The 52,088-nt window shown below is 72.7% G+C and carries 49 protein-coding genes, 1 tRNA gene and 1 pseudogene (1 of these 51 cut by a window edge); 19 read left to right on the plus strand and 32 right to left on the minus strand.

What is annotated here, in order from left to right; translation table 11 throughout:
• On the minus strand, window positions 1–916 hold the 5' portion of the coding sequence (locus tag ABD330_RS14160; protein WP_344464692.1) for a globin domain-containing protein. Its footprint begins 284 nt before the window's first position; the window shows 916 of its 1,200 coding nt (coding positions 1–916); the start codon lies at window positions 914–916; its stop codon lies beyond the left edge, outside the window.
• Between the two features lie 10 nt (window positions 917–926).
• Window positions 927–1,367 (minus strand): globin family protein, encoded by a 441-nt coding sequence (locus ABD330_RS14165; protein ID WP_344464694.1) that lies wholly within the window; start codon window positions 1,365–1,367, stop codon window positions 927–929.
• Between the two features lie 294 nt (window positions 1,368–1,661).
• Here ABD330_RS14165 and ABD330_RS14170 point away from each other — a divergent pair, with 294 nt between their 5' ends.
• Both ABD330_RS14170 and ABD330_RS14175 read left to right on the plus strand, forming a co-directional pair.
• Complete coding sequence (locus ABD330_RS14170; RefSeq protein WP_344464696.1) at window positions 1,662–4,691, plus strand: Ig-like domain-containing protein; 3,030 nt, start codon at window positions 1,662–1,664, stop codon at window positions 4,689–4,691.
• 284 nt (window positions 4,692–4,975) lie between these two features.
• Entirely contained in the window at window positions 4,976–6,148 is a 1,173-nt protein-coding gene (locus tag ABD330_RS14175; protein WP_344464698.1) for an SPFH domain-containing protein, read from the plus strand.
• Window positions 6,149–6,182: 34 nt separating this feature from the next.
• Here ABD330_RS14175 and ABD330_RS14180 read toward each other — a convergent pair whose 3' ends face one another.
• Window positions 6,183–7,151, minus strand: coding sequence for an aldo/keto reductase (locus ABD330_RS14180; protein ID WP_344464700.1), 969 nt, complete (start codon window positions 7,149–7,151; stop codon window positions 6,183–6,185).
• Between the two features lie 179 nt (window positions 7,152–7,330).
• On the opposite strand from ABD330_RS14180, the gene ABD330_RS14185 reads away from it, so the two are divergent.
• Both ABD330_RS14185 and ABD330_RS14190 read left to right on the plus strand, forming a co-directional pair.
• Window positions 7,331–7,528: a hypothetical protein gene (locus tag ABD330_RS14185; RefSeq protein WP_344464702.1), complete on the plus strand. Its 198-nt coding sequence runs from the start codon at window positions 7,331–7,333 to the stop codon at window positions 7,526–7,528.
• 180 nt (window positions 7,529–7,708) lie between these two features.
• Window positions 7,709–8,605 (plus strand): tyrosine-protein phosphatase, encoded by an 897-nt coding sequence (locus tag ABD330_RS14190; protein WP_344464704.1) that lies wholly within the window; start codon window positions 7,709–7,711, stop codon window positions 8,603–8,605.
• 98 nt (window positions 8,606–8,703) lie between these two features.
• Here ABD330_RS14190 and ABD330_RS14195 read toward each other — a convergent pair whose 3' ends face one another.
• From ABD330_RS14195 to ABD330_RS14235, 9 genes are all read right to left on the minus strand, one after another.
• The gene (locus ABD330_RS14195; protein WP_425555529.1) at window positions 8,704–9,546 is read right to left on the minus strand and encodes an RNA polymerase sigma factor SigF; all 843 of its coding nucleotides are present in this window, start codon (window positions 9,544–9,546) and stop codon (window positions 8,704–8,706) included.
• 298 nt (window positions 9,547–9,844) lie between these two features.
• A complete protein-coding gene (locus tag ABD330_RS14200; RefSeq protein ID WP_425555530.1) occupies window positions 9,845–10,687 on the minus strand; it encodes an RNA polymerase sigma factor SigF in 843 nt (280 codons plus the stop codon).
• A 305-nt stretch (window positions 10,688–10,992) separates the two neighbouring features.
• A complete protein-coding gene (locus tag ABD330_RS14205; RefSeq protein WP_344464710.1) occupies window positions 10,993–11,286 on the minus strand; it encodes a Dabb family protein in 294 nt (97 codons plus the stop codon).
• A 147-nt stretch (window positions 11,287–11,433) separates the two neighbouring features.
• Window positions 11,434–11,574 carry a hypothetical protein gene (locus tag ABD330_RS14210; RefSeq protein WP_344464800.1) on the minus strand — a complete coding sequence of 47 codons (141 nt, stop codon included), beginning with the start codon at window positions 11,572–11,574 and terminating at the stop codon, window positions 11,434–11,436.
• 458 nt (window positions 11,575–12,032) lie between these two features.
• On the minus strand, window positions 12,033–12,206 hold the full coding sequence (locus ABD330_RS14215; RefSeq protein ID WP_280715856.1) for a hypothetical protein: 174 nt from the start codon (window positions 12,204–12,206) through the stop codon (window positions 12,033–12,035).
• A 213-nt stretch (window positions 12,207–12,419) separates the two neighbouring features.
• A tRNA-Ser gene (locus ABD330_RS14220) sits at window positions 12,420–12,509 on the minus strand.
• A gap of 55 nt (window positions 12,510–12,564) precedes the next feature.
• Entirely contained in the window at window positions 12,565–13,062 is a 498-nt protein-coding gene (gene tadA / locus ABD330_RS14225) for a tRNA adenosine(34) deaminase TadA (protein WP_344464714.1), read from the minus strand.
• Window positions 13,063–13,091: 29 nt separating this feature from the next.
• The gene (locus ABD330_RS14230) at window positions 13,092–13,610 is read right to left on the minus strand and encodes a tRNA adenosine deaminase-associated protein (protein ID WP_425555527.1); all 519 of its coding nucleotides are present in this window, start codon (window positions 13,608–13,610) and stop codon (window positions 13,092–13,094) included.
• A 370-nt stretch (window positions 13,611–13,980) separates the two neighbouring features.
• The gene (locus ABD330_RS14235) at window positions 13,981–14,226 is read right to left on the minus strand and encodes a hypothetical protein (protein WP_344464718.1); all 246 of its coding nucleotides are present in this window, start codon (window positions 14,224–14,226) and stop codon (window positions 13,981–13,983) included.
• A gap of 148 nt (window positions 14,227–14,374) precedes the next feature.
• On the opposite strand from ABD330_RS14235, the gene upp reads away from it, so the two are divergent.
• Window positions 14,375–15,010 (plus strand): uracil phosphoribosyltransferase, encoded by a 636-nt coding sequence (gene upp / locus ABD330_RS14240; RefSeq protein WP_344464720.1) that lies wholly within the window; start codon window positions 14,375–14,377, stop codon window positions 15,008–15,010.
• 85 nt (window positions 15,011–15,095) lie between these two features.
• Here upp and ABD330_RS14245 read toward each other — a convergent pair whose 3' ends face one another.
• From ABD330_RS14245 to ABD330_RS14265, 5 genes are all read right to left on the minus strand, one after another.
• Window positions 15,096–15,809 (minus strand): LytR C-terminal domain-containing protein, encoded by a 714-nt coding sequence (locus ABD330_RS14245; protein ID WP_344464722.1) that lies wholly within the window; start codon window positions 15,807–15,809, stop codon window positions 15,096–15,098.
• 295 nt (window positions 15,810–16,104) lie between these two features.
• A complete protein-coding gene (locus ABD330_RS14250) occupies window positions 16,105–16,401 on the minus strand; it encodes a type II toxin-antitoxin system VapB family antitoxin (protein ID WP_344464724.1) in 297 nt (98 codons plus the stop codon).
• 152 nt (window positions 16,402–16,553) lie between these two features.
• Window positions 16,554–17,072 carry a hypothetical protein gene (locus ABD330_RS14255; protein WP_344464726.1) on the minus strand — a complete coding sequence of 173 codons (519 nt, stop codon included), beginning with the start codon at window positions 17,070–17,072 and terminating at the stop codon, window positions 16,554–16,556.
• A 133-nt stretch (window positions 17,073–17,205) separates the two neighbouring features.
• Entirely contained in the window at window positions 17,206–18,372 is a 1,167-nt protein-coding gene (locus ABD330_RS14260) for a glycoside hydrolase family protein (RefSeq protein ID WP_344464728.1), read from the minus strand.
• Between the two features lie 108 nt (window positions 18,373–18,480).
• Window positions 18,481–19,218 carry a rhomboid family intramembrane serine protease gene (locus ABD330_RS14265; protein ID WP_344464730.1) on the minus strand — a complete coding sequence of 246 codons (738 nt, stop codon included), beginning with the start codon at window positions 19,216–19,218 and terminating at the stop codon, window positions 18,481–18,483.
• 182 nt (window positions 19,219–19,400) lie between these two features.
• On the opposite strand from ABD330_RS14265, the gene pyrB reads away from it, so the two are divergent.
• The 3 genes from pyrB to ABD330_RS14280 all read left to right on the plus strand — a co-directional run bounded on the left by pyrB (window position 19,401) and on the right by ABD330_RS14280 (window position 21,942).
• Complete coding sequence (gene pyrB, locus ABD330_RS14270; protein ID WP_344464732.1) at window positions 19,401–20,447, plus strand: aspartate carbamoyltransferase; 1,047 nt, start codon at window positions 19,401–19,403, stop codon at window positions 20,445–20,447.
• A 25-nt stretch (window positions 20,448–20,472) separates the two neighbouring features.
• The gene (locus tag ABD330_RS14275; protein WP_344464734.1) at window positions 20,473–21,249 is read left to right on the plus strand and encodes an SDR family NAD(P)-dependent oxidoreductase; all 777 of its coding nucleotides are present in this window, start codon (window positions 20,473–20,475) and stop codon (window positions 21,247–21,249) included.
• A 111-nt stretch (window positions 21,250–21,360) separates the two neighbouring features.
• Window positions 21,361–21,942: a hypothetical protein gene (locus ABD330_RS14280; RefSeq protein ID WP_344464736.1), complete on the plus strand. Its 582-nt coding sequence runs from the start codon at window positions 21,361–21,363 to the stop codon at window positions 21,940–21,942.
• Here ABD330_RS14280 and ABD330_RS14285 read toward each other — a convergent pair.
• From ABD330_RS14285 to ABD330_RS14310, 6 genes are all read right to left on the minus strand, one after another.
• Complete coding sequence (locus ABD330_RS14285) at window positions 21,930–23,027, minus strand: hypothetical protein (RefSeq protein WP_344464738.1); 1,098 nt, start codon at window positions 23,025–23,027, stop codon at window positions 21,930–21,932. The two genes, ABD330_RS14280 and ABD330_RS14285, sit on opposite strands and share 13 nt — an antisense overlap.
• A gap of 252 nt (window positions 23,028–23,279) precedes the next feature.
• Complete coding sequence (locus ABD330_RS14290; protein ID WP_344464740.1) at window positions 23,280–24,041, minus strand: class I SAM-dependent methyltransferase; 762 nt, start codon at window positions 24,039–24,041, stop codon at window positions 23,280–23,282.
• Window positions 24,042–24,206: 165 nt separating this feature from the next.
• The gene (locus ABD330_RS14295; protein WP_344464742.1) at window positions 24,207–24,881 is read right to left on the minus strand and encodes a hypothetical protein; all 675 of its coding nucleotides are present in this window, start codon (window positions 24,879–24,881) and stop codon (window positions 24,207–24,209) included.
• Entirely contained in the window at window positions 24,878–25,360 is a 483-nt protein-coding gene (locus ABD330_RS14300; protein ID WP_425555531.1) for a SigE family RNA polymerase sigma factor, read from the minus strand. The genes ABD330_RS14295 and ABD330_RS14300 overlap by 4 nt, the downstream gene beginning before the upstream one ends.
• Before the next feature lie 157 nt (window positions 25,361–25,517).
• Complete coding sequence (locus ABD330_RS14305; RefSeq protein WP_344464747.1) at window positions 25,518–26,186, minus strand: hypothetical protein; 669 nt, start codon at window positions 26,184–26,186, stop codon at window positions 25,518–25,520.
• A gap of 120 nt (window positions 26,187–26,306) precedes the next feature.
• Window positions 26,307–27,236: a class I SAM-dependent methyltransferase gene (locus tag ABD330_RS14310; protein ID WP_344464750.1), complete on the minus strand. Its 930-nt coding sequence runs from the start codon at window positions 27,234–27,236 to the stop codon at window positions 26,307–26,309.
• A gap of 78 nt (window positions 27,237–27,314) precedes the next feature.
• Here ABD330_RS14310 and ABD330_RS14315 point away from each other — a divergent pair, with 78 nt between their 5' ends.
• The 3 genes from ABD330_RS14315 (at window position 27,315) to ABD330_RS14325 (ending at window position 29,776) form a co-directional block, all read left to right on the plus strand.
• On the plus strand, window positions 27,315–28,019 hold the full coding sequence (locus ABD330_RS14315) for a helix-turn-helix domain-containing protein (protein ID WP_344464752.1): 705 nt from the start codon (window positions 27,315–27,317) through the stop codon (window positions 28,017–28,019).
• 174 nt (window positions 28,020–28,193) lie between these two features.
• Window positions 28,194–28,802, plus strand: a complete 609-nt coding sequence (locus ABD330_RS14320; RefSeq protein ID WP_344464754.1) for an RNA polymerase sigma factor — start codon at window positions 28,194–28,196, stop codon at window positions 28,800–28,802.
• On the plus strand, window positions 28,799–29,776 hold the full coding sequence (locus ABD330_RS14325) for a CU044_5270 family protein (protein ID WP_344464756.1): 978 nt from the start codon (window positions 28,799–28,801) through the stop codon (window positions 29,774–29,776). Before ABD330_RS14320 ends, ABD330_RS14325 begins: the two co-directional genes overlap by 4 nt.
• A gap of 112 nt (window positions 29,777–29,888) precedes the next feature.
• Here the strand turns inward: ABD330_RS14325 and ABD330_RS14330 are convergent, their stop codons facing one another.
• Window positions 29,889–31,073 carry a metallophosphoesterase gene (locus ABD330_RS14330; protein ID WP_344464788.1) on the minus strand — a complete coding sequence of 395 codons (1,185 nt, stop codon included), beginning with the start codon at window positions 31,071–31,073 and terminating at the stop codon, window positions 29,889–29,891.
• 274 nt (window positions 31,074–31,347) lie between these two features.
• Window positions 31,348–31,974 carry a TetR/AcrR family transcriptional regulator gene (locus ABD330_RS14335; protein ID WP_344464758.1) on the minus strand — a complete coding sequence of 209 codons (627 nt, stop codon included), beginning with the start codon at window positions 31,972–31,974 and terminating at the stop codon, window positions 31,348–31,350.
• Window positions 31,975–32,079: 105 nt separating this feature from the next.
• Here ABD330_RS14335 and ABD330_RS14340 point away from each other — a divergent pair, with 105 nt between their 5' ends.
• A complete protein-coding gene (locus ABD330_RS14340) occupies window positions 32,080–32,817 on the plus strand; it encodes an SDR family oxidoreductase (protein ID WP_344464760.1) in 738 nt (245 codons plus the stop codon).
• 83 nt (window positions 32,818–32,900) lie between these two features.
• On the opposite strand, the gene ABD330_RS14345 is transcribed toward ABD330_RS14340, so the two are convergent.
• Window positions 32,901–33,710 (minus strand): carbonic anhydrase, encoded by an 810-nt coding sequence (locus tag ABD330_RS14345; RefSeq protein ID WP_344464762.1) that lies wholly within the window; start codon window positions 33,708–33,710, stop codon window positions 32,901–32,903.
• Between the two features lie 843 nt (window positions 33,711–34,553).
• On the opposite strand from ABD330_RS14345, the gene ABD330_RS14350 reads away from it, so the two are divergent.
• The 3 genes from ABD330_RS14350 (at window position 34,554) to ABD330_RS14360 (ending at window position 36,203) form a co-directional block, all read left to right on the plus strand.
• Complete coding sequence (locus ABD330_RS14350) at window positions 34,554–34,895, plus strand: hypothetical protein (RefSeq protein ID WP_344464790.1); 342 nt, start codon at window positions 34,554–34,556, stop codon at window positions 34,893–34,895.
• 277 nt (window positions 34,896–35,172) lie between these two features.
• The gene (locus ABD330_RS14355; protein ID WP_344464764.1) at window positions 35,173–35,640 is read left to right on the plus strand and encodes a ricin-type beta-trefoil lectin domain protein; all 468 of its coding nucleotides are present in this window, start codon (window positions 35,173–35,175) and stop codon (window positions 35,638–35,640) included.
• Window positions 35,641–35,951: 311 nt separating this feature from the next.
• Entirely contained in the window at window positions 35,952–36,203 is a 252-nt protein-coding gene (locus tag ABD330_RS14360) for a hypothetical protein (RefSeq protein WP_344464766.1), read from the plus strand.
• 237 nt (window positions 36,204–36,440) lie between these two features.
• Here ABD330_RS14360 and ABD330_RS14365 read toward each other — a convergent pair whose 3' ends face one another.
• From ABD330_RS14365 to ABD330_RS14375, 3 genes are all read right to left on the minus strand, one after another.
• Window positions 36,441–37,709: an ATP-binding protein gene (locus tag ABD330_RS14365; RefSeq protein WP_344464792.1), complete on the minus strand. Its 1,269-nt coding sequence runs from the start codon at window positions 37,707–37,709 to the stop codon at window positions 36,441–36,443.
• Window positions 37,710–38,146: 437 nt separating this feature from the next.
• Window positions 38,147–39,685: an FAD-dependent monooxygenase gene (locus ABD330_RS14370; RefSeq protein ID WP_344464768.1), complete on the minus strand. Its 1,539-nt coding sequence runs from the start codon at window positions 39,683–39,685 to the stop codon at window positions 38,147–38,149.
• 630 nt (window positions 39,686–40,315) lie between these two features.
• The gene (locus ABD330_RS14375) at window positions 40,316–42,664 is read right to left on the minus strand and encodes a non-reducing end alpha-L-arabinofuranosidase family hydrolase (protein ID WP_344464794.1); all 2,349 of its coding nucleotides are present in this window, start codon (window positions 42,662–42,664) and stop codon (window positions 40,316–40,318) included.
• 661 nt (window positions 42,665–43,325) lie between these two features.
• Here ABD330_RS14375 and ABD330_RS14380 point away from each other — a divergent pair.
• Window positions 43,326–45,101 carry an RICIN domain-containing protein gene (locus ABD330_RS14380; protein WP_425555528.1) on the plus strand — a complete coding sequence of 592 codons (1,776 nt, stop codon included), beginning with the start codon at window positions 43,326–43,328 and terminating at the stop codon, window positions 45,099–45,101.
• A 472-nt stretch (window positions 45,102–45,573) separates the two neighbouring features.
• Here ABD330_RS14380 and ABD330_RS14385 read toward each other — a convergent pair whose 3' ends face one another.
• Complete coding sequence (locus ABD330_RS14385; RefSeq protein WP_344464798.1) at window positions 45,574–46,254, minus strand: response regulator transcription factor; 681 nt, start codon at window positions 46,252–46,254, stop codon at window positions 45,574–45,576.
• Between the two features lie 23 nt (window positions 46,255–46,277).
• Complete coding sequence (locus ABD330_RS14390; protein ID WP_344464770.1) at window positions 46,278–47,519, minus strand: sensor histidine kinase; 1,242 nt, start codon at window positions 47,517–47,519, stop codon at window positions 46,278–46,280.
• 139 nt (window positions 47,520–47,658) lie between these two features.
• Here ABD330_RS14390 and ABD330_RS14395 point away from each other — a divergent pair.
• Together ABD330_RS14395 and ABD330_RS14400 are read left to right on the plus strand one after the other, a co-directional pair.
• Window positions 47,659–48,861, plus strand: a pseudogene (locus ABD330_RS14395) (serine hydrolase domain-containing protein).
• 81 nt (window positions 48,862–48,942) lie between these two features.
• Window positions 48,943–50,085, plus strand: a complete 1,143-nt coding sequence (locus ABD330_RS14400) for a serine hydrolase domain-containing protein (protein ID WP_344464772.1) — start codon at window positions 48,943–48,945, stop codon at window positions 50,083–50,085.
• A gap of 111 nt (window positions 50,086–50,196) precedes the next feature.
• Here ABD330_RS14400 and ABD330_RS14405 read toward each other — a convergent pair whose 3' ends face one another.
• Window positions 50,197–50,871, minus strand: a complete 675-nt coding sequence (locus ABD330_RS14405) for a TetR/AcrR family transcriptional regulator (RefSeq protein WP_344464774.1) — start codon at window positions 50,869–50,871, stop codon at window positions 50,197–50,199.
• Window positions 50,872–50,952: 81 nt separating this feature from the next.
• On the opposite strand from ABD330_RS14405, the gene ABD330_RS14410 reads away from it, so the two are divergent.
• Window positions 50,953–51,858 carry an alpha/beta fold hydrolase gene (locus ABD330_RS14410; RefSeq protein WP_344464776.1) on the plus strand — a complete coding sequence of 302 codons (906 nt, stop codon included), beginning with the start codon at window positions 50,953–50,955 and terminating at the stop codon, window positions 51,856–51,858.
• Window positions 51,859–52,088 lie beyond the last annotated feature (230 nt).

Raw genomic sequence — 52,088 nt, forward strand, 5'->3', positions numbered from 1 at the left:
GCACCACCTCCAGCCAGGTGTGCCGGGCCGCCAGCTCGCGCACCGCGGCCAGGTCGTACTGGTCGGCCTCGTTCCGGGCGGCCAGGAAGAGGGTGGTCGGCCGCCCCCGGCCACCGGCCAGCTCGTCGAGGAGCGCTTTGATCTGCGCCCAGCCCGTCCCGCCGGCCACCGCGAGCAGCGGCCGGACGGCCTGCGGGTCGAGGACGCAGGCGCCGAGCGGCGCGCCGATCCGCAGCCGTTCGCCGGGCAGCACGTCGTTGACCAGCGCGCTGCTCAGCAGCCCGTCGGGCACCCGGCGGACGTGCAGCTCCAGGGTGCCGTCGGCGCGCGGGGCGTTGGCGATCGAGTACGGGCGCCAGACCTGGGGCTGCCGGGGCGAGCAGAGCGAGAGGTACTGCCCGGCGCGGTAGGGGTACGGGCGGTCGGGGGCCAGGGTGAGGATCACCACGTCGGGCGTCGCGCGGCGACGGGCCGTCACCCGCGCCTCCCACCAGGCGGGGGTGCCGGCCGGTTCGGCCGCGGCGGCGTCGATCATGGCCTGGGAGATCACGGTGTACGCCTCGGTCCAGGCCTTCTCCAGTTCGGGCGTCCAGGAGTGGCCGGAGAAGTGCCGGACGGCGGCGATCAGGCTGGCGCCGACGGCCGGGTAGTGCTCGGGTGCGGCCCGGAACTTGCGGTGGTCGCGCCCGAGCGCCCGGAGGTAGGCGGCGAACCCGGCGGAGTCGTCCGCGCGGCGGACGACCTCGGTGAGTGCGGCGAACAGCCGGTCGCGCTGCTCGGCCATCCCGGCGGGGAAGAGCGCCCGCAGCTCCGGGTTGTGTGCGAAGAGGTGGGCGTAGAAGTACTTGGCCAGGTGGTCGGCGCGGAGCTCGACGACGGCGAAGCTCGCGCGGACGACCGCTGGGTCGAAGGACACCGCAGGGTTCTCAGTGCCCGGCGGTGGCGGAACCGGCCCCGGGCAGGGCCTCGGTGAGCGCCTCGGCCATCGTCGAGGAGACCGTCCCGTACACGGCCAGCCAGGAGGCCTCGGTCTCGGGCGTCCAGGCCGTCCCCGCGTAGTGCCGCAGGGTGGCGATCAGGCTGGCCCCGACGGCGGGGAAGTGGGCGGGGAGCGCACCGTACCCGGCGTGCCGCCGCCCGAGCTCGCGCAGGAACGGGAGCAGCGTCCCGGTGTCCTCCAGATGGGTGACGAGGGCGCCGAGGGCGGACCAGAGCCGGTCCTGCTGGTCGTCCAGGTGCTCGGCGAACAGGTCCCGGACGTCGGGGTGGTGTTCGAACAGATGCCGGTAGAAGTGGGCCGCCGCCTCGGGGCCGTACGGCTCCACGAGGGCGAAGCTGCTCTTGATGAGACCGGGGTTAATCGTCACGGAGCCTGACTCTACTGAGCCGGTGCCCAAATCGAACAGGTCTCCTTGATGAATGGTCATGTGCCTGCCGGAGAAGCTCGGTTGTACACAACCCGAGACGGCTGAAATGCGTCTGTGCTGGGTACTTCCCGCTCTATGCGGCGAATGCCCGCCAATCGGGTGCTAACCGGGCAAGCCCATCGGTGTCGCGGTATGCCGGACTCCGGGTCGTGATTCCCTTTTGTCAGATCGTATGGCTGCGTCAGATTCCCAGCCCACACCGCCCGTTGGCGGCCGACACCGAAGGAGAGCCGGATGAGCCGACAGTTTCCCCATGCCGCCGAGGTGTCCGCCACCCGCCCCGGGCGGTGCGGTCCCGATGCCCTGCCGGGCAGGCGACTCGGCAGGGGAGTGGCCGTGCTCGCGGCCACCGCGCTGCTGCTGAGCTGGAGCCCGTCCCCGTCCGGGGCGCAGCAGACCCCGGACACCTGGACGGGAGAACACCGGGCGGTGCTGCCCTCCGGACTCGCCGTCGCGCTCGATTTCGCCCCCCTGCCCGGGGTCAGCGCTTCGGCCGCGCCCGGAAAACTCGATTCCGGTACCGGCACGACCAGCCCGTACGCGGACGGAGTGCACGGCGGAGATCCGGCCGAAACCTTCCGGATCGCCGAGGACCGGCCCCGTGCGGACGGTTCCTGGCGCACCCTGGGAACGCTCCAGCTCTCCTTCTCCCGGTCGGTCCGAAATCCCCGGCTGCACGTCAGCGGTCTCACTTCGCTCGCCACCGGAAAGGACGGCAGCACCGCCGGCGCGGCCCGACTGACCGTCACCGGCGGTTCCCCGAGCGTCCCGAGCCTGGTCGGCCGCACGGGCTGGACGGGCTGGACGGTCGGCGGCAACAGCCTCGCCCCCACCGGGGACGACTCCGCCACGGCCACCTTGGACAGCCTGGGCACCCTCGAACTCTCCGGCACCGTCAGCACGGTCGCCCTCCGGGTCGAGCAGCGCAGCACCGCCCGTGCGGGTAGCACCGCCGCCCCCGAGCCGCTGCGCCCGGCGTACACCGTCACCCTGGACGAGGAGCTCAGCACCGCGCCGCAGGGGTACGGCAACGCCTCGCACCTGCTCTCCGACCTGTTCCTCGGCCAGGACGCGGCCGGGGCGGTGCTCGGCCGGCTGGCGGCGGCCCAGCCCGAGTCGCCGCACCCGCTGGTCCCCGCCGCCGTCCCGGGCGTCCGGGAGCCCGCCGCACTCGACCGGCTCGCCCGGCCGATGGTCGAGGTGGGCGGCGGCACCCGGCAGCACAGCCCGTGGGCCAACCCGGCGCCGCCCGCGCTCCAGCCGGGCCGCAGCGAGTACCAGGGCACCGACCCGACGGTGAGCTTCCCGGCGGTCGCCGCGATCGGCCGGTACTACTCCGTCACCGTCCCGGTGAGCCCCGGCAGCGGGCCCGCCACGCTGGCCGGATGGATCGACTTCGACCACAGCGGCGGCTTCGACGCCACCGAGCGGGTCCAGGCCGAAGTCCCGGCCGGCAGCTCCTCGGCGACGCTGGAGTGGACCGTCCCCGACAACGCGGCGGCGGGGGAGACCTGGGCCCGGCTGCGGCTCGCCCGGGACTCCTCCCAGCTGGTCGGCGCGTCCGGCTTCGCCGACTCGGGCGAGGTGCTGGACCAGCGCGTCCAGCTCGCGGTCGGCGCGGCGCGGCCCGAGATCACCGGCCCGGTCAGCGGGGCGGTGGTCGCGGACAGCCGGCCCGAGATCCGTGGTGAAGGCGCCGTCCAGGGCGCCACCGTCGAGGTCGTCGAGGGTTCCGGTGCGCTCTGCCGGGTCAGGGTCGGCGCCGACGGCGCCTGGTCCTGCCGCCCGGACGCGCCGCTCGCCCAGGGCCCGCACAGCCTCGTCCCGGTCGAGACCACCAAGGGCGGTGTGGTGCTGCGCGGCGAGGCGGCGCGGCTCACGGTCAAGACCGACCCGCCGGCCGCGCCGGCGCTCACCCTGCCCGAGTACACCAACGACCCCGGCCTGATGCTCACCGGCACCGCCGACCCGGGCAGCACGGTCTCCGTCACGGACGGCTCCACCGCGCCCGGGGTGGTCCGGGTGGCCGGGGAGCTGTGCAGCACGGCCGTCGCGCCCGACCGCAGCTGGAACTGCCTGCCGGTGGAGAACCTCGCCGACGGCAGGCACCAGCTGACCGCCGCCGCCGTCGACGCGGCGGGCAACCGGACGGCGGGCAAGCCGGTCGTCCTGGTGGTCGACACCGTCGCCCCCGACAAGCCGGTCCTGACCACCCCGGCGGCGGGCGACACCCTCCCGAACGCGCGCCCCGGGCTCGCCGGGCGGGCGGAGGCCGGAGCCGCCGTCACCGTCACCGCGACCGCACGCGGCGGCGCGCCGGGCGCGCCGGTCCCGGTCTGCGGCGTCCGGGCCGGCACGGACGGGTCGTGGAACTGCACGCCCGCCCGGGACCTCCCGGCGGGCGACCAGGCCCTGACCGTCACCGCCACGGACCGGGCGGGCAACAGCACGGCGGCGGACGCGGTCAACGTCCACGTCCCGCAGCCGGCCGCCGCCTCCCCGGCTCCGGCAGCCAGTCCGACGCCTTCGCCCACGCCCACGCCCACGCCCACGCCGGCCGCTACCCCGGCGTCCTCGCTCCCGCCGACCCCGGCTGCGACCGGTGCGCCGAGCGTCGCGCCCGCGGCCACGCCGCCGTCCGAGGTCCCGGCGCTGCTCCCGATCGTGGTGCCCCCGCTGTCCACCCCGCCGGTCGCTCCGCCGGTCGCTCCGAGTCCGAGCGTGATCCCGGGCGTGAGCGTGAGCGTGATCCCGGAGGTGAGTCCGAGTCCGGTCCCGAGCGTGGCGCCCGCCGTCCCGGCCGTGCCTTCGACGCTCGTGGCCTCGCCCTCGGCGGCGTCCCCGGCCCCTGCTTCGGCCTCGGCGGCGTCCTCGGCCCCTGCTTCCGCCGTGGCCGCCACCCCGGCCGCCGTCTCGCCGCCGGCTGCACCGTCGGCGTCGGCGGCATCGGCATCGGCATCGGCACCGTCCGGTGCCGGGTCCTCCGCCGCGCCCTCCGCCCCGGGCAAGGCGGCCGCCCCCGGCGCCGCGCCCGCCCGTAGCGGGCAGGCTCCGGACCCGGCGGTACCGGCGGCGGCGAGCTCCGAGGAGTCCCGGGTGCTCGCGGCTCCGCCCGTCGACACGGTGGCCGAGGCCGCCGCCGCGCACCGGTCCGCCGTGGACGCCTGGCGGGCCACCGGCTGCGGGGTGCTGCTCCTGCTCGCGGCGATCACCCTGGCGACCCGCCGGGTCCTCAGCCGCGGGCCCGGTAAACGCAGGCGCTGACGCCGAACCGGTCCGCCCGTCGCCCACCCCGGTGACGGGCGGACCGGTTTCGACACGCCGTCAGAAGTCGACGACACGCCGTATCCGATATGTCGCATTTGATGACTTATCAGCCTAGCCTGGATCCGGCACCGCCCGTCAGATCCGGGCCGCCCGTCGCGCGACACACCGACCCCGAGGATCCGTGCATGGACGTCACCCGCGATTCTTCGCAGCGACCCGATTCCTGGCCCCCCGCCCTGCCAGGGCTCGTCCCGTCCGGAGCCGGCCCGCTCAACCGGGCGGTGACCAACGCGATCGCCCGGCCGCTGATCAAGTCGGGCCCGGTCCTCGCGGAGGACGAGCTGGAGAGCGGCCCGGCCGCCCGGCCCGCCGCCGACACGCCCCCGCCCGTCACGGCTGTCACACCCGCCGCTCCCACCACACCCGCCGCGCCCACCACATCCGCCGCGCCCACCACACCCGCCGCACCGGCCGCCCGTCGGCCGCCGCGCACCGACCCCGCGCTCCGCGAACGGCACGCCCGCGCACTGCCGGGCTGGATCGCCGTCTCCGCGCTGCTGCTCGCCCTCGTCGGCGGCGTCCTGGTGCTGGCCCGGGCCGGGGTGATCCCGCACTTCGAGGCGCTCCCGGACGTCCGCAGCGCCGCCGTCCGGGAGAGCGGCACCGTCGAACTGAGCGCCCGGGTGGTCGCCGCCGCCTCCGCCGCCGCGCTGGCCGCCTTCCTGGTGCTGGGCGGCCTGCTGGTCAACGCGGGCGGCGAGACCCGCGTCCTCACCCGCTGGGGCCGGTACCGGGGCACCGTCCGCCGCACCGGTCTGGTCTGGGTCAACCCGACGCTGCGCCGCCGACGGGTGGACGTGCGGCTGCGCCACTGGCGCAGCGAGCCGGCCGACGTGGTGGACCGGACGGGCACCCCGATCGTCGTCCGGCTGCTGATCGTCTGGCGGGTCAAGGACACCGCGCGCGCCCTGTTCGGCCTCGCCGCCCACGAGGACTACCTCCGCGAGCAGGTGCAGGCGGTGCTGACCCGGACGGCGAGCACGCTGCCCTGCGACAGCAACGCCGTCCCCGGCCCCGCGCTGCGGGACGGCCAGTGGTTCGCCGACGAGCTGACCCGGGCGCTGGCCGCCGAGGTCGCCGCCGCCGGACTGGAGGTCTACTCCGTCCAGCCACTGGCCCTCGACTACGCGCCGGAGGTGTCCGAGAGCATGCGCCGGCGCCGCCTCGCCGACCTGGACGCGGGCCTGCGCACCATCCTGGTCGACGATGCGGTGGAGGCGGCGGCCCTGGCCGTCCGGCGCCTGGAACGGGCCACCGCGCACGAACTGGACGAGGCCGCCCGCAGCTCGCTGATGGAGCACCTGCTGGTCGCCTTCGTGGCCCCGGCCGGCATCACGGCGGCCGTCCCCTCCCCGGCGGTCCGGGCCGGCCGCCGGGAGGGACGTCCGGCCTGAGACCGACCGTTGTCCACAGGCTGTGGACGGCGAGTCAGGCCGAGGCCTCTCCGAGCAGCTCCAGGTCCTCCGGGGTGAGCTCCAGGTGCGCCGCCGCGAGCAGGGCGGGCAACTGCTCGGGGGTCCGGGCGCTGGCGATCGGGGACACCACCGTCGGCTGGGCACCCAGCCAGGCCAGGGCCGCGGTGGCGGGTTCCACGCCGTGGATCGCGGCCACCTTGTCCAGCGCCGCGAGCACCCGCGGGCCGCGCGGGGTCTCCAGGTAGCGGGCCGCGCCGAGCGCGCGGGCGCTGGGCACCGCCGCGCCGTCCGCGCGGTACTTGCCCGTCAGGAAGCCCGAGGCGAGCGCGTAGTACGGCACCGAGGCGAGCCCGTGCGCGGCGACGACCTCGGCGAGCGGGCCCTCGTACGTCGCGCGCGAGACCAGGTTGTAGTGCGGCTGGACGGCGACGTACGCCGCCAGGCCCTCGCGGGCCGAGAACTCCAGTGCCTCGGTGAGCCGCTCCGCGCTGATGTTGGAGGCCGCGATGGCGCGGACCTTGCCCGCCCGGACGAGTTCGTCGAGCGCGCCGATGAACTCCTCGACCGGGGTCTGCGGGTCGTCCCAGTGGGTGTAGAGCAGGTCGATCCGCTCGGTGCCGAGCCGCCGCAGCGAGGCCTCGGTGGTGGCCCGGACGTTCGCGGCCTTCAGCCCGGCGGCGTCCGGGTGGCCGCCGATCTTGGTGGCGACCACGATGTCCTCGTGGTGGCCCCGGCGCCGCAGCCAGTTGCCGATGATGGTCTCCGACTCGCCGCCGGAGTTGCCGGGGACCCAGGCGGAGTAGACGTCGGCGGTGTCGACGAAGTTGCCGCCGCCGGCCGTGTAGGCGTCCAGCACGGCGAAGGAGCGGGCTTCGTCGGCCGTCCAGCCGAAGACGTTGCCGCCGAGGCAGAGGGGTGACACGGCGAGGTCCGAACCGCCGAGGTGCACCTTGGGAGTGGCGTCGCTGTGGTTGTCGGTCATACCGGCAGTCAACCGGATCCGCCCGCCGTGTCGTCCCGGATCGCGTGAGACTTCACGAGGATGTCTCATGTCCGTTCTCCGCCTGCGGTGGGGCGCGGGCCCCGGGTGCGCGCGCCCGGATCACTGCGGCGGGGGTCCGGGCTGTCCTCCGACCGGCCGGGTTGGCTAGAGTCCGTGCCATGGCTGACAACGACTACGACCCCGCCGGCAGCACCCAGATGTTCCGGGCGTTCGTCGACGAGAGCCCCGCACCTCAGGCGCCGGGCTCCGTCTCGACCTACAGCAGCGGTGGCGGCAACAAGACAGGCAAGATCGTCGGCATCGCCGTCGCGGTGATCGTCGTGCTCGGCGCCGTGATCTGGCTCGCCGTCAAGTAGACCTCCACTCCTCCAGCGGCAGGCCCGGGCCCCGGCTCCCCTCGCAGGGGGGCCGCCGGGTGCTGCCCGGCGCCCGGCCGACCGGCGGCCCGGTCGGATCCGGTGCCGTCCTAGACTGACCGGGTCCGGCTACTCGTACACCCGTACCCGTACGCCAGTGCCCGCGCTCCTGGAGGACCCGTGACCAAGCCCACCGAGCCCACCGAGACCGCCCGGAGCCTCGGCCTCCAGGGTGCGGCGAACGCCCGCGACCTCGGTGGCTACCGGACCGGCGACGGCCGCACGGTGCGGCACGGCGTCGCGCTGCGCGCGGACGCGCTCAACCGGCTGACCGAGGGCGACCTCGCGGTGCTCGGGAGCAGCGGCCTGCGCCGGGTCGTCGACCTGCGGAGCCTGGACGAGGTCCGGGAGGCCGGCCCCGACCTGATCCCCGGGCTGCCCGCCGCCGAGGTCCGCGACGCCGAGTTCTCCGACACACCGGTCACCGTCGAACCCACTGACCCCGACGGGCTGACCCTGCACCACCTGCCGGTCTTCGCCGCCGACTTCGACATCTACGTCGCACTGCGGGACGCCCTGGCGGGCCGGGACGCGGAGCACCAGCGCGCTGTACTCGGCGACGGCAAGGCGCACCGGATGATGATCGGCCTCTACCGCTGGTTCGTCACCGACGCCACCGCCCGGGACCGCTTCGCGAGCGTGCTGCGGCTGCTGGCGGCGCCGGACGGGCCGCCGGTGCTGTTCCACTGCTCGGCGGGCAAGGACCGCACCGGGTGGGTGGCCGCGCTGATGCTCACCGCCCTCGGGGTCGACCGGGAGACCGTCTTCGAGGACTACCTGCTCACCAACACCCGCTCGGCCGCGCTGATCGAGAGCATCGTGGAGAGTTTCGGCACCCGGGGCCTGATGAAGGAGCCCACGCTGCTGCTCCCGGTCTTCCGCGCCGAGCGGAGCTACCTGGAGGCCGCCTTCGAGGAGGTCGCCGCCGGCTGGGCGACCTTCGACGAGTTCTGGCGGGACGGCCTCGGCCTGGACGACGACACCCTCGAAGGCCTCCGCCGCAACCTGCTCACCTGACCCCCTGGGCAGCACGGGCCGACCCCTGGGGGCGCGGGGCCTCCTCCGGCCCTCGGCCGGGAGGTGCCCGATGCGCCCCGGGGGCGGTGCGACGGGCCCTACTCGTTGACGAGCCCCGCGCGGAGCTGGGTCAGGGTCTTGGTCAGCAGACGGGACACGTGCATCTGGGAGATGCCGATCTCCTCGCCGATCTGGGACTGGGTCAGGTTGCCGAAGAACCGGAGCATGATGATCCGCCGCTCGCGCGGCGGCAGCTTGGCCAGCAGCGGCTTGAGCGACTCGCGGTACTCGACGCCCTCCAGGGCCAGGTCCTCGTAGCCGAGCCGGTCGGCGAGCGGGCCGTCGCCGTCCTCCTCGCCGGGGCTGGAGTCGAGGGAGCTCGCGGTGTAGGCGTTGCCCACGGCCAGGCCCTCGACCACGTCCTCCTCGGTGACGCCGAGGAAGACGGCCAGCTCGGCGACGGTGGGGGAGCGGTCGAGCTTCTGGGAGAGTTCGTCGCCGGCCTTGGTGAGGGCGAGCCGCAGCTCCTGGAGCCGCCGGGGGACCCGGACCGACCAGCTGGTGTCGCGGAAGAACCGCTTGATCTCGCCGACCACCGTCGGCATCGCGAAGGTCGGGAACTCGACCCCGCGCTCCGGGTCGAAGCGGTCGATCGCCTTGATCAGGCCGATCGTGCCGACCTGGACGATGTCCTCCATCGGCTCGTTGCGGCTGCGGAAGCGCGCGGAGGCGTACCGGACCAGCGGCAGGTTGAGCTCGATCAGGGTGTCGCGGACGTAGGTGTGCTCGGCGCTGTCCGCCTCCAGCGTGGCCAGGCGGTGGAACAGCGAGCGGGAGAGGGTGCGGGTGTCCAGCGTCCGGTCCAGGGTGCGGTCCATCGGCTCGGCCGCCGCGCCCTCGGCAGTCACCTCCCCGGCCGCCGTGGGCGGCGGCCCGGACATGCCCGGCGCGGCGTCGGCCGTGCCGACCGCACCGCCGATGTTCTGCATGGTGCCGATCTGCGCAGGGATCTTCTCGGCGACCGATGTCGTGCCGTGGATCTCAGCACCGCCCAGCTCTCCGGACATGTACCCACCCCCTCGTGACTGACTGTTCAACGGTCACTACCGAGTGGCAGTTCCCGGCTGGGTGACTCTCCAGCTCAATACCGGATCACACGTCCCGGCAAACCCGAACGTCGCAAGATGTCACGTGGTAGTGACGCCCAGCTATCCGGTCGTCCCGGACGGCCACCCTCGGTCACTCCTCCCAGGAGTTCCCGGTCCTCAGTCGGGTGAGGATTCTCGACAGTAGCCGCGAGACGTGCATTTGTGACATGCCCAGTTCGGTACTGATCTGGGACTGCGTCAGATTGGCGAAGAACCGCAGCATGAGGATCCGCCGCTCCCGCTCGGGCAGTTGGACCAGCAGGTGGCGCACCATGTCCCGGTGCTCGACGTCGGCCAGTGCCGAGTCCTCGTAGCCGAGCCGGTCCAGCAGCGCCAGCCCGCCCTCGTGCTCCTGGGCGGCCTCCAGCGAGGCGGCGTTGTAGGCCCGGCCGGCGTCCAGGCAGGCCCGGACGTCCTCCTCCGGGATGCGCAGGTTGGCGGCGATCTCCGGCACCTTGGGGGTCCGGCCGTGGGTGACCGTCAGCTCCTCCATCGCGCCGCTGACCTGGACCCAGAGCTCCTGGAGCCGGCGCGGCACGTGCATGGTGCGGACGTTGTCCCGGAAGTACCGCTTGATCTCGCCGAGGATGGTCGGCAGCGCGTACGTCGGGAACTGCACCCCGCGCCCGGGGTCGAAGCGGTCGATCGCGTTGATCAGGCCGATCGTGCCGACCTGGACGATGTCCTCCATCGGCTCGTTGCGGCTGCGGAACCGGGTCGCGGCGTACCGGACCAGCGGGATGTTGACCTCGATCAGCGCCGCCCGGACGCGCTCCCGCTCGGGGGCGCCGGGCGGCAGCTCGGTGAGCCGCTCGAAGAGCACCCGGGTGAGCGTGCGGACGTCCACGGTGCTCCGTCCGGGCGTGGCGCGGCTGCGCAGGGCTCCCGGCGCCCCGAGGTCCCCGAGGCCGCCCGGGGTGCTCAGCAGGGCCAGCGGTGACTCCTCCTCGTCGGTCTCCGGTGCGCTGTCCTGTGTCCGCACGAACACGTCACCCCTCCCAAAGTCGACACCTTGTGATCAGCGCCGCTGATCGCGGTACTGGGTGGGGCTCACCACCTCGCCAGGTCCGGCAAAACCGGTCATAGCATCACAAGTCGCCCATAGTCCGGGCAAGTACCGCATACAGGCGTGTTGGCTGATTGTGCGGGGTAGGGACGAACGCGCCGCGGCCCCCGGACTCGGTGCGAGTCGGGGGGCCGCAGGGGTGGTGCGAGTACGACCGGTAGGCCGTCGGAGTGTCAGACCTCGACGTCGGCGATCACCCAGGTGGCGAATTCGCGCCACTGTCCGGCGGCGGCCTGATGGGCCGGGTGGCCGAGGTAGGCCTGCAGCGTCTCGCGGTCGTCGACCAGGCTGTTGATGGCGTAGTCGTACGCGATGTCGCGGACGGTGGTGTTCCAGCCGCACTCCCACTCGCGCAGCTCGGGGATCTGCGAGCCGAGCTCCTCGAACGCCTTGGCGCCGGCGACCGCGCGCTCGTCGTCCTTGGTGACGCCGTCGTTGAGCTTGAACAGGACCAGGTGCCGGATCACGATGCCGCTCCTAGCGGTTGAGGGTGTGGTGGGCCCGCCCGCGGGCAGGTCCCGGTGCCCACGGTAACGACCGCGCCCGGCGGCCCGGCCACCAGCCCGGCCACCAGCCCGGCCGCTCCGTGCCGGCCCGCTCCGCTCCGTGCCCGGCTACTTCACCAGCCCGGTCATGAACGTCCCCACCGACTTGGCCGCGTCGGAGATGCCGACGAACCCCGATTGGACCAACTCGGCCGCCCTGGCAGGTGAGGTGATGATCGTGTAGATCACGAAGATCAGCAGGAGGTACATGCCGATCTTCCTTGCCTGTGCCATCGCCCCGGCCCGCCTCCCTGCCTGTGGGTCGCAGTCCGTGTCCCCGCGCGCCCCGCCACTGCCGCGCAGCTTATCCACCGGATGGCCCACACGGTGAGAGGCGCGTTCACCCGCCGGGACGAAGGTCCCCGTGACTGGGGCCTTTCTCCGGGTGCCCCGTCAGATCCGCTGCCGCAGGATGGGGGTTGTACCGAGGATCTGGCAGGAATCGCCGGTACATGGATCCGGAGCTCCCCGCTGTGGGACCGGGTGCCGCGACTTCCCCCCGACGCGGCTCCGGTTGTGGGACTCCGCCGGGGGAGCTGCCCGTCCCCCCGGGGCAGCTCCCCCTCCGAAAGACTCCCCGTGAAGCCCTCGCAGGACGAGCCCCGGGCGTGCCCCGGCCGAGCCCCGTGCGGCCTCCGGACGAGCCGGCGGCCTGTGAGAACCCCTGGTCAGACCGCGCCGCCCTTGGTGTGCACCTGGTCCCAGGCCTCGGACACGTAGCGCTCGCGCTCGGTCAGCGACAGGTCGGGGAAGTAGTCCTTGAGGCGCTCCACCACGACCTGCTCGGGCTCGTGGCACTCGTGCAGCAGGAATGCGGCCTTGTGGACGATCTGGCTCTCCATCGGGGGTTCCTTCCTCACGCACGCCTGCCTTGTGCGGACCGTGCGGGGTCAGCATAGAACCGCCGGATGGACGGCCTGTCGCCGCGGGGCCCACCTGGGGACGAAACCGTGACGACCGTGCCACGACCGGGACACCCGAGGGCGCGGAGCGTGAGGACATGACGCACGACGAAGGGCCCGACCGTCTCCGGTCGGGCCCTTCGTGTCCTGCTCTGGCGGTAGCGGTGGGATTCGAACCCACGGTGAAGTTGCCCCCACACACGCTTTCGAGGCGTGCTCCTTTGGCCGCTCGGACACGCTACCGAGGGGAACTCTACCGGACGTGCCCGGCGGTCACGAAATCCGTATCCGGCCGGCCTCAGCGCTGGGTGTCGAAGAAGGCCAGCAGCTGCGCCGAGCACTCCTCGGCGAGCACCCCGGAAATCACCTCGGGGCGGTGGTTGAGCCGCCGGTCGCGCATCACGTCGAAGAGCGAGCCCGCCGCGCCGGCCTTCTCGTCGTACGCGCCGTAGACCACCCGGTCGACCCGGGAGAGCACGATCGCGCCCGCGCACATGGTGCACGGCTCCAGGGTCACCACCAGCGTGCAGCCGCTGAGCCGCCACTCGCCGACGGCCTTCGCCGCCTCCCGGATCGCGACCACCTCGGCGTGCGCCGTCGGGTCGCCGACCGCCTCCCGCTCGTTGTGCCCGCGCCCGAGCACCGTGCCGTCGGGGCCCAGCACGAGGGCCCCGACCGGTACGTCACCGGTGGCGGTGGCCAGCGCGGCCTCGGCGATGGCCAGGCGCATCTGGTCCGTCCAGCGGTCACGTACCGGGTCGGGGCGTACGGGGGCCGGGAGGGGGGCGATCTGCATGGCACCAGTGTCGGACACCGGTGCGCCCGCTACCGCACCGCCTCCAGGACCTCGCCGCAGCCGAGGGACTCGGCGATGTCGGCGAGCGCGTCGCCGGGCACCGCGCCCTCGCCGCTCAGGTCGAGCAGTTGCGGGGCCGCCAGCCCGAAGTCGGTCAGCAGCTCCGAGTCGCCGAGCGGCCCGACCGGGACGCCGCCGGGGCCGACCGCCCCCCGGGCGCTGTCCTCGTCCTGGCCGCCGTCGGCGCCGGCCTCCTCGTCCTCGTCGTCGAGTTCGGCGACCAGGCTGTCCAGGTCGTCGAAGTCACCGTCCCCGACCCGGTCGACCAGCTCGTCGGTGAGGATCACGCCGTACGAGCTGCGGGCCGCGGCGGCGCCGTCGGACACGAAGATCCGCGGGTCCTCCTCGCCGTCCACCCGGAGGACGGCGAACCACGCGTCCTCCTGTTCGATGAAGACCAGGACGGTGTCGTCGTCCTGGGCGGCCTCGCGGGCCAGATCGGCCAGATCGGCCAGGGTTTCGACGTTGTCGAGTTCTGTCTCGCTCACATCCCACCCGCCATCGGTGCGAGCAAGCACTGCAGCGAAGTACGCCACCGGGGACACTCCCAAGATTGGTCTCGGCTGTAGGCGATCCCGGGCGAACGCGGCCTGGCCGCCCCCGCGCCAGAGGCGGTCCGCCGTTCGGACCGTCCCACCGGCATCGTGACAGAAAGGCCGCCGCTCCGGGGAGTGTTCGGCAGCGCGTCTTTGCAGGTCGTGTCGGAATGGCCGGGAGGATGCGGCCGGCCCGGCCGGTACGGCGTCAGGTCGCGACGCCGGGTCACCGTGCCGGTCCGCAGCGTCAGGTCCGGGCCCCGGCCGGTCGTGCGGGCCGGTCGGCCGGGCGTGGCGCCGGGCCGGCCGGGTCGGCCCGGCGTCAGATCCGGAAGGTCCGCATCCGCAGCGCCTCGCGGAGCCGGCGCTCCTTCGTCCGCCGCGGCTGCACCCGGGCGCGCAGCTCGCGGGCCTCGGCGAGTTCGCGCAGGAACACGGCCCGCCGTCGGCGGCGCTGCGTCTCGTTCTCGGGTGGGCTCGTGGACTCGCTGGTGGACTCGCTCGCGGTCTCGGACGGTGCCGGAGACCCGTCTGTCGAGCCGGCCCCGGTGCGCGGGTTGCTCTTCATACGGTCCGACGTTCCCAGAAGTGATCGGTTGATACCACCGGAGAGGTATCGGTTCGGACATATCGACGCTCGCCGTCCGGCCCGTCACGGGCCGTCACGCCGCGACGCGGGGTCGTACGCACGTGCCCGTGCCCGTTATGGTCGAAGTATGCGTCTCCATGTCGTCGACCACCCGCTGGTGGCCCACAAGCTCTCCACCCTGCGCGACGAGCGCACCGATTCGCCGACCTTCCGTCGGCTGACGGACGAGCTCGTCACCCTCCTCGCGTACGAGGCCACCCGGGACGTCCGGACCGACCAGGTGGAGATCACCACCCCGGTCGCCGTCACCACCGGTACCCGGCTCAGCTACCCCCGCCCGCTGGTGGTGCCGATCCTGCGCGCCGGGCTCGGCATGCTGGACGGCATGACCCGGCTGCTGCCGACCGCCGAGGTCGGGTTCCTCGGCATGGTGCGCAACGAGGAGACCCTGGAGGCCTCCACGTACGCCACCCGGATGCCGGACGACCTCTCCGGCCGTCAGGTCTACGTGCTGGACCCGATGCTGGCCACCGGCGGCACCCTGATCGCGGCGATCCGGATGCTCATCGAGCGCGGCGCCACCGACGTCACCGCCGTCGTCCTGCTGGCCGCCCCCGAGGGCGTCGAGGTGCTGGAGAAGGAGCTCGCCGGGCTGCCCGTCACCGTGGTCACCGCCGCCGTGGACGAGCGGCTCAACGAGAACGGCTACATCGTGCCGGGCCTCGGCGACGCCGGCGACCGGCTGTACGGCACGGCCGGCTGACCCACCCCGCCGGCCGCGACGGCTCGTAGGTACGGCGAAGGGCCCCCGGAGGATCCGGGGGCCCTTCGCCGTACCTACGAGCGGGTCAGCAGCTGCCGGGGGCGGCGCTCGGGGCCGGCTTGGTGGCCAGGGCGAGTGCGGCGGCGGCCTGGGTCGGGTCCAGCAGCGCGGTGTAGGCGTCGCCGACCACGAAGTCCACGGTGGCGTCCGCACGGGTGTCGGCCGAGGTGGCCGCCCCAGCGATCTGGGAGCCGAGCAGGGTGGCGGCGCCGAGCCCGGCCGGTCCGCTGACCACCTGCGCGCTGCCGGTGACCTTCTTGTCCAGGGCGGCCGGCGCGTTGCCGACCTTGCCGATGGTGAAGCCGCGCTTCTTGAGCTCGTCCGCCGTCCGGGCGGCCAGCCCGGCCTTGTCGGTGGCGTTGTAGACGTTCACCGTGACGGCCTGCGGCTGCGGGACGGCGGTGCTGGTGGCCCCGGGCGCCGGTCCGGCGGGCGACCCGGACGGCGCGACGGCGGGCGACCCGGAGGCGGCGGGGGCGCCGCTCCTGACGGGTGCGGCCAGCGGCTTGCCGGAGGTGCCGGCGGCCGGGGTGGAGCAGGCCTGCGCGCTGGTGTGCCGGCCCTTGCCGCCGAAGATGTCCACCAACTGCACGCCGCCGAGCGCGATCAGGGCCAGCGCCAGCAGTGAGCCGATCAGTGCCAGGATCTTCCGGCTCCTGCGCGGCGGGCGGCCGAGGCGGGGGTACGAGTTGCCGGTGATCCGGTACTGCTTCCCCTTCAACCCCTGGGGAGTCAACATGCTCACAGTCTGTCTCCCCCTCGTGCCTGGTCAGGCTCGGTGACGGGTGTGGCCAGCGACGGGTACGGGCCAGGGACGGGTACGGCCGGGAGGGCGGAACGCCACGAGCTTCGGCCGTACTCGGAAGACTAGTGCCAGTACGGCGGCGAATGTACTAAATGATCATCATCTGGAGTACGACGGCACTCGAAAGGATGTACCGGTACCCGTGGGGGTGGTGTCGGGCGGGTGAAAGACGGTCAGTGCGGGCGTGGTGCAGATGTGGTGCGGGTACGGTGCAGGGCCCGGAGCGGGGTCACTCCATCTCCAGGACGCGGGCGTGCAGCACCTGGCGCTGCTGGAGCGCGGCCCGTACGGCGCGGTGCAGGCCGTCCTCCAGATAGAGGTCGCCGTGCCACTTCACCACGTGGGCGAACAGGTCCCCGTAGAAGGTGGAGTCCTCGGCCAGCAGGGTTTCGAGGTCCAGTTGTCCCTTGGTGGTCACCAGCTGGTCCAGCCGCACCGGACGCGGTGCTACGTCCGCCCACTGGCGGGTGCTGGTCCGGCCGTGATCCGGATACGGCCGAGTGTTGCCGATGCGCTTGAAGATCACACGGAAAGCCTACCGTCACGGCGGGCGCAGGCCCAGCAAGCGCGCCCCGACCGGCCTTCGGCGATTTGTAGCGATTACATAGGAAATATCGCTTTGGCGGCTCCGCGACCCGTCCCGCCGGGCTCTCCCGGCGGGACGGGCGGCCCACCGGACTAGCGGGCCAGCGCGCGCAGCGCCATCCGCTGCGAGAAGGCGAGCACGGCGACCGTCACACCGCTCATGACCAGCGCGAACACCAGGTGGCCGAGCGTCGAGGTGATGCCGAGGCCCACGGCCTTGAGCGCGAGGTGGCTGCCGAGACGCAGGACGAGCAGACCGATGACGATCTTCCGGGTCTCCTTTCCCCGCCACAGCGCTTTGGCGAGCTTCAGCCGCCCGCGCATCATCGTCAGCGACACGGTGATGTTGACGGCGATGAGCAGGACCAGCACCGGCCAGGCGGCCGGAAAGGCCTTGAGCACGTCGAAGGCGCCGGCCAGCGCGCCCTCGAAGCAGAAGAACCAGAGCGGGATCCGGAGGTCGGCGGCCGCCGGCGGCGTCGCGACGGCCTGGTCGGCCCCGTCGGCCCGGCTGCCCGGGGCGGCCGGGGTGCCCGGGGTGCCCGGTTCGGCCTGGCGGGTCCGGTCGGCCGGCGCGGCCTGGACGGTGAGCTCTGTGCCGGTGCTGCTCATGGTCTGTTCCCCCGTGGTCGTGGTGATGACCATGATTGTGCGGGCCGCGGGGGCACCGGCGGCAGGAGCTCCGGTCACCTGTCCGGCATGACAATCGTCATGTCCGCGTGACGGCTCCCGCCGTGCGGCGGCCCTAGCCGTGCAGCGCCGTACCGATCCGGTCCAGCGAGGCGAGCCGCATCAGGCCGTAGTGGTAGAACTCGACCTCCGGGACCCCGAGTCCGCGCAGGGTCGCGATCTTCGCGGCGAGGTTGGCCGGGCCGTCGCAGTCCTGGGTCATCGGGCGCAGGATGACCGCCATCTCCTCCGGGCGGACCCCGTGCAGGGCGAACGCGGCGATCTTCTCGCGGACGGCCTCCGGGGTCTTCGCGTAGCCGAGGGTCTCGATCTGGTGGGCGGCCTTGCCGAGCGCGGGCAGGTCGATGCCCGACAGCCAGCCCTTGCCCGGGCCGCCGCCGTCCATGAAGGTCAGCCGCATGCCGAGCCCGGCCGCCGCCTCGGCCACCTCGGCCGTCAGCGAGGTCACGCTCAGCGCGGCGGCGTCGACGTACGCGGCCACCGCGCCGCCCGCCAGCCCGTCCAGCGCGGCGGGCTCGACGGCCCGGTCCTCGTCGGCCAGCCGGGCCCGCAGCTCGACCCGGACGGCCGTCCGGACCTCCTCGGCCGGGACGCCCGCCGACACCGCGTTGGCCCGGCAGTGGTCGCAGAAGCACAGCCCGAGCAGCGCCTCGGTGACGGGGCCGAGCTCCTCGAAGTAGCGCTCGTGGTGGTAGCCGTGGCGCAGCCCGTGGAAGTGCAGCGACTCGGCGCGGATCGCGTCCACCCCGTACCGGGCGAACTCGCCCACCAGCGTGGTCGCGTACTCGCGCACCTCGGGGTTGGCCGGGCAGAGCTCGGTCAGGTGGCGGTCGCCGAAGGCGTTGGCGGGAGCGCAGTCGGGGTGTTCGAAGCCGAGCCGGTCGTTGTGGCAGAACACCGTCCAGGCGTGCAGCTTCAGCCCGCGCCGCTGCGCCTGCCCGGCCGCCTCGGCGAACGGGTCGCGGTCGCCGATCGCGGTGGACGGCGTCGGGGCCAGCCGGCGGCCGGCCCAGCGGGCCCGGTCCGGGCGGAAGTACGCGGCGCCGGGCTCCAGGTAGCGGACCACCCGGTGCGGGTTGTGCGGGAAGACGTCGCGGGCCTCGTGGTAGACCGAGGCCAGCGTCACGCCGCCGACGCCCGCCCGGTCGGTGAGGTTGCCGAAGAAGGTGTCGGGGCCCTCGTCGATCAGGTCGGTCGCGAAGGCGAGGACTGAGGACTCCACGAGGCGGCTCCGGGGCAGGTGGTGCTGGGCGGGCGGTGGCCCCACGCTAGCCCGAGGCTTCGGGATTGGTCTAGACCCACTGGGCCGGCCCGCGCCCCCTCGCCGGCGTTACAGGCCGAGGTCGTCCAGGTCCTTCAGCAGCTGTGCCCGGGACGGGTCGGCGCTCGACACCGGCCCGTCCGGCTGCCCCGGGACGGCGGCGGAGGCGGCAGTGGCGGAGGCGGCGGCGGGCCGGGCGAGGGCGGCGCGCTCCGGGCCCCGGTCGCGGAAGATCCACGCGCCCGCGAGGCCGCCCGCCAGCCCGCCCAGGTGGGCGAGCCAGCTGACGCCCGGGGTGCCCGGCACGGCGGTGGTGAGGATGTAGGCGAAGGACGCGCCCATCACCAGGCCGATCAGGGTGTCGATCAGGTTCCGGTCGAACAGGCCGCGCAGCACCACGTAGCCGAAGTAGCCGTAGATCACGCCGCTCGCGCCGACCGTGACCACCTCGCCCCGTTCGAACAGCCAGACGGCCAGGCCGCTGGTCACCACCACCAGCAGGGTCAGCCCCAGGAAGCGGCTGACGCCCCGGTAGGCGGCCAGGAAGCCGAAGACGAAGAGCGGGCCGGAGTTGCCCTCCAGGTGGCGCCAGTTGGCGTGCAGGAAGGGGGCGGTGAGCACGTCGGGCAGCCGCCCGGGCTGGTGCGCCATGATGCCGAAGTCGAGCGACAGCCGGTAGCTGTCGGCCCAGTTGGCGAGCTGCACCGCCCAGACCACGCAGAGCAGCGCGAACATCACGAAGAACGCCTTGCGCGCCTCGGCGATCATCCGGGCCGGGTCGAGTGTGCTGGGGTGCTCTGTCGCCATGGGAACGACTCTACGGGCGCCCGGCGGCCGGGTCGATGGATGGCGCAGTCCTGCGCGCCACCGGGGGCGGCGAAATGCCTTTCCGGACAATTCCGACAATCCCCCGCCCACGTAGACTGTTCCGCGCCGAGTGCCACAGCCGAGCGCCTCAGCCGAGTACTAGCCAGGAAGTCAGAGCCGCCATGTCACTGACCGGAAAGCACATCCTCTCCAGCGATCTCTTCGACCGGGACGAGTTGGAGCGGCTCTTCCGACTGGCGGACCTCCTGGTACCGGTCGCCCGGGGCGAGCAGGTCACCCGGGTGCTGGAGGGCGCGGTGATGGCCAGCCTGTTCTTCGAGGCGAGCACCCGCACCCGGCTGAGCTGCGAATCGGCCTTCCTGCGGCTCGGCGGCGCGGTCAGCAGCACCACCGGCTCCGAGGTCACCTCGATGTCCAAGGGCGAGTCGCTGGCCGACACCGGCCGGGTGGTCGGCGGCTACTGCGACCTGGTGGTGATGCGGCACCCCGAGGTGGAGTCCATCCACGAGTTCGCCGCCGCCACCAACACGCCCGTGGTCAACGCGGGCAACGGCGCGGGCGAGCACCCGACCCAGGCACTGCTCGACATGTTCACCCTGCACCGCGAGTTCGCCCGGCTCGGCAAGACCATGGACGGCCGCCGGATCGCGCTGGTCGGCGACCTGCGCCACGGCCGCACCGTGCACTCGCTGATGAAGCTGCTCTCCCGCTACGACTCGATGACCATCGCCTGCGTCTCCCCGGCGGAACTCGGCATGCCCGCGCCGCTGCTGGAGCTGGCGGCCGCCCGGGGCCACCGGATCGAGGAGAGCGACCAGCCCGCGACCGCCCTGAAGGACGCCGACGTGGTCTACACGACCCGGCTCCAGACCGAGCGCTTCGCGGACAAGCCGATGCCGTACAGCGACGACTTCCGGATCGACAGCAGCCTGGTCAACCGGGTCTGCCGCGCCGACGCGGTGATCATGCACCCGCTCCCGCGCGACAGCCGCCCCGGCTCCAACGACCTGTCCGCCGACCTCAACGGCGACCCCCGGCTGGCGATCTTCCGGCAGACCGACGCGGGCATCCCGACCCGGATGGCGCTGTTCGCCTCCGTCCTCGGCGTCGCCGACGGGATCGCCGCCTCGCTGCGCCCCGCCACCTGGCACCGTCCGGCCTTCACCGGCCCCGACGACGCGCCCTTCTACCGCAACAGCACGCGCTGACACACCTGCCCTGGGGGGATCCGTGGTGGACGTGAAGACAGCCGACCGACTGGCCGTGGTGTCGGGCGGCGGTACGGGGATCGGCCGGGCGACCGCCCGGCAGCTGGCGGAGGCCGGCTGCCGGGTGGTCGTGCTCGGGCGGCGGGCCGAACCGCTGGAGCAGACCCGCAAGGAGGTCGACGCCGCGGTGGGCGGCCCCCGGGTGATCCCGCTGGCCGTCGACCTCACCGACCCGGAGCAGGTCGCCCGGGCGGCCGGCGCCATCGCGGCGCTCGGGCCCGTCGACGTCCTGGTCAACAACGCCGGAGCGCTCGTCGCCGCACCGGCCGACGACAGCCTGGCCGCGGTGGCCGAGGCGTGGCGGCGCGGGCTGGACGGCAACCTGCTGACGGCCGTCCTGCTCACCACCGCGCTGCTCGGGCAGCTGCGCCAGCCCGGCGGGCGGCTGGTGGTGGTCAGCTCGGCGGCGGGCCAGCGCGGCGGGGCCGGGGCGCACTCGGCCGGTCCGTACGCGGCGGCCAAGGCCGCGCTGCACGGGTGGGCCTTCGGCCTGGCCCGGCAGTTGGGCCCGGAGGGCATCACCGTCAACGTGCTCGCCCCCGGGTACGTGGCCGAGACCGAGATCTTCGGCGACGGGTGGAGCGAGGAGTTCCACGCCGCGAAGGTCGCCGACACCCTGGTCGGCCGCGCGGGTACCCCCGAGGACGTCGCCGGAGCCATCGGCTACCTCGCCTCCCCGGCGGCGGGCTACCTCACGGGCCAGGTGATCGGGGTCAACGGTGGTGCGGTGATGGGCAGCTGACGCCGGGACCCCCTCGCCCGGCCGGGCCGCAACACGCGTCCGTGCGGGGGCGGTGGTGTGCGGGGCGCCGCCGCCTGGTAGGCATGGGGGGTGCGTTTCGACTCGGTTCCGATGCCAACGTCCGTCCAGCTGCGGCCCCGTGACGTCCGGGGCTACCCGGTGCCGGCCATCACCCCGTGGGAGGGGGACGAGCCGCGGTTCGCGCTGACCGACTACGCCCGCAGCGCGGAGTGCGCGCGGATGCGGTTGTGCTCGGTCTGCAACACGCTGATGCCGCGCGGGCCGGTCTGGCGGGTGGTGGGCGCGGCGGAGAGCGCCGCGATCGGCGAGGCGCTGGCGGCCGGGCGGCCCTACCGCAACCTGGCCCCGACCCTGGAGGGGCCGGGGCACCGCGCCTGCATGCTGTACGCCTCGATGGTCTGCCCCTACCTGGCCCGCCCGAACGCGCGGCGCGGTACGACCGCCGTGCAGCCGGACGAGCTGACCGCGCACGTCGTCCGGGGAGCCGCGCGGGGCGGGCTGGGCGCGGTGGTGGGGTTCGGCGACTACGAGTTCGCGGTCACCGGCACCCAGGTGCTGTTCCGCTTCGTCGACCTGGTCGAGTTCCGGCCGCACGACACGGCCGAGACGCACCTCGACGAGCTGCGCGCCGAACTGGCCCGCCCCGAGCGGGAACGGAATCAGCCCCGGTAGGCGGGCAGGCCCGGGTAGTCGGAGACGACGGTCGGGGCGGCGGAGCCGTCCGACGGGAGCGTCGCGACACCGTGGGGCGTCCGGACGGCGAGGGTCTTGCCGTCCGGGGACCAGGTGGGCTCGGTGTAGTCGGTGGTGGCGTGCGGGGTGAGGTCCGTGGCCTTGTGGTCCCAGCTGCTCCGGAAGATGTGGTCGTGCCCGTCGACGGAGCGGACGAAGGCGACGGTCATGGCGTCGGGGGACAGCGCGGGCTGGGAGCCGGCGGTGACCATGCTGACCTGCTCGCGCAGGTAGTCGTCGCGGACGTAGACGTCGCCGTTGCTGTTCGCGTAGACCGCGTTGCCGTACTTGCCGCCGCCGTTCGGCCAGGTGTTGCCGGTCTGCGGCGGCGCGTCGGCGGGCATGCCGCCCTCGGCGTCCAGCGACAGCGTGGTGGGCGTGCCGTGGACGGCGGTGGCCGGCACGGTCTCCAGCCGGGAGACGCCGCCCTGGGCGGCGGCGAAGATGATGTTGTTCTTCAGGGGGAGCTGGTACTGCGCGTCGGCGGCCCGCACCTGCCAGGTCGGGTGCGACCAGCTCTGCCCGCCGGGGGCGACGGCGACCAGGACGCGCCCGCTGCCGTCGGGGTTGGCGGTGTCGAGGTTGCCCGCGCCGTCGATGAAGGCGGCCCTGCTGCCGTCCGGGGACCAGGCGAGGTCCCGGACGACGGTGTGGAAGTCGACCGAGGTGCCGTTCATCAGGACGCGGGTGGTGCCGTTGCTGATGGTCAGCCCGTTGTGCGCGGTCCCGTTCCGGGCCGGTGCGGTGCTCCGGACGGGGGCGGCGCCCGTGGGCGTGGCCGGTGCGCCCGGGGTGGCGGTGGTCCCGCTCGGTGCGGTGCCGGGGGCGGTGGCCGGGGTGCTCACGGCGCTGCTCGGGGCGGTGCCCGGGACGCCGGACTGCGTACCGCCGGGGGTGGTCGGGGCGGCGACGGTGGCAGCGGCGGCGGAGGTCGGTCCGCAGCCGGTCAGCAGGGCGGCGCCTGCGGTGACGGCGGCGGTCAGGGTGATGGCGGCGGCGGTGCGGCGGCGGGTACGAGCGGACATGAGTGGTTCCCCCCAGGAACGGCGACGGCGTGTGTGCTCTCGTTCGCGGAGCCGCGCCGTCGTTTTCCAGGGCCGGATCCGCCCCGTCGACCGGTTGCTGCTCAGTTGCGATGAGAGAAGCGTGGCAGTCGGCCGTCCGGGAACTGTCGGGCGCCAGTCACGGGCGTGCAACAGAGCGGGGAGCAGGCCCGCCCCACGGCCCGCCCCACTGCACTGCCCGGCGGCGCGCCGCCCCGCCGCCGGGCGGGCCGCTCACGCGGGCTTGCGGGCCTCGATGAGGAAGCGGGTCGAGTGGGCGACGAACGGGCCCTCGGCCCGGATCCGCTCGTGCAGCTCCCGGAGCCGGTCGCGGTACCGGTCGACGGTGAAGCCGGGGACCATCCAGATCACCTTGCGGAGGAAGTAGACCACCGCGCCGACGTCGTAGAACTCGGTGCGCAGCGACTCGAACCGCAGGTCGAGGACGTCCAGCCCGGCCGCTTCGGCCTTGCGTCGGGTGTCGTCGGGGTGCCGCGCGCGGCGGGTCTCCTCGGTCTGCGGGCCGAGGAAGTACTCCACCAGCTCGAAGACGCTGGAGTGGCCGACCTGCTGGGAGAAGTAGGTACCGCCGGGCTGCAGGACGCGGGCGATCTCGTCCCACCAGACGGTCACCGGGTGACGGCTGGTCACCAGGTCGAAGGCCTCGTCGGCGAACGGCAGCGGTGGCTCGTCGCGGTCCGCGACCACCACGACCCCGCGCGGGCCCAGCAGCCGGGTCGCCTTCGCGACGTTCGGCGGCCAGGACTCGGTGGCCACCGTCAGCTTCGGCAGCTTCGGCGCCCCGGCCAGCACCTCGCCCCCGCCGGTCTGGATGTCCAGCGCGGCGGACGCCCGGCCCAGCCGCTCACCCATGGCCCGCTGGTACCCCCAGGACGGGCGCCGCTCGACGGCCCGGCCGGCCAGCCAGGAGAAGTCCCAGCCGTCCACCGGGACGGAGTCGGCCTCGGCCACCAGATCCTCGAATGTGCGCGACATGTCCGGATCGTTTCAGGTCGGCCGATGAGTTGCCGGCAATTATCCGGTTCATGACGATGTGTCGGGGTCGGGACGGTTCCGGGGAGCCCGTCCGGTGCCGCCGGGGTCGTTGCCGGAGTTGTTGTCGGGGCCGCCGCCGGGACGCGGCCCGGGTTGCCGCCGGGGTCAGAGTGCCTGGTGGCCGACGGCGTGGTGCTGGGCGTCGTACTCGTCGAGGCTGCTCATGTGGAGGGCGGCCGGGACGGGGACGACGTAGGCGGTGAAGGCGGTGCCGGGGAGGGTGACCGTCTTGGCGGTGGTGGTGCGGCCGTCGGTGAAGGTCATGGTGGCGGAGGCGACGGCGGCCTTGGGCTGGGCGATGAAAAGGGTGCCGCCGTCGGGGAGGGTCTGATCCCCGTACAGGCCGGCCGGGCCGGTGGCGGTGGGTCCGGCGACGCCGGCGCAGTTCCCGTAGGGGTCGGTGGGCGTGCCGGCCACGACGGTCTTCAGGCAGACCAGCCCGCGGTGGGCCGGGCCCGTCGGGTAGTCGGCGGGCTCCGTCGGGTAGTACGTCAGCGTCACCGACCAGGAGCGGCCGTCCAGTACGCCCTGGCCCACCGTCCGCGAGACCCCGGCTCCGGCCGACTGCTGCCCCGCCGGGGCGGCACCGTGGTCGACCAGGGGTTTCACGGCCCAGCCCAGGGCGAGGACGGCGCCCACCGCGCAGGCCGCCGTCGCCATCAGCGCCCGCCGGCCCGCTCGCCGGGCCCGTCCGGCGTGCAGGATCTCCAGGACGGGCGCGGGGGACGGAGTGATCCGCCCGGCCGACCGGGCGAGTGCGGCTTCCAGCTGATCCGTCATCGGGTGGCTCCCAGGAGGTCGGCGGCATGGTCGGTGAGGGTCGGATCGGCCCGGAGCTTGCCGAGCGCACGGGACGCCTGGCTCTTCACCGTGCCCACGCTGCAACCGAGTTCGAAGGCGACCTCCTCGACGCTGAGGTCCTCCCAGTACCGCAGGACGACCACCGCCCGCTGGCGCTCGGGCAGCCCGGCGAGGGCCGCGACCAAAGGGTCGCGGTCCTCGCCGGGGGCGGCGGCGGCCGGTGCCGGGGTGTCCGGGAGGAAGGGCATCAGCAGGTGGCCGACCCTGCGCCGCCGGACCCGGCTGCGGTTGTTGTTCACCAGCGCACGCCGCAGGTAGCTCGCGGCCGTCTCGGCCCGGATCCGTCGCCACTGCGGATACACCTTCGCGAGCGTGGTCTGCACCAGGTCCTCGGCCTCGTGGAAGTCACCGGTGAGCAGGTAGGCCGTCTGGACCAGCGCCCCCCACCGGGCCACCACGTACTCGCTGAACCGGGCGTCGTCGCCGCCCCGGGACGTGCCGCCCGGACCGCCGTCGGCACGTCCGGTGCCGGCGCGGCCCGTGCGGGCGCGGTGCAGGTCACCGCGGTCTGTGCCACTACGCACGAAGGAGCATCCTTGCGATCGGGTGGTGCGGTCAGAGTGCCTGGTGGCCGACGACGTGGTGCTGGGCGTCGTACTCGTCGAGGCTGCTCATGTGGAGGGCGGCCGGGACGGGGACGACGTAGGCGGTGAAGGCGGTGCCGGGGAGGGTGACCGTCTTGGCGGTGGTGGTGCGGCCGTCGGTGAAGGTCATGGTGGCGGAGGCGACGGCGGCCTTGGGCTGGGCGACGAAGATGCTGGCGCCGTCGGGGAGGGTGTGCTCCCCGTACATGCCGGACAGGCTGCTGTCGGTGGGGCCGCTGACGGTGGCGCAGTCGCCGTACGGGTCGGCGGCCTGGCCGCCGACGACGGTGTTCAGGCAGACCAGGCCGCGGTGGGCCGGGCCCGTCGGGTAGTTCGCGGGCTCCGTCGGGTAGTACGTCAGCGTCACCGACCAGGAGCGGCCGTCCAGCACGCCCTTGCCGACGGTCCGCGACACCGGGCCCGACGGCTTGGCGGCGGCGGGCGCGGCTGCGGCGGCCTGCGGGGCCACGGCGACGACTGCGGCTGCGGCGGCGGGCGCGGTGCCCGGCCTGGCGGCCGGTGCTCCGGTGGTACCGGCGGTCGACGCGATGGCGGAGGTGCTCAGGGCGAGGCCGGCCAGGGCGGCCACCGCCGCGATCACCGTGATCCGCTTGGCCCGGGGCAGGGAAGGCAGGGACATGACTCTCCTCGGTCGTGAAGGGATGAACGGGGGAGCGGCGCCTCTCCACCCATAAGTACTCCCGCTGTACCTGGCAGGTTGCACGAGTCCGAGAAGGTTTTCCGGGAGCCTTCCCCACGGCTACCTGGGCAGGCGCACGCCGGTGAAGACCGTGGTGGCCCAGAGCAGGAAGACGTCGGGCCGCAGCAGCAGGCCCTCGGGTGCGGCGGGGTCGAGCAGCACGTCGAGGGTCCTGAGGTCCGCCGCGTCCAGGAGCTCGCTCGCGGCCTCCCGCAGCCGGGTCAGGTAGGCGTGCAGGAAGGCGCGGGCCGGATCGCCCAGCGGCGCCGGCAGGTCGAGCAGGAAGGTGAAGCCGCCCGTGCCGGAGAGCCCGGCGCGGCCGAGCATCGCGGGCCAGTCCTCGACCACGGGGGTGCTGCCGGGCAGCTCGGCCCGCATCAGGTCGAACCAGTGCTCGTGGACGGCGTCCAACCGCGCCTGCAGGCCCGGCCGGCCGATCCCGATGTCGCGCGGGAGGAAGCGCATCGGCAGGCCGCCCTCCGCCACGGCGAGCAGCCCGCCGGGCCGCAGCAGGCCGGCCAGCGCGTTCAACGCGCCCTGCTGGTCGCCGAGATGGTGCACGGTCTTGCTGCTCCAGACCAGGTCCGCCGGGCCGACGCCGCCTCCCTCCGGTGCGCCGTCGCCGTCCAGGCCGCCGGGCAGCTCCGCGTGCCGCGCGCTCACCCTGCTGCCGAGGCCGAGCCGCTCGGCGCGGGCCAGGGTGCGGTCCAGCAGTCCGGGCGTGCCGTCCACGGCGACCACCTCGGCGCCCGCGAACTCCTCGGCGAGTACGCAGGTCATCACGCCCGGCCCGCTGCCGATGTCGAGGACGCGCCGGACCTCCCGGTCCGGGCCGAGCAGCTCCCGCAGGCGGGCCGCGGTGAGGCGCAGCACCGGGAGCTGGAGCTCGCCGTTGCTCTCCAGGTGGGCGGCCATGACCTCCCAGTCGATGTCGGTGGCTGCCTGGTGATGGTGGTGGTGTCCGTGCCCGGATCCGCTGTGTGCGTTCATGACGGGGAGCGTGCACCCGCCCGGAGGGAACCGGCAACTCTTGTTGCCGGTTCCGGGACGGCGGAGTGAAATGCCCGCATGGACACCCACCGGGACACCCGCACGGACACCCCCACGGACACTCCCGCCGACGCTCGCGGAGACGGCCGCCCGCACGGCCGCCCGCACCGTCACCTGGACAGCCACCCGGACGGCCCCGTCGACCCGCCGCCGTCCCACCAGGCGGTCCTCGACGAGGTCGGCCCCCGGCTCAGGCGGCTGCGCGCCGCGCGCGGCCTCACCCTGGCGGCGCTCGCCGAGACGACCGGGATCTCCAAGAGCACCCTCTCCCGGCTGGAGTCCGGACAGCGCCGCCCCAGCCTGGAACTGCTGCTGCCGCTCGCCAGTGCGTACCGCGTCCCCCTGGACGACCTGGTCGGCGCCCCCGAGGTGGGAGATCCCCGGGTACGGCTGACGCCCCGCCCGCTGGCGAACGGCGGCGCGTTCGTCCCGTTGTCCCGGGGCCCCGGCCCGCTCCAGGCCTACAAGATGATCATTCCCGACCGGGGTGCCGAGCCCGACCCCCGCACGCACGAGGGCTACGAGTGGCTGTACGTCCTCGACGGGCGGCTGCGGCTGGTGCTGGCCGAGCACGACGTGGTCCTCGGGCCCGGCGAGGTCGCCGAGTTCGACACCCGGCTGCCCCACTGGTTCAGCAGTGCGGACGGACGGCCCGTCGAGGTGCTCAGCCTCTTCGGGAGGCAGGGTGAGCGCATGCACGTCCGGGCGAAGTCCCGGGTGTGACGGGGCCGGTGTCGCGGCCGAGGGGTGGCACCGCCCGAAGTCGCCGCCGATTCCGCCGAACCCGCTGCCCTCGCCGTGGCAATGACCGGTGACAGCCCACTACGAGGAGGACCCGATGCGGACCAGCGGTCGAAGCAGCAGGCGGACAACGGCGGACCGTCCGGAGCGCACCCGGTGACCACAACCGCGCCGGGCACCGCCCCGGCCCCGGGCCACGCGGTCCCCGACTCGCTGGTCATCGGCGCCTCGCTGGCCGATCCCGAGCGGTTCGGTGAGATCTACGACCGGCACGCGGCCGTGATCCACCGCTATCTCGCCCGCCGGATCGGCGTCCCGGTCGCCGACGACCTGGCGTCCGAGACCTTCCTGGCCGCGTTCCGGATCCGCGGCCGCTACGACCCGGACCGCGACGACGCCCTGCCCTGGCTCTACGGCATCGCCACCAACCTGCTCCGCCGCCACCAGCGCACCGAGCGCGCCCAGTACCGGGCGATGGCCCGCACCGGCATCGACCCCTGGGGCGTGCCGGACCACGCGGACGCCGTGGCCGGCCGGATCACCGCCGTCGGCCAGGCCCAGGACGTCGCCGGGGCGTTGCAGCACCTGACCGCCAAGGAGCGCGACGTCCTGCTGCTCTTCGCCTGGGCCGAACTCGGCTACGACGAGATCGCCGGCGCGCTGGACATCCCCGTCGGCACCGTGCGCTCACGTCTCAACCGGGCCCGCAAACGCCTGCGCGCCGCCCTCTCCCACCCGACCGGCCAAGCCAAGGACGCCTCATGAACGCCAGCAGCCCGAACGACCCCGGCCCGAACGACCCCTTCTCGGTCGGCGGCGACACGAACGACACCGACGTCCTGGCCCGGTTCCGCCAGGACGTCCCGGCGATGTCCGCCCAGGCCCGCTTCCAGGGCCGTCAGCGCCTGGAGGCCGCGATGTCCGGCCAGGGCGGGCGTCCGCTCCGCAGGCCGCGCACCCGCCGCGTGCTCGCCTCCGCCGGTGTCGCGCTGGCGCTGGCGGGCGGTGTGATCGGCTACCAGATCGCCGGCCCGGCCGGTGCCGACACCTCGGCCCAGGCCGCCGAGGTGCTCAACGACGCGGCGGTCACCGCGGCCGCCACCGCGCACACGGTCGTGGGTCTCAAGCCGCGCCCGGACCAGTACATCTACCTCGACGTGCTGCACACCACCAGTGGCATGAACGACCGTACCCAGAGCTGGACTTCCGCCGACGGCACCCGGCAGGGCCTGGTGAGGACCAGTGGCTTCATGGGCGACCACAGCTCTCCGATCGACCCGTACAAGAGCGGCGACAGTCTCCGGGACGCGCCGTACCTGGTGCTGGCGAAGCTCCCGACCGACCCCGACGCCCTCCTGAGGATCCTCTACGCCGACCCCGCGGTGCTCGGCGACCAGCAGCACAACGGCACCAAGGCCGACGTCGCGCTCTGGGGCCTGTTGCGCGACCTGGTCGAGAACGTCCCCGCCGCCCAGGAGGCCGCGCTGTTCAAGGTCGCCGCGAAGGTCCCCCACATCAGCTACTCCGACAACGCCACCGACGCCGCCGGACGCCCGGGCGTCGCCGTCGGCCTGCCCGATCCCCGGCTGGGCACCATCCAGTTCGTCTTCGACCGGAGCAGCCACGCCTTCCTGGGCGAACGCATCCTGAGCCCCGGCAGCACCACCCAGGTCGAGTTCAACGACACCGTGCAGCGCACCGCCGTCGTCGACAAGCCCGGCCAACTCCCCAACCCCTGACCCGCCGTAGCGGTCACCGCACGGGCCGCACCCCGAAACGGGGTCCGGCCCGTGCGGCGGCCGGGCTCCCCGCGCGTCCCCGGGCGGATCGGCGCCGCTGGGTGATGGCCGGCTAGCCGCCCGACCGCAGCGTGAGCAGCGTGATCTCGCTCGGTGCGAAGACCCGGAACGGCGGCCCCCAGAAGCCGGTGCCCCGGCTGGTGTAGAGCTGGGTGCGCTCTCCGTGCCGGCTCAGGCCGTGCACCACCGGCTGGTCGATCCGGACGAGGAAGTTGAACGGCCAGATCTGCCCGCCGTGGGTGTGCCCGGAGATCTGCAGGTCGATGCCGGCGGCAGCGGCCTGCGGGACGTACTTGGGCTGGTGGGCGACGAGCAGGACCGGCCGGCCGGGGTCGGCCCCCGCCAGCGCGCCGAGCAGGTTCGCGCGGTGTCCGGCGAGGCCGGAGTGCTCGGCGGTCACGTCGTCCACGCCCGCGAGGACCAGGGCGTCCCCGCCACGCTCCACCACGACGTGGCGGTTGTGCAGCGGTTCCCAGCCCAGATCCGCCATGCGGTCCAGCCAGCCCTGGGCCTCGCTGCCGTACTCGTGGTTCCCCGTGACGTAGACCTTGGCCAGCCGTGCCCGGACCGTTCCGAGCGGCGCGGACTGTTCCCGGCGCTGCGTGGGGGTGCCGTCGGCGATGTCGCCGGCGTGGACCACGACGTCCGCGTCGAGCGCGTTGACCGCTTCGGTCACCCGCGCCGACCAGGCCGCCCGGTCGATCGGCCCGTAGTGGGTGTCGGCCAGCACCACGACCCGGGTCCCGTCCAGGCCGTCGCCGAGCCGCGGGAGGCGGACGTCCAGCCGCTTCACCCGGGGCACGCGCATCGCCTCGTGGTGTCCCCAGCCCAGCAGCCCGGCCGAGACCAGGGCGACGGCCACGGCCACGATCCGTGCCCGGCCGGTGCCGCCGACATCGAACCCGGTCAGCCCGAGGTCCACCAGGCCGCCCAGCACCGACCAGGTGAACAGCACCCAGATCACCCCGAGGCTGGTGTCCGCGACGCGGGCGGCCCGGTCGTCCCGCCGTGGCCCGTGGCCCGCGATCATCAGCAGCGGGAAGGAGACCAGCCAGGCGGCGAGGACCGCCGTGCCGGCCAGGAAGACCGGCAACGGCCAGTCGACGCCGGAGGCGAACAACGTCCACCAGGGCGGGAAGCACAGGACCACGAGGACGAGGACGATCACGGCCAGCCGCCGGACCAGCGAGCGCCTGGGCCTCGCGCTCCCGCCGCCCGAGGCTTCGGCACCCGGCACAGGTACCCCGGCGGCCTCCCCGGTCTCCCCGCCGTTTCCGGCCTCGCCGGTCTCCCCGCCGCTTCCGGCTTCCCCGGTCTCCCCGCGCTTTCCGGCTTCCCCGGCCTCAGGCCGGGCGACGGCCACGACGGTGTCCGGCCCCCCGCGCTCCGACCGGAGGTCCGGCTCCGACCCGATGGATTCGCTGTCTGTCACTGCGCTGCCCCTCACGTCCGCTGTTCCCATCATCCGGCACGCGGCGGCGCTGGAGTCGTCCAGGCCCGTTCCCACGGGCTCAGGCTCCCGCCGCCGGGGACGGGCCGGTGCGCAGCCCGTCCAGGGCGATCCGCAGCAGGCGCCCGGCGCGGTGGTCCGGGTCGTCACCCCATTCGACGCGCCACAGGAAGCCGACCAGCAGCAGGACGTCGGCCGCGTCCACGTCGGTGCGGACGAGTCCGGCCTGTCGGCAGGCGCGCAGCAGCCGGTCGATCGCGTCGACCACCGGCTGGTAGTACTCGGCCGACAGGTCGCTCCGGGTGGCCGCGTCCAGCGCGTCGGCGAGTCCGTGTTTCACGCGGCCGAACGCTGCCAGCCGGTCGAACCACAGCAGCAGTGCCTGCCAGGGATCCTGTTGGTCGAGCAACTCCTGTGCCGAGTCGACGAGTTCGCTCACGTCGTGCCGGTACACCGCGAGCACGAGGGCTTCGCGGGTGGGGAAGTGGCGGTAGAGCGTGCCCTGCCCGACGCCGGCCTCCCCGGCGATCGACTTCAGTGTGACGTCGCCGGAGCGGGCCAGGGCGTCGCGCGCGACCGCCAGGATGCGCGCGCGGTTCTGCTCCGCGTCGGCGCGCCGTGCCACCTGGTGACCCTGTGGCTCCTGGTGTTCCTGGTGTTCCTGGAGTTCTTGGGGTTTCTGGGTCATTCCGCGCCCTTCCGATCGCCGCCTCCGACCTAAACGGACACGTGTCCGCTAAGGTGGTCCGAGAGTTCCGGACACGTGTCCGGTTCGAGTCTAGGGGGTACACCCATGTCCGGAGTCGAGGGCAAGGTCGTCGCCATCACCGGCGCCAGCAGCGGTATAGGCGAGGCCACCGCCCTGCTGCTGGCCGAACGCGGAGCCCGGGTCGTCCTCGGAGCCCGCCGCGCCGAACGCCTGCGGGACCTCGCGGCCCGCATCGAGGAGCGGGGCGGCCAGGCCGCCTGGGCGGTCACGGACGTCACCCGCCGCGCCGACCTGGCGGCGCTGGTGGCACTCGCGCGCGAGCGGTTCGGGCGGCTGGACGTGCTGGTCGCCAATGCCGGCATCGGGCCCGTCTCCCCGCTCGACGACCTTCGGGTCGAGGACTGGGAGGCGATGGTCGACGTCAATCTCAAGGGCGTGCTGTACGGCATCGCCGCCGCCCTGCCGGTCTTCCGCGCGCAGGGCGGCGGCCACTTCGTCCACGTCGTCTCGACGGCGGGCCTGCGGGTCGTACCCGACCAGGCCGTCTACGCCGCGACCAAGAACGCCGTGCGCACCCTCACCGAAGGCCTGCGGCAGGAGGCCGGCGCGAGCCTGCGGGTCACCACGGTCTCACCCGGATTCGTCCGGACGGACTTCATCGACTCCGTCCCCGACCGCCGGGTGCGCGCGGAACTCGCGGCGAGGAAGGAGCAGTTCGCGATCCCGCCGGAGGCGGTCGGCGAGACGATCGCCTTCGCGATCGCCCAGCCGGCCACGGTGGACGTGAACGACATCGTCGTCCGGCCGACCGCACAGGGCTGAGCTCCGGCACGCCGGGGGCGGTCGTCCGGCCGACCGCCCCCGGCGGCCGCCCGCCCTCGGTCGGTCGGTCGGTCGGTCGGGCGTCAGGGCAGTACGAACTCCACGCACCCGGTGTCCAGGGAGTAGTAGGCGCCCACGACCCGCGTCCTGTGCCCGGCGATGAGCGGAGCGAGCAACGAGTCCCCGCGTACCTGGTCCACGGTGAGCCGGGTCTGGGCCCGGACCGTGTTCTCGACCTGGTCGCCCGGCAGAGGCGCGGCCGCCTCGTAGGCGGGCCGCAGCGCTTCGACGACGTCCACCAGGTGCGCCGGTACTTCCGTGCCGTTGTTGAGCACGTCCACCGCGAGGGTGACCGCGCCGCAGCGCTGATGGCCCATCACCACGACCAGCGGCGTCACCGCTTCCTCGGCGCCGTACTCGACCGCGCCCTGGATCAGCCCGTCGTTGGTCTGGGCCGCCGTCCGCACGACGAACAGGTCGCCGACACCGCGGTCGAAGACGATCTCGGGTGGCACCCGGGAGTCGATGCACGAGAAGACGGTCGCGAGCGGATGCTGCCCCGCGGCCACCGCCAGCCGGCGGGCGACGGTCTGATGCGGATGCAGGAGCCGGCCGGAGACCCAGCGCCGGTTGCCGTCGACCAGCCACTGCAACGCCTCGTCCGGGCCGGGCGTGTCCGCGTCCGGCACCGGCGGCTGGGACGGATCGGCGATGCTACGGGGCTCGGCGAAGCCGCGGGGCTCCGCGAAGCTGCGCGGCTCCGCGACCGCTCGGGAGCTTCCGAGCAGTGGAACGGCGGCCAGCGCCGTGGCGCCGCCGAGGAGGAAGCGGCGCCGCGCGGTTGCACCGGGGCCGTTCCCCCGCTGGAGGGGTTCTGCCGTCGACTCGTTCATCAGGGGTTCTGCCTTCCTCGACGTTGCTCGGCGGGCGAGTGGTCCGGCGGTCGGGTGCGGGTGGCGCCGGATCGGGGAAGCCCGAGCCCCGACAGGCAGCGGCTGCGGTCCGGACGGTTCGGAACCGGATGGCTCGAACCGGATGCTTCGAAGGCCCGCCAGGACCCTCCTGCGCCGACCCTGACCACGAGTGTGGCCGCCGAATCGCCCGATGCACCTCGCCACACCGCGCCCGCCGCCGCCGGGTGGCTCCGGAACACCCGGTTGGTCGCAGCCCGGCGTCCCGCCGCGATCGACTGTGGCGGCTGCGGGCCACGCCGATCCACTGCTCCGGGCTCCAGGCCGACTTGTCGTCGCCCATCGCGGTGGCGGCGGCCGGCTCCGTGTGCTTGCCGGCCTTGCGCAGGCGCTCCAGCAGCGCCCGGTACGCCGAGTTCTCGCGTCCGCCGGCGTTGATGTCCTGGTCGGTGCCGACGTAGGCGGAGTACAGCTCGGGGTGGCTGCGGGCCAGGCGGAGCCCGAGGGCGGTGCCGAAGGAGTTGGCGACCAGCAGGACCTTCTCGATGCCGAGCAGGGCGCGGACGTACTCGGTGACCTCGACGGCGTATCGATGGCGAAGGTCGGCGCCGAGTTCGGCGTCTCGGCGATGGCCCTCTACCGCTACGTGCCCGGCAAGGCCGAACTCGTCGACCTGATGGTGGACGCCGTCCTGGCCGACCGTCCCGACCTCACGGTCGCCGGTCCGGCCTGGCGGCTCCAGCCGGCGGAGTGGGCGCGCCGCTCCCTGGCCGTCCACCAGCCCACCCCTGGCTGCTCACGGCCACCGCGATGCGACGCCAGGCCATGGGTCCGGGACAACTCGGCTGGCTGGACGCCGCACTCGCTGCCCTGGCACCGTCGGGACTCACGCCCGCCGAGTGCCGACAGGTCTTCCTCCTGCTCGTCGGGCTCGTGCGCAACCTCGCCCGGCAGCTGACCGACTTCGACCAGGCCCACGACCAGGAGTGGAGCCGGCTGACCGGCGAGTTGCTCCACCGCCACGCCGACCGCTTCCCCGCCCTGACCAGGGCCATCGCGGCGGGCGCGTCCGAGCCTACGGAGATCGACCCGCTCGACTTCGGCCTCGCCCGCATCCTCGACGGCGTCCAGGTCCTCGTCGACCGAGGCGGTGCGGGCTCGTCCTGAAGCACGGGCCGGTCCTCGGCGCTCATGGGCCCCGCCGGCGGGAGGCGGACCGGTGGCGGCCGACACGGCACCGGCCTGACCGTGGATGGTCGGCCGACGCCATTCGATTGCTCTCGGTGGCGCAGAGTCCGCCTTTCGGGGGAATATCCGGCACTGTCTCATCAGTTCGTCAGCGATCGATGCTATCAATTGTCGTGCATTCAGGGCAGGGCTGCACGATCGAGTCATTGATTGTGCACGAATCATACGACCATACTGAGAATGGAATCCGCTCTCCATGGCAATCGCAGTCCGCAAGACGCTCGCCCTCGCCACGCTGGCACTGACGGCCTCCTTCCTGCCGGCCGGTCAGGCAGGTGCGGCCGCGCCGGCCCCGCATCCCGGCATCTACTGCCTGACCAACGCCTGGCAGACCCCGAACATCTCGACGAAGGCGTGCGACACCGGCAATTCCGGCCAGCACTGGACTGTCTCAGGGCAGCAGATCTCCCTCACCAATGCGCGGGGCTACTGCCTCGCCAATACCTGGGGCGCCCCGGACGTTTCGGTGAAGCCGTGCGATTCCAAGGATCTGGGACAGTACTGGACCGTCTCGGGGCAGCAGATCTCCCTCTCCTACGCCCCGGGCTACTGCTTCGCCAACGCCTGGCAGACCCCGAACGTCTCGACGAAGCCGTGCGACTCCGGGGACCCCGGCCAGCGCTGGGCGATTTTCAACGAAGAGATCAGCCTGGCACTCGTCTGATACCGATCGCTGTACGGCCGCTCGCCGGTGTCGGCCCGTGCCACGCCGGTTCGCGTGGCCCGCCCGCCCGGCGGGACCCGTCCGTGCCGGGCGCCGTGGGGAGAAGACGGCACGGCTCCGGCACGGCGACGCGGACCGGCGGATATGGCCCGCATCGGCGGTCGACCGATACGGGCCGGACGAGCACGCACGGGATGATCACCGTCGGTGATCTGGTCCGCCTCGGAGGCGCGGCGTCCCCGGTCGCGGTTGATCCGCCTCGCCCATACTGTCGTTCCCAGGGGGTGGGATCCCCGGTTCGGGAGGCCAGGATGCGGCACTACCGATGGGTGCTGGAGACTCAGGACGACGACGGCCGCTGGTCCCGGCAGGACGGCGTTCCCCTGCAGAATCCGCTGGAGTACGACGGGCCACCCCAGCAGGCGGCCAACCACCTGCGGGACGTGCTCGTGCGCACGCTCTCGCGGCCTGCTCCCGGTCCCCGGGCGATCAGGATCCGCCTCTGGGACGGGTCCGATGCCCCCGGGGAGCCCCGGACCGAGACCGAATGGTCACGCGAGTGACGCATGCCGCCCCGGCCGTGCCGGGCGGCTCCCGTTCCTGCTGACTACGCGGACACCGGCCACGACTCCGTCGGCCTGCGCAGCGAGCGGGTCGCTCGCGGTCCGGTGCCGGCGTGCGAAGTTCCTTCGGCTACAACGCGGTTACGCTCGGTCGGCCCGAACCGGGCATGGTGGCGCCGGCCGGGTTCGCTGCCCGGCGCCTCGGGACGGACACAGCGGAACGTTGATGCCTGCCCTTCAGACCCGCCCGTAGCGGACCGCCTGGTCGGCGAACTCCTGGGCCATTTCCGCGGAAACGGTCGGACGGGTCTGGTGGATGGCGTCCAGATAGTCCCCCGTGCTGGGTTCGGTCCGTTCACCGGTGTCGAGCGTGCGCTCGAAGACGCTCTGGGCGACCGCCATGGCGACCTGCCTGATGTCGGCGGGCGTGAAGCCTTCGCTCGCCTCGGCGAGGACTGCCGTGTCGGCGGCGGTGCCCGTTCTCGCCGTGTAGCCGGCCCACAGTGCTCCGCGCGCCCCGCGGTCGGGCGGCCCGACCGGCAGGACGTAGTCGAACCGGCCGTGGCGCAGGAACGCCGGGTCCAGGGCGGCCACCGAATTGGTGGCACAGACCAGGAGCCGGCCGTCGCGGTCACGGAACCGCACGATCGACTTGAGGAGTTCATTGGCCACGCCGACCGATGCCGGGGCGGCGAGACTGCGCGTGCCCGCGACCTCCTCGACCTCGTCGATGAAGAGCAGCACGTTGTCGAGCTGCGCCACCTCCTCGAACCGGCGGCTGAGTCCGGCGGCCAGCCCGTCCTTCGAGGCGAGCCGGGAGGGGAGGAGCTCGACGAACGGCCAGCCGAGCCGACCGGCCACGGCCTTGGCGAACGTGCTCTTGCCAGTGCCCGGTGGACCGAACAGCACGACCGCACGGGGTGGTTCCACTCCGTGGGCGTCCGCCAGCTCGGGATTCGCCAAGGGCAGTACCAGGCGCCTTTCGATGAGCCGCTTCTCTTCGGTCATGCCCGTGAGCTGCCCCCAGAGGCGGGCTTCGGGCATCACCGCGCCCAGCATGGCCAGGACCGTCGCGCCCTGGGCGCTGACGGCCTCCGACTTCTCGAAGTACGTGAGGCCCCGGCGGGGGTGGAACCCGGAGTTGGCCAGTGCGGTGGAGCCGGTCTCCTCGTCGGGCAGCAGCGCCGCGACGATCCTTGCGCCGGAGTCCCGCAGACGGTGCTCCAACGCGGACAGCAGTGCGGTACCCAAGCCCAGATTGCGCCAGGCGGGGTGCAGCGCGATGCGCAACACCCACGCCCGGTCCCCGTCGACCCGGCCCACCGCCGCGCCCACGAGATGCCCGTCGGCCACCGCGACGACGCTCGGATTCCTCGCCTGCAACGCGGCGACGACATCGGACAGGCGGAAGACTGCGGGGCTGTCCGTCGTGGCGCTCTCGGTGTCGAGCCGGACCACCGCCTCAAGGTCGTCCGATGTGAAGTCCCGCACATGCCATACAGCCATACGTCGCTCTCGTACGTCGCGCGCCCCCGGACTTCCATCATCGTCCGGCCACCGGGTAACCGCCCGCCCAGAAGAAAACGGCCCGCACCATCGACGCGACCACCAACCCGGCGAACTGTCAAAGCACTGGTTCGTCACCCACGAGCCGATCATGGCCGGCCAGGGTGGGCCCTCCTCATCGGGCTGCCTGACGGGTGGGACAACCTCGTGCAGCTACCGCGAGGACGGGAAGCGCGCGGTCGAACTTCCCTTCCGGCTCCTGGACGAGTTCCTGGCCGAGTTCCTGGCCGAACGCGCGCCTCGGACCGACAGTGCCGAGGACAGTTGAGGCGCCAGGATTCGCCCCGCGCACACGTCCCGTCCTGCTCGAACCGAGCTACCGCAGGCCAGGGTTCAGGGCGGCTCACGTTCGGCGAGACGGGGCAATGACCAGGGTGCTACGCCTGCAGCAGTGCCTGGTAGGTGTGGAGCGGCGAGTCCTCGTCCAGCGGGGCGATCGCGGCGATGTAACCGTCCGGGCGGACCATGATCCGGCCGCCGTTCGGGAGACCGTAGCGGGCGGCCGTCCGGCCGTCGGGGTCCGCGAACACGGCGTCGTAGCCGGTCGGGGCGGTGTCGTAGGCACCGACCAGCAGTTGCCGGACCGTCACATCGGCCACCGGCGCCGGTGCAGCTGCCGAGTCGCTGCCTGCCACGGTGAGCAGCACATGCTCGTGCGTTCCGGCGAGCGCCGCCCGCAGCTCCGGGCCGGCCGCCGAGAGGTGGTCGCCGGCGTGCAGCTCGCCGCCTCCCCGGCCCTGGACCACGATCGGGCTCTTCCGGTACGCGATCGCAGTCTCCTCGGTGCGGTCGGCCATCGCGTGGCGGACCGGGGCGAGACTGGTGAGCAGATGCATCCCCTTGTTGCGCAGCTTCTGCGCGATCGGGTTGACGAGCGTGCCGACCCGGGTGAGCGCGCTGGCGAACTGGATCACCTCGGCGCCGACCGGGTGGCGCTCCGCGTGATAACTGTCCAGCAGGGCAGGGCTGCCCTGGCCGGTGCCGACCAGGGCGAGCTTCCACGCCAGGTTGTGGGCGTCCTGGATACCGGTGTTCATGCCCTGGGCCCCGGCCGGGCTGTGGACGTGCGCCGCATCGCCGGCCAGCAGCACCCGGCCGACCCGGTACTCGGGCACCTGGGCGTGGTGCACCTCGAAAACGGTGAGCCAGCGCGAGTCCCGGATCCGGATCGGCCGCTCGGCGCGCTCGTCCACCACCTGCTGCAGCCACTCCTGGGTCGCGGTGCGCTCCTCGTCCGGGGCGATGTTCGCGATCAGCCGCAGCCGGTCACCCTGCATGGGGAAGACCAGCAGCGGGCCGTCGTGCGGCGCGAAGAAGGTGTACATGCTGTGCGGGTCGAGATCGTGGTCGGCGTCCACGTCGCCCATCAGGAACCGCTCGCCCTTGAACTTGCCGGCCAGCGTGCTGCCGACCAGCTTGCGCGCCTGGCTGTGCGCGCCGTCGGCGCCCACCAACCAGCCGGTGCTCACGGTCTCCTCGCTCCCGTCGGCGTGCTCCAGCACCACCCGGACGGCGTGCTCGTCCTGGGTCAGGCCCGTCAGGGTCACCTCGCGCTCAACGGTGACACCGTGCTCGGCGAGCGCCTCGGTGAGGATGCGCTCGGTCTCGGTCTGCGCGATGGTCACCGAGAACGGGAACGGGCTGTCCACCAGGTCGAGTGCGATCCTGGCCACCACCTCGCCGTCCGAGTGCATCTCCATCGCGGTGGTCCGGACCCCGGCCCCGATCAGCCGGTCCACCAGGCCCAGCCGCTCGAACATCTCCAGACTGCGAGCGTGCACGACGATGGCGCGCGATTCCGTCGTGGGCTCGGCCAGCCGGTCCACGATCCGCACCGGCACCCCGCGCCGGGCCAGCTCCAACGCAGCGGTCAGCCCCACCGGGCCCGCACCTACGACGATGATTGGGTCGCTCACCAGCAGTCCTCAAGTTCGTGCCAATGGAGAATCACGCCAGGTTGGCAGTCAACTACGACACGTGCCAGCCCAGTTAGTGAGCAGCTTATCGATCGCCGGTGCGGGTGCCGTTTCATTCCGCAGGTCCGGCTCGGGTCACTCGAAGACGCAGCGGAAGCGGGCGCGGCGTGCTCCGAAGCAGTTGGCGATCAAGCGGTGCGATGCGGCCGCCACCGAGTTGATCAATCGATCGGGGAACGCCTCCTTGTACTCCAACGTCAGGCTCGCGGGCTGTCCCACAGCGACCAGGGCACGCAGTCGTTCGAGTGGGACGTCCGACGCGGTGCCGCGAAGGCAGAACCGACGTGGATGATTGCAACCACAGTGCGCCGTTTTCTGTCGTCTCACGGGCACGTCGTCACGGGATCAGGGCCCTCCTCCGGTCATTGACCGGACCGAGCACGATTCATTTGCCGGCCTCCGGCCCGTACCGCGATGAAAGTCCGCAGAACGGAGGAACCCCAGCCGGTGCACGGCTGGGGTTCCTCGGGGCGGTGAGTGTCGGTCAGCAGGTGGAGTTGCCCACGCCGTGAATCGCCCGTCCACGTGCCGGCAGACTGCACCCGATCGCGATCACCTTTGACCGGGGGGTCAGTGCTGCAGGGTGAGGACACCCGGGCGCCACGGGAGCTGGTCGTAGGGGCCGGTGGCGGCAGGGGACTTGCCCTGGTAGAGGAACTGGAGATTGCAGGGGTCGATGGTCATGGTCTGGTCGGGGTTGTTGCGGACCAGGTCGCCGTGGCTGATGTCGTTGGTCCAGGTGGCGCCGCTGTTGGCCTTGCCGGCGAAGGGGTTGTTCTCGCCGGCGGCCTGCGGGGTCCAGGAGCCGCCCAGGCTGGTGGCGGTGAAGGAGCGGAAGTAGCGTCCGTTCGCGCCCATCGCCTCGACGATCATGAGGTACTGGTTCTGGCCCTTGACCTTGTAGACCTGCGGGGCCTCGAAGAGGTTGGCGGTCGTGTCGGTCATGACGGTGGTGTAGGACGAGCCGAAGCTGCTCGGGAAGTTCCCGATCGGCATGCCGGCACGGTAGATGTTGCCGTTGTCACCGGCGAAGAACAGATACATGTTCTGGTCGTCGGCGATCAGGGTCTGGTCGATCGGGCCGGTGCTGGACTTGGGCAGGCTGCCGGTGAACAGCGGCTGCGGCGCGGACCAGCCGTTGGGGTCGGCCGGGTCGGTCGAGGTGCGGTAGATGAACGGCCACTGACCCCACTGGTACGCGAGCACCCAGATGTTCTTGGGCGCGAAGTAGAACAGCGTGGGCGCCGTTGCGGCCTGGCTCATGCCGCTCTGCCCGGCGGACGCCAAGTCGGACCAGTTGGTGAAGGGGCTGAACATCATCGAGCCGTACGACGACCCCGACACGTTGGACGCGTAGATCAGGTGCTTGCCGTTGTAGACGACGTCGGTGAAGTCCTTCACCGCAGCCCAGCCGTTCGCCGGCTGCGCCAGTGCGCCGGTGGAGGACCACCGGTACGTCGAGGGAAGGGCGCACGTGCCGCCCGGGGCGGGCGTGGTCGGGGTCGGAGTCGGCGGTGGGGTGGACGACCCGGTCGACCGGAGGGTCCAGTGCTGGTTGGCGGCGCCCCAGGAGTCCCAGATCTGGACGGGGGTGCCGTTGGCGGTCTGGTTGCCGGGCGTCTCCAGGGCCTTGCCGGTAGCGGCGTTGGTGAGGGTGTAGGAGCCGTCGCTGTTGCGGGCGGCCTTCCAGTGCTGGTTGGCGCCGCCGTTGTTGTCCCAGACCACCGGCTTCGTGCCGTTGGCGGCCTGGCCGGCCGGATCGTCCAGGACCCGGCCGCTGGCGATGTTGGTGAAGGCGTAGGAGCCGTCGCCGTTCTTGTCGGCCCGCCACTGCTGGTTGGTGGCGCCGCCGGCGTCCCAGACCTGGAGCTGGGTGCCGTTGCCGTTCTGTCCGGCGGGCTCGTCGAGGAGGCGTCCGGCGGTGCCCATCGCGGAGAGCGTGTAGACGGTGCCGGAGTTGAGGGCGCCGCCCGGTGTGCTGCCGTCGGCGCCGCCGAAGGTGGTGAGGACGGCGTTGTAGGCGGGCTTCTTGTTGCCGTTGCTGTCGAACAGCAGCGGGTTCTCGCCGCCGCGCCAGGAGTCGCTGTCGCGGATGCCCCACAGGGTGATGCCGGTGCAACGGGCGACGTTGAGGCAGGCCTGGACGGCGCTGGTGTAGGCGGCGGGGGCTGCCTGGGCGATGTCGAGCTCGGTGAGCTGGACGTCGACGCCTAGCGCGGCGAAGTTGGACAGCGTGGTCTGGAAGCTGGCCGGGGGGCCGCCGGCACCGAAGTGGCTCTGGAAGCCGACGCAGTCGATGGGCACGCCGCGGGCCTTGAAGTCCTTGACCATGGTGTAGACGCCCTGGGTCTTGGCGTCCGTCCAGTTCTCGAGGTTGTAGTCGTTGTAGCAGAGCTTGGCCGAGGAGTCGACGCTGCGGGCGGTGCGGAAGGCCTCCTCGATGAAGCCGTTGCCCAGCACGTTCTGGAACACCGAGCTGCGGTGCTGGCCGCTGCCGCCGTCGGCGAACGCCTCATTGACCACGTCCCAGGCGTAGATCCTGCCCTTGTAGTGGGTCATCTCCTGGGTGATGTGGTTGTCCATCACGCTGCGCAGGGTGGTGGCGTCGTTGATCGACGAGACCCAGTTGGGCAGTTGGGAGTGCCAGACCAGGGTGTGGCCACGCATTTTCTGGCCGTGCGCGGCGGCGTGGTCGACGATCGCGTCGGCCGGGCCGAAGTTGAACGAGCCGCGCGACGGCTCGGTGCTGTCCCACTTCATCTCGTTCTCCGGGGTGATCGTGTTGAACTCCCGGTCGAGAATGCTCGAGTAGGCCGGGTCGCCGAGCCTGCCCGAGGCCACTGCCGTGCCGAAGTAGCGCCCGCTGCGGGCGGCCGCGTCGGCGACCACGGTCGGGGCGCCGGGCGTGTTGGTGGCCATGGCGACCAGCGGGACGGCGGCACCCGCCGCTGCGAGGGCCACGGCGATGGCGACCACGCGGCGGGTCGCCGGACGGCGGCGATGAGAGCTTTTCTGAGCTGGCAACGGCTTGTCCCTCTGGCGCGGTGGGCCTTCGTCTCGGCCTCGATTGCCTGTCAGTTGCCGCCGTGCGCGCGAAGGTTGCCGCGATCGGGAAGAATGTTTCTTGTCGAGCCGGAGATTGGCGCGGCCCTCGTCCCAGGGCAACCTTGCCCCGTCCGTGGTTCTCACGCTTGCTCGAGCCCACCGGATGCCCGTGATTTCGCAGTGGACACTGCCCCCTCGGATCTCGTCCCACCCGTGGATCATGCCGGCGACCGGCTGACCGGTCGTCGGCTGCGTTTCGTCCCGGCCGCCGCCCCCGCCCGACGACGTGATCGCCGGCCGGTGCGCGGTGCCCGAAAAAACTTCGCGGTCCGGGGCAACCTTTCCGCGGGCGGTGACAACTGGGTGGTGTCCGGACAGGCGGTCCGGTCAGAGGCAACGGCTGAAAGAGAGCATCGACATGTTCCCTCGCCCATCCACGTCGCCGGAGGCGTCGCCCGGCGGCCGGGCCCGCCGTGGTCGCGCGTCGCTGCGCCCGGACGTTCCGGGGCGGCGGCCGACGCATCGTGGCCGTCGGTTGTACCAGCGTCGGAGTTTCTGGGCGGCCGTCGGCCTGGCGGTCCTGGGCGGCTCCGTGGTCGTGGTCAACACGGCCTCAGCGGGAACCGTGGACACGAACGCCTGGTTTGTGCTGGTCAACCGCAGCACCGGCGAGGTGCTGGACGCCCCCGGCTACGCCATGAACGACGGTGCCCCGATCGTGCAGTGGAGCCGTAACGGCGGGACCGATCAGCAGTGGAAGTTCATCGACTCGGGTGACGGGAACTACCGGCTGCAGAACCGGAACTCCGGCAAGGTGCTGGACGACTACAACTGGTCGAAGACCGAAGGCTCCGAGCTGGTGCAGTGGCGCGACCTGAACGGCGCCAACCAGCAGTTCCACCTGGCGAAGTCGCCGGACGGCTACGTGCGCCTGATCAACCGCTTCAGCGGCAAGGCCGTCGAGGTCCCGGGCGGCTCCAAGGCCGACGGGAGCCATATCGCCCAGTACCACGACTGGAACGGCGCCCAGCAGCAGTGGCAGCTCGTCCCGGCCGGCAGCGTCAGCGGCACCGGGAACGCGGGGAGCCCCGGCAGCAGCTCCGCGCCCAGCACGCCCACCGCGCCCACCACGCCGGGCGGCAGCGTTCCGGCGAGCCAGTCCCCGGGCGGCACCCGCCCGGCGTCGACGCCGCCGGCGTCCCCGGCGTCCCCGGTCACCGCCGGCGGCAGCTCGGCGAAGAGTTTCATGGGCAGCAACACGGTGCTCGTCGGCGGCTCGATGAACGACAACTCGGCGAACGCCGCGCCGTTCGACGTGCGCTACGCCTACGTGCACAGCCGGCCCGCGCCCTCGTCGGACTACTACTCGGCAGCGCTCTGCAAGGCCGCCTGGTCGAGCTGGTGGGGCTGCTGGAGCGGCGAGACCACGGCGCCCGGCTTCTACGTGACCTGGAACGACGACCACGTGACCAAGGCGACGTACCAGGGCAGGCCGCGCCCGCAGAAGAACTTCTGGACCTGGTACTCGCTGCGCGACCTCGGAGACCTGGCGGGCCAGGGCGACGGTCCGGGCGAGGTCACCGCCATCAACAGGACCGACCTGCTCACCCGCTACATGAACGACTACCGCTTCTTCCTCCAGAAGATCGGCACCTCGCAGGACGCGATCGACATCGAGCCCGACTTCTGGGGCTACGTCCGGTCGCTCGGCAATCCGCACCAGGTCGCCGCGCAGGTCGAGGCCGCGAACCCGACGGACTGCGGATCGCAGGAGAACAGCGCCGTCGGCCTGGCCCAGTGCCTGATCACGATGGCGCACAAGTACGCGCCGAACACGGGCGCCGGGTTCCACCTCACCTGTTGGGACTGGCAGAGCAACATGCAGAAGTGCGTCAAGGACTACGCGGACCTCGGGGCATCGAGCGCCGACTTCCTGGTCGCCGACGTGGTGGACCGCGACGCGGGCTGGTACGCGCTGGCGGCGAACGGCGGCCGTGACACCTACTGGAACGACCAGAAGGCCGCTGCCGCGCTGGGGTGGTACAGGACGATGGCCGAGTCGGTGGGCAAGCCGGTGGTCCTGTGGCAGATCCCCCTGGGCAACATGGCGCAGAACAACACCTTCGGCCACTACAAGGACGACAAGGTCGACTGGTTCCTCTCGCACATGGACCAGGTCGCGAACGCGCACGTCGCCGCCCTCCTGTTCGGCCCGGGGCAGCAGGAACAGACCACGGTCGAGTCCGACGGCGGAAACCTGATCAACAAGACGACCGCGTACCGCAACTCGGGCGGCACACCGCTCAAGTAGCCACCCGCAGCCGGTCGGCCCACCCTTCGACGGGGCCGCGTCCATCCCCCCGTCGTCCCGCCGAGCACTCCTCGGCCGGCGCCGACCGGCCGCCAGTGGTCCTACATGCCCGCCGACCTGCCTCCGCCCGGCGCGGTCAAGTACTACTTCTGCACCTGACGTGACGACGGCACCTCCATGGGCTGGCCCCCTGAACGCCGACCGTGCTGACCGGGCGAGCCCGTGGTACGGACAGGTCAGGGCGGTACGAGATCCGAACTCGTGAGGGGGCGCCCCCAAACACGCTTTCCAGCTGTTCGTCCGGGCGTTCGGCGGCGGTCGTGAGCATCCTGAGCTGCGGCGGAGCGGCTCGCTGGATGGGCTCCGGACGGTGCCGGACGGTGCTGGACGGGGGTGAAAGCAACCAAGACTGCAACCAGGACGTAGCTGGGATCGCGTTGTAGCCGTCTCGGTCGGGTGCCGTTCGCCATGGTCAGCCGGTGAAGCCAGGGACCACCAAGCCGGACTCGTACGCGATCACCACGGCATGGGTCCGGTTCTGCGCGCCGAGCTTGGCCAGCACGTTTCCGACGTGGGTCTTGACCGTCTCCAGGCTCACCGTGAGGGACTCCGCGATCTCCGGATTGGAGAGCCCGGTGGCCATCAGGCGCAGCACCTCCTCCTCCCGGCCGGTCAGGGCGGCCTGCGGCAGGGCCTCGGCGGAGCCCAGCGGGCGGGCGGCGACCATGCGGCCCAGTGCGGCCGGGAAGAGGACCGCTTCGCCCGCCGCCACCACCCGGACCGCCTCGGCGATCTGTCGGACCGGGAGGCGCTTGAGGACGAAGCCGCTGGCGCCCGCGCTGAGGGCGGCGGTGACGTAGCCGTCGTTCTCGAAGGTGGTGATCATCACGACCTTCGGCGGGTCGGCTGCTTCGGCCAGCAGTTGGCGGGTGGCCTCGATCCCGTTGCGACGCGGCATCCGGACGTCCATCAGGACCACGTCCGGCCGCAGGCTCTGCGCCCGCTCGACCGCCTCGACGCCGTCGGCGGCCTCGCCGACCACCGTGATTCCCGGCTGTGCGGCGAGCAGCGTGCGCAGGCCGCTGCGGGTCACCTCGTCGTCGTCCGCGATCATGAGGGTGATGGCGGGGCTGGTGACGGCGGGGAGGGCCATGCCTTCGCCCGCGTCGGATCCACTCACGCCGAGACCCGTACCGGCAGCCGCACGGCCAGCCGCCAGTGCTGCGTCCCGTCCGGACCGGCCTGGAACTCACCGTGCAGCAGCCGTACGCGCTCGGCCAGTCCGGGCAGACCGTGGCCGGAGGTCGGGAAGGCACCCGGGCCCGGGCCCGTCCGTGCCCCGGTCCGGTTGACCACCGTGAGATCCAGTGCGTCCGGCCCGGCCGCCACCCGGACTTCGACCGGGCCGCCCGCCCCGTGGCGCAGCGCGTTCGTCAGCCCCTCCTGGAGGATCCGGTACGCCGCCCGGGAGAGCGTCCCCTGCACCTGCGCCAGATCGCCCGACAGGGCCGGTTCCACCACCGCGCCCGCGTGCCGCAGACGGTCCAGCAGCTCGGGGAGGTCGGCCAGGGTGCGGGTCGGCGCTGTTCCCGACTGGTCCTCGCGCAACACTCCGAGCACGTAGTCCAGGTCCTCCAGCGCGGCCCGGGTCGACTCCTCGATGCTGCGCAGGGCGGCCCGCGCCGCCGCCGGGTCGGCGGCGAGCACCTCGCCCGCCACCGCCGCCTGGATCGTGGCCGCCGTCAGCGTGTGCCCGATCGAGTCGTGCAACTCGTGGGCCAGCCGGTTGCGTTCGGCCAGCAGCAGCTCCCGCTCGGCAGCCAGCGCGAGCCGCTCGGCCGCCGACGGGCCCAACAGCCGTGGCGCCGACCACCGCAGGGCCTTCGTCACCACTACGCAGACGGCCACCGCCAGCAGGATGCACACGGCCGCCACCACCCAGCTCCACCCGCCCGACACCCGGACCGACGTGCCGAACAGACTCGCCCGCGCCTCTCCGCCGAGCCAGTTCCCCGGCAGGGAGAGGCCCATGATGAACAGCACCCCGCTGGCCAGCGCCCCCGTCCACCCGACGGCCACGTGCAGCACCAGCCAGATCGGGGTCCGCCAGCGGTCGAGGCCGAGTGAACCAGAGGTCCGGCGACCGGCCACCGGATTCGGCAGCGGCACCTGCAGCAGCCGACGGGCGGACACGACCAGCGCCCGCCGTACGGGGCGCGCCAGTCCGACCACCCCGACCAGCACCGCCCAGACCAGCAGGACCAGGACGATCTGCACGCTTTCCGGAGCGGATCGCCACGACAGCGCCGGCAACAGGGCGAGAGGCAACAACGGAAGGCTCGCCAGCGCGCCGCAGTAGGCGAACAGCACACCCGAATACGTGGAGCCGCGCAGCAGCGGCCGGATTCCCCTGATCATGGTCGCCAGTATCGCCGGGCGGCCCTCCGGCAGCCTCCCCCGATCGGGGGAGCGATTTCTCCCGCCTTCCCGCGATGCGGTCGGAGGGCCCTGGAAACCAGGATCGTGCCCAGACCAAACGATCCCCAGGAGTTGACTGATGCGTGCTCAGATCCGGCAGGGCCTTCGTTCCTCGACCCGGCAGCAGGGCGGCAGGCGGCGACGAGCCGTGTCGGCCGCCGCCGCGGTGGCCATCGGCGTCATGACGCTGGGCGCCCTCGCCCCGCCCGCCGCCTACGCCTCCGCCTCCGCTTCCGCAGCCGCCTCCGCTGCCGCCAGGCCGGACGCCGTCCAGCAGGTCCTGAACACGCTGGTGCGCGACGACGGGATGCCCGCCGCGCTGGCGAGCGTCCAGGACCGGAACGGCCGCACCCGCACCTACACCGCAGGAGTCGGCGACCTGACCACCGGTTCGAAGGTGCCCAGGGACGGCCAGGTACGGATCGGCAGCAACACCAAGGCGTTCACGGCGGTCGTGGTCCTGTAACTGGTCGGCGAAGGGAAGATCGGCCTCGATGCCACCGTCGACACCTACCTGCCCGGCCTCGTCTGCGGAGAGGGGATCGACGGGCGCCGCATCACCGTCCGTCAGCTCCTCCAGCACACCAGCGGACTCCCCGACTACGGCATCCACCTCGACGACGACGAGATCAGGAACCGCTACTTCGAGCCCCGCGAGCTGCTCGACATCGCCCTCCGGTACAAGGCCGACGCGGCTCCGGGGACGACGTGGGGGTACAGCAACACCAACTACATCCTGGCCGGCCTGATCGTCCAGAAGGTCACCGGCCGCCCCCTCGCCGAGGAGATGGACCGGCGCATCATCAAGCGCATCGGGCTGCGCCACACCTACTTCCCCGCCCCCGGCGAGAAGACCATCCGAGAGCCGCACCCCCAGGGCTACCACCGCAACCCGGCGGACGGACCGCTGCGCGACTTCACCGAGTTGGACCCCTCCGCAGGCTGGGCCGCAGGCCAGTTGATCTCCACCAACTCCGACCTCAACCGCTTCTTCACCGCGCTCCTGGCCGGCCACCTCCTCCCGGCGGCCCAGCTCGCCGAGATGCGCACGACCGTCCCCACCGGCCACCCCGGCCTCAGCTACGGGCTGGGGCTCACGAGCAGGCCGCTGTCGTGCGGCGGCGTCTACTGGGGCCACGGCGGCGACATCCCGGGGTACGAGACCCGGGGCGGTGTCACCGACGACGGCCGCGCCGCCAACGTCGCGGTCACCACCATCCCGACGGACGCGGCGGCCACGCAGCACGTGAAGGACGCCGTGGACGCCGCCCTGTGCGGATGAGGCACGCCACCCCGCCCGGGCCCGGCTCGCCGGGCCCGGGCGAACCGAACGAAGATCCGGCAATTCCCCAGGAGTTGACTCATGCGTGGACAGACACGGCAAGGACTTCGACGGCGACGGGCCCTGTCGGCCGCCGCCGCGGTGGCCATCGGCGTCATGACGCCGGGCGTCCTGTCGGCGCCCCAGGCCTCCGCCGCCAGACAGGATTCCGTCCAGCGGAGCCTGAACGCGCTGGTGCGCGACGACGGGATGCCCGCCGCGCTGGCGAGCGTCCAGGACCGGAACGGCCGCACCCGCACCTACACCGCAGGAGTCGCAGACCTGGCCACCGGCGCACCGGTACCCGTCGACGGGCAGGTGCGGATCGGCAGCAACACCAAGACCTTCGTCGCGGTCGTCGTCCTCCAGCTGGTCGCGGAGCGGAGGGTGGACCTGGACGCCTCCGTCGACACCTACCTGCCCGGTCTCGTCCGAGGGGAGGGGATCGACGGGCGCCGCATCACCGTCCGCCAGCTCCTCCAGCAGACCAGCGGACTCCCCAACTACAGCGACTACCTCGGGGACGACGTCCGGTACTACGCCCCCCGCGAGCTGCTCGCCACAGCCCTCCGGCACCCGGCCGACTTCGCCCCCGGGACGAGCTGGAAGTACAGCAACACCAACTACATCCTGGCCGGCCTGCTCGTCCAGAAGGTCACCGGCCGCCCCCTCGCCGAGGAGATCGCCCGGCGCGTCGTCCGACCCGCCGAGCTGCGCCACACCTACTTCCCCGCTCCCGGTGACGCGAGCATCCGGGAGCCCCACCCCCACGGCTACTACCGGGAATCGGCGGACGCGCCGCTGCGCGACATCACGGAGATCGACCCCTCCTGGGGCTGGGCGGCAGGCCAGATGGTCTCCACCGGCTCCGACCTCAACCGCTTCTTCAGCGCACTCCTGGCCGACCGCTTCCTGCCCTCGGCCCAGCTCGCCCAGATGCGCTCCACCGTCCCCGCCGAAGCGACCTTCGGCCCCGGAGCCCGCTACGGACTTGGACTCGTCAGCCGTCCGCTACCGTGCGGCGGCCTCTCCTGGGGCCACGGCGGCAGCTTCCCGGGGTACGAGAGCCGGGGCGGCGCCACCGACGACGGCCGCGCCGCCAACGTCGCGGTCACCATGCAGCTCACCGACGAGGCGGGCCGAAGGAATCTCGAACGCGCCGTGGACACCGCCCTGTGCCGCTGAACCTCGCCGAGGGCGTTCCGTGACGCCGACAGGCCGCTGGGCCCGACATGACGTCGGGCCCAGCGGCCTCATGTGTGCGCACAGTCCTGGCCGCTCAGGGTGCGTCCCTGGTCAGCCCAGCAGGCCGGTCAGGACGCGTTCGAGCACGGCTCCGAACTGGTCGCGACGGTCGTCGCGGGGCGGGACAGCGGTGCCAAGCAGTGCGGCGAGTCGGGGGTGGCTGCCTGCGGCGGCCACGTGGTGGAGGTAGGCGGCCGCGCGGCCCGAGTCGGGGCCGGTACCGGCGAGTTCGTTCTGTGTGAACAGTGCGGTCAGCGCCATCAGCAGCGCGAACGCCTCAAGTTTGGCAGCGGCGGCGGCCGGGTGATCGGCGAGTACGTCGAGTACGTGCTCGAGCAGATCGATCCCGGCGGGGCCGAGGGTCGGCCGGGTGATGACCAGGGCCGGCAGCCAGGGGTGCCGCCGCATGATCTGCTGGGCCTGCCGCGCGACCGTGAGCAGGTCTGCCTGCCAGTCGCCGCTCGGAGTCGGTAGGTCGTACTCGCGGGCGGTGCTGTCGATCATCAGGTCGAGTAGGTCGTCACGGGTGGAGACGTAGCGGTAGAGCGTGGCGGCGCCCGTACCGAGGGACGTGGCGACCCGGCGCATGGAGACGGCCTCCAGGCCGTCCTCGTCGGCCAGCGCCACCGCGGCTGCGGTGATCTCGGCCCGGCTGCGTTCGGCAGGGCGTCCCACCGCCGCCTGCTGCGGCCGCATCCAGATCACCGGTTCCTGCTGTCCTGTCACTGGTACCTCCCTGTTGCCCGCAGCCTACCGTTCGAATACAGTGTTCGCGAACGGCGTTTGCAAATCAATGTGGGGGCCAGGATGACGCGCTTCGCGCACAACGGTGAGATCCGGATCGCCTTCGAGGACTTGGGTGGCCAGGGTGGCGACCCGCTGCTGCTGGTCATGGGCCTGGGGACGTCCCGCTTCTGGTGGCCGGACCAGCTGGTCGGCGAACTGGTGCGTCGCGGCTTCCACGTTGTGGCCTATGACCAGCGTGACGCGGGCGAGTCCACCCACCTGCCCGATCGGCCGGTCGGCCCGCCGATCAAGGCCCTGCTCCGAGCCAAGCCGCCGGCCTACAGCGCCGAGGATCTGACTGACGACGCGGTCGCGGTCATGGAGGAGGTCGGCTGGGACGCGGCCCACCTCTTCGGCCATTCCATGGGCGGTCTGGTGGCCCAGCGCATCGCGATCCGCCACCCGCATCGAGTCCGGAGCCTGACCACCTCCTCGGCCGTGCCCAGTGACGTCCGGGGGCTGAGCGTCCTGCGCTACCTGCGCCCCGCGCCCCTGGTGCGCTTCGCCCGGCTGCACTTCCCCGAAAGCCCGGAGGGCGAACTGGCCCTGGCTGTGGCCGTAGCGCGCATCCTGGCTGCGCCCGGCCAGCGTCTCGGCGAGGACGACGTGCGTGAGTTCGTGGCCAAGGAGGCTGCGCACGGCGTTTCCAGCTTCCGGGACGACCGGGCACAGAGCCGTCAGATCGGAGCCAAGTGGCACGGCGGGCCACTGGCCCGAATCACCACGCCGACTCTGGTGATGCACGGCGCGCAGGACCCGCTGATCCGCGTCTCGGCCGCCCGCGCCCTCGCAGCCGCCATCCCTCGCGCCCGCCTGGTCATCCTGCCTGGCGTCGGCCACTTCCTGTCCCGCGACATCTGGTCCAGGTACGCCACCGAAATGCGATCCCTCGCCGACCAGTGCCCGCCCGCCGTCACGGCCTTGTGAAGCTGATGGGCTGAAGAGCCAGCTCTGTGGCGCCCTCGTCGCTGTCGCTCGGGCGAGGAGCGACCACTGAGGCCCCAAAATCCCAACCGCGACCAAAACTGAGACCACGGAACGCCGAAGGCCCCGGCCGCAGGGCGGATTCTTGGGGTCCTCGCAACACCTGATGATCTATGTGGTCGTCAGTAGATCACGCAGGCGCTCGGCTGGAGTTCTCCAGCCGAGCGTTTTGC

It is taken from the genome of Kitasatospora kazusensis, assembly GCF_039529945.1.
Taxonomy (GTDB): Bacteria; Actinomycetota; Actinomycetes; order Streptomycetales; family Streptomycetaceae; genus Kitasatospora; species Kitasatospora kazusensis.

Bases quoted from the DNA above. Each gene is read 5' to 3' on its own strand.
- ABD330_RS14265 (WP_344464730.1), bottom strand. From the start codon at position 19,218: ATGGCGACAGAGCACCCCAGCACACTCGACCCGGCCCGGATGATCGCC.
- ABD330_RS14390 (WP_344464770.1), bottom strand. From the start codon at position 47,519: ATGATCAGGGGAATCCGGCCGCTGCTGCGCGGCTCCACGTATTCGGGT.
- ABD330_RS14215 (WP_280715856.1), bottom strand. From the start codon at position 12,206: ATGGAGAGCCAGATCGTCCACAAGGCCGCATTCCTGCTGCACGAGTGC.
- ABD330_RS14245 (WP_344464722.1), bottom strand. From the start codon at position 15,809: ATGTTGACTCCCCAGGGGTTGAAGGGGAAGCAGTACCGGATCACCGGC.
- ABD330_RS14375 (WP_344464794.1), bottom strand. From the start codon at position 42,664: ATGGCCACCAACACGCCCGGCGCCCCGACCGTGGTCGCCGACGCGGCC.
- upp (WP_344464720.1), top strand. From the start codon at position 14,375: ATGCGTCTCCATGTCGTCGACCACCCGCTGGTGGCCCACAAGCTCTCC.
- ABD330_RS14360 (WP_344464766.1), top strand. From the start codon at position 35,952: ATGCGGCACTACCGATGGGTGCTGGAGACTCAGGACGACGACGGCCGC.
- ABD330_RS14325 (WP_344464756.1), top strand. From the start codon at position 28,799: ATGAACGCCAGCAGCCCGAACGACCCCGGCCCGAACGACCCCTTCTCG.
- ABD330_RS14335 (WP_344464758.1), bottom strand. From the start codon at position 31,974: ATGACCCAGAAACCCCAAGAACTCCAGGAACACCAGGAACACCAGGAG.
- tadA (WP_344464714.1), bottom strand. From the start codon at position 13,062: ATGCAGATCGCCCCCCTCCCGGCCCCCGTACGCCCCGACCCGGTACGT.
- ABD330_RS14385 (WP_344464798.1), bottom strand. From the start codon at position 46,254: ATGGCCCTCCCCGCCGTCACCAGCCCCGCCATCACCCTCATGATCGCG.
- ABD330_RS14235 (WP_344464718.1), bottom strand. From the start codon at position 14,226: ATGAAGAGCAACCCGCGCACCGGGGCCGGCTCGACAGACGGGTCTCCG.
- ABD330_RS14180 (WP_344464700.1), bottom strand. From the start codon at position 7,151: ATGACCGACAACCACAGCGACGCCACTCCCAAGGTGCACCTCGGCGGT.
- ABD330_RS14350 (WP_344464790.1), top strand. From the start codon at position 34,554: ATGGGTCCGGGACAACTCGGCTGGCTGGACGCCGCACTCGCTGCCCTG.
- pyrB (WP_344464732.1), top strand. From the start codon at position 19,401: ATGTCACTGACCGGAAAGCACATCCTCTCCAGCGATCTCTTCGACCGG.
- ABD330_RS14285 (WP_344464738.1), bottom strand. From the start codon at position 23,027: ATGTCCGCTCGTACCCGCCGCCGCACCGCCGCCGCCATCACCCTGACC.
- ABD330_RS14315 (WP_344464752.1), top strand. From the start codon at position 27,315: ATGGACACCCACCGGGACACCCGCACGGACACCCCCACGGACACTCCC.
- ABD330_RS14170 (WP_344464696.1), top strand. From the start codon at position 1,662: ATGAGCCGACAGTTTCCCCATGCCGCCGAGGTGTCCGCCACCCGCCCC.
- ABD330_RS14345 (WP_344464762.1), bottom strand. From the start codon at position 33,710: ATGAACGAGTCGACGGCAGAACCCCTCCAGCGGGGGAACGGCCCCGGT.
- ABD330_RS14280 (WP_344464736.1), top strand. From the start codon at position 21,361: ATGCCAACGTCCGTCCAGCTGCGGCCCCGTGACGTCCGGGGCTACCCG.
- ABD330_RS14340 (WP_344464760.1), top strand. From the start codon at position 32,080: ATGTCCGGAGTCGAGGGCAAGGTCGTCGCCATCACCGGCGCCAGCAGC.
- ABD330_RS14355 (WP_344464764.1), top strand. From the start codon at position 35,173: ATGGCAATCGCAGTCCGCAAGACGCTCGCCCTCGCCACGCTGGCACTG.
- ABD330_RS14185 (WP_344464702.1), top strand. From the start codon at position 7,331: ATGGCTGACAACGACTACGACCCCGCCGGCAGCACCCAGATGTTCCGG.
- ABD330_RS14295 (WP_344464742.1), bottom strand. From the start codon at position 24,881: ATGACGGATCAGCTGGAAGCCGCACTCGCCCGGTCGGCCGGGCGGATC.
- ABD330_RS14365 (WP_344464792.1), bottom strand. From the start codon at position 37,709: ATGGCTGTATGGCATGTGCGGGACTTCACATCGGACGACCTTGAGGCG.
- ABD330_RS14310 (WP_344464750.1), bottom strand. From the start codon at position 27,236: ATGAACGCACACAGCGGATCCGGGCACGGACACCACCACCATCACCAG.
- ABD330_RS14290 (WP_344464740.1), bottom strand. From the start codon at position 24,041: ATGTCGCGCACATTCGAGGATCTGGTGGCCGAGGCCGACTCCGTCCCG.
- ABD330_RS14400 (WP_344464772.1), top strand. From the start codon at position 48,943: ATGCGTGGACAGACACGGCAAGGACTTCGACGGCGACGGGCCCTGTCG.
- ABD330_RS14305 (WP_344464747.1), bottom strand. From the start codon at position 26,186: ATGTCCCTGCCTTCCCTGCCCCGGGCCAAGCGGATCACGGTGATCGCG.
- ABD330_RS14410 (WP_344464776.1), top strand. From the start codon at position 50,953: ATGACGCGCTTCGCGCACAACGGTGAGATCCGGATCGCCTTCGAGGAC.
- ABD330_RS14195 (WP_425555529.1), bottom strand. From the start codon at position 9,546: ATGTCCGGGCCGCCGCCCACGGCGGCCGGGGAGGTGACTGCCGAGGGC.
- ABD330_RS14255 (WP_344464726.1), bottom strand. From the start codon at position 17,072: ATGAGCAGCACCGGCACAGAGCTCACCGTCCAGGCCGCGCCGGCCGAC.
- ABD330_RS14210 (WP_344464800.1), bottom strand. From the start codon at position 11,574: ATGTACCTCCTGCTGATCTTCGTGATCTACACGATCATCACCTCACCT.